Here is a 57,671-nt window from a genome sequence, read left to right on the forward strand (position 1 = left end):
TGCAAAAGAAGCATCAATTCTAATATCATTAGGAGTTCCGTCTTGTTTTACACCAGGTAAAATAACACCTCCTCCATTATCCAGTGTATTTCTGATAGGATTTCCTAAATCATTCAGCCCTGCGCTATATGCATAAATACCTGTAAGACCTCCATAAGATTGGTCAAGAGAGTATACACTACCTCCTTTTCTTACATCTATTAAGAAACCTAATGAGAAGTTTTTATATCTAAAGGTGTTATAGACACCTCCTATCCAATCAGGTTGAATGTTGCCTAAAACTTTATCAGTAGCTACTAGATAATGACCATCTTCATCAACAACTTTATTCCCGTTTGCATCATAAACAAATCCAGTTCCTCTGAATGTTCCATAAGCTTCACCTACAGTAGCATTAAGAGTTGTTTCCTGGAAGCTTGCCAATTGTAAATTATCTCTACCTTGTCTCAGAGCCTTAACTACGTTCTTATTTTTAGCCCAGTTTACATTAATATCCCATTGGAAATCTTTACTCTTTAGTGGAACCAGTCCTAGAGCAACTTCGATACCTTTATTTTCAGTTTCTCCTGCATTAATCAAAGAAAAGCTATAAGTTGATGAAGGTGATTGTGGTACACTGAATAATAGATCCTGAGTATTTGTCTTATATAGTGACACATCTAAAGACACTCTTCTTTTAAACATTGAAGTTTCCAAACCAACTTCCCAGCTTTTTTGTCTTTCTGGTTTTAAGTTTTCGAAATCCACATAGGTATTATTGATATCAACCATAGGCATTCCGTTTACAGTCCCTCTATTAGTCATAGACCCTGGTTTACCAAAAGGCATATCATTACCTACTTCTGCATAGCTTAATCTAACTTTACCAAAATTTAGCCAACTAGCTTTAACCAATTCGGAAAAAACAAAACTCGACCCTAAAGAGTAGTAAGTATAGTTTCTATTTGATTTTGGCAATGCAGTTGATGTATCGTTACGAATAGTACCTTCTAAGAATAAAAACTTATCATAATCAAAAGATCCTTGTGCATAAAGACCTGCTTTTTGCCCCCTGATATTCGTTTCAATAGGTGGATAATACGATCTGGAATTAGCAATCGAATACAATCCAGGAATAATCAATCCTCCAGTAGTTGAATTCTCAATCCCTCTTGAGTGTTGATCCATAAATTGTCCTCCAGCCACAAACAATGCATTCATCTTATCAGATATATTCCAGGTATATCGACCGATTAAGTCATATGTTTGTCTCATAATCGTATCATCAAATACCCAGTATCCGGAAGTTTCATCAGCTTGTGATAACCCGAACTCTTCAGCGTGGCTACCCACAGCTTTTCTAATTTCCTGCTTACTGTTAGTATAATCTATTGTACCTCTAGCTAAAATATTGAACTTACTGGTAACATCGTAAGATAATTCTGCACCAGCAATGATTCTTGTTTTATCATCTGAAGAATAATTTTCATATCTGTCCCAGTATGGGTTATTCCAGAAGGCAGCAGATAAATCTCCATCAAGTGGAGCATTCATATTCCAAGTATAGTTTTGTTTGGTTCTGAAGTATGTATCTCTTAATTGACGAATATCTACGTTAAGAGGCCACCATTGTCTAAAACCAGTAAGGATATTATCTCCATATCCAACAGAGTTTCTACCAATAGTTGTCTGATCATTAAATGTTAAAAAAGTACGAGCAGTGAACTTATCAGAAAATTTTCTGCTGTAGTTACCACTGAACATATTTTTATTTAATCTACTGTTTGGCAGAATACCTGTTTCGTAATTATTAGTAAAAGTTAAGTTATAGGTATTTAATTCATCCCCTCCATTTAAGTTAAAACTGTTAACAAATGAAAGCGATTTTTGGAAGAATTTACTAGGGTCATTTTTAGCAGCTACCCAAGGAGTTGGTTTACCATAATTAGGATCTCCAGGTACAAATGAATCCCATTGATAAACTAATAGATTTGGGTCATACCTTGGACCATATGAAGCATCATCTCCTGTTGGGGCCAAAATATCAATAATTCCATCTCCATTTACATCTTCATGAAAGAAACTATCTTCTCCACTATATCCACCACCATAGAGCTTTTGGTATTTAGGGAAGGTTTTTTTATCCATTTCCCCAACTGAAACAGTTGAGCTTATACTAAGACCTAATGACTTATTCCTTTTCCCTTTTTTTGTTGTAATGATTACAGCCCCATTAGCCGCCATACTTCCATATAAAGCCGTAGCTGCTGCACCTTTAAGTACATTTATTGATTCAATGTTATTTGGGTCAATATCGGCTGTGGCATTACCAAAGTCAAATCCATCACGTCCTCTTGAAGCATCACTAGAGTTTAGATTACCACTGATGATTGGTACACCATCTAATACTATCAATGCCTGGTTATCTCCTGTAATACTCTTTGTACCTCTCAATACAATATTACTGGAACCACCAAAGTTTCCGTTATTCTTGATTTCCATACCTGCAACTTTACCAGACAAGTTATTGATAAAGTTATTGGTAGGAACTGCGTTAACTTTTTCTGCATCTAACGTTTGTGATGAGTAACCTAGCGATTTTTTCTCTCTTTTAATACCGAGTGCAGTAACGACTACACCTTCAATGTCCTGTGTTTTTACGGAATCATTCTTCGTTTGTTGGGCATTGGCCACAACTAAAGACGAAGATAGTACTAACGTAAGCACACCTGCTGTTAGTTTCTTCATATCAAATTAATTTTTGCTTGTACAAATTTGTAAAACTTTCTTAAAAACACAAAACAAAAACCTAAAAAATTATTATTTTTTCCATAATTGTTGAATTATTGTTAATTTTGCATGAGGGAAATTGTTAAAATTTATGGATTTGCTAAAGAAATGGACGGATAATTACATCGAAGCGGGGTGTGATGAGGTAGGAAGAGGCTGTTTAAGTGGCCCTGTTGTTGCTGCAGCTGTTATTTTAGATGATAATTTTAAGCAAAGTTTAGTTAACGATTCTAAAAAGTTAAATTTCCGGACCCGCATGCAACTGGATGATTATATTAAAGATAATGTTAAAAGCTATGCTATCGCAGAACTTCCGGCAGAGTTCATAGATCAACATAACATATTGAATGCCAGCATACATGCAATGCATCGAGCATTAGATCAGTTGACGATAAGACCTGAACTCATTTTGGTGGACGGAAATAAATTTCATCCTTATAATTATATTCCTCATCAGTGTATTATAAAAGGTGATTCCAAAATCTTATCTATAGCAGCCGCATCCATTTTAGCAAAAAACTACAGGGACAGATTGATGATTAAGCTGCATGATGAATTTCCTCAATATGGGTGGAATACCAATTTTGGATATGCCACTAAGCTACATCAGGAAGCGCTTTCCAAGCATGGTCCTACCAAATATCACAGAAGATCTTTCAGGCTTGAATATGACTAGAAAATCTTCAGAACGTAAATTATGATTTCACAGAGTTTACAAATGAAATTTAAAATCTATCTAAATAAAAAAGGGAAGCAATAATTTGCTTCCCTTTCTGTTATGATATGTTATTTCTTTTTATTTCTTTGCTGTTCCGCCATCTTTTGCTGCTCCTGAGCTTTCTCCATCATTTCTCTCATTCTCTTTTGGAACTTTCCTTCCGCTTTCGGTTTTTCCTTATTAGCCTGAATTTGCGCATGAATCTTTTTCTCATCCAAAATCCAGTACTTAATAACAAGGATAATCAAAATATTAATCGCATTCGATACAAAATAATACCAAGACAAACCAGAAGCAGATGTATTCAGGAAGAATAGGAATGTAATCGGGAAGATATACATTAATACTTTCATATTCGGCATCCCTTCTTGTTGAGGCTGCTGAATGTTTCCTGAGGTCATGATCGTATATATAAGGATCACGATTGTACAAGCCAAGGCAAATACACTTAAATGATCTCCTAAGAAAGGAATTTTAAATGGTAATTTAATTAAATCATCATAAGCAGTTAAGTCCTTTGCAAACCAGAAACCTTGTCCTCTCAAATCTATAAAGTTCGGGAAGAAACGGAATAGTGCATAGAAAATCGGGATCTGCACCAATGCCGGTAAACAACCCGCCATCTGATTTACCCCGGCTTTTCTGTAGACTTCCATGGTTGCCTGTTGTTTCTTCATTGGATCCGCATCTTTCAATTTAGCATTCACCTCATCGATTTCAGGACGAATCACCCTCATCATAGCACTCAATTTATGCTGTTTATACATAATGGGTGACAAGATAAGCTTCACAATGATCGTCAATATGAAAATAGCCCAACCTGCTGTTACTCCCCAAGAAGAAATAAAGTTATACATCGGCATGAAGAACCAACGGTTCATAGATCCAATGAATGACCAACCTAAAGGTAAGATTTCATCAAAGTTTTTATCATACGATTTCAATAAAGGTAAATCCAGCGGCATAAAATACCATGTGAAATCCTGGTTTAATTCATTTCCGGCCATCTGCACAAAACCTTCATAGTTGAATTTCTTCAGATATTCTCCTTCTTCTACATTTTCCTGGTTTCCTTTGCTTTGTGTAAAACCGGTCTTAGCTTCAATAATTGAAGAGAAGAACTGCTGCTTCACCCCGATCCAGTTTAAAGTTTCATCCGGCTCATCCATCGTAGTTCTTGCATCATAATCATAATCCTTATAATTATTGAATGCATAAGAGAATTCTGAGTGAGACTGTTCCTGAGCTCTACCTTTTTCTAAGTTTCTTACATTATAGTTCCAGATAAAATCTGCTTTTGTATCGGAAGTCACTTTAGCAAGTCCTTGTGTTCTTACTTTAAAATCTAAGGTATATTTTGGAAGTAAAGTATAAATAAACTGGATAACAGCACCTCCATAATTAGCGGTCATGGTCACAGAGTTCCCATTAACAGTCGGAGAGAATACCAAGTCTTTGGTATTGATTACTTTTCCAGTTTTGTCCTTAAACTGAAAACCATAGTTGGAATTATTTTTATTAATCAGATAAAGAGGCAGATCTGCTTTATCACTTTTCTGATCATAAGCTTTATATTGTGAAAGCTCTACTTTAGAAACCTGTCCTCCTAAGCTGGAAAATTCCAGTTTCAATTCATTGTTGGCCAGATTGGAGACCTGAATTGCATTGGGAGTTACATTTGGATTGATATTACTTGCCTGAGTTTGTTTTACGGCACTTTTTACCTGTTCTGTTTTTTGCTGCTGAGCTTTTAGCTCTTCTTCTTTCTGCTGCTTGTTCTGAAAATAAAACATGAAGCCGAAAAGCACCAAACATAAAACCGCAAAACTAATCATTTGACTTTTATCGAGTCCGTTGTTCTGTTGCATGTTGATTTTATTAAAATTTAATTTTTATCAGTACATATAATGATGTACTTTTTGAGTCGACAAAAATACTGTTTTTTTATCAAAACTCTATCGTTTACCCTATTACAAAATAATAAACTCAAGCTGATAATAATCAACCTGAGTTTATAATAAGACGTTTATCGTATATAATTACTTTATTTCGCTGCACAAGCTTTAATAAAAGCTCTGAATAAAGGATGCGGTGTAGCTACCGTACTCTTGTATTCCGGGTGATACTGTACACCAACGTAGAAAGGATGATCCGGCATTTCTAATGCTTCTACCAAACCTGTTTCCGGGTTTGTACCTGTAGCAAGGAATCCGTTTTTCTCAAACTCTTGTAAGTACTCACTATTAAATTCATAACGGTGACGGTGTCTTTCCAAAATATTTTTGCTTCCGTAAATATCTGATAACTTAGAGCCATTCTTCAAAGCACATTTCCAAGCTCCAAGACGCATAGTTCCTCCTTTGTCCACAATATTTTTCTGTTCCTCCATCAATGAAATCACAGGATCCGGAGTAGCCGTATCAAACTCCATAGAGTTCGCTTTAGAATATCCCAGAACATTTCTTGCAAACTCAATTGTCATGATCTGCATTCCTAAACAGATTCCCAACATAGGAATCTTATTTTCTCTTGCATACTTTGCAGTAAGGACTTTTCCTTCAATTCCTCTGTCTCCGAACCCCGGAGCAATCAGAATTCCGTTTACGCCTTTTAAGGTTTCTTTGATGTTTTCTTCTGTGATGTCTCCACTGTATACCCATCTTACTTTCACTCCTGTTTCAAGGTCTGCTCCCGCATGCTTGAAAGCTTCGGCAATAGATATATAAGAATCCTGAAGAGAAACATATTTACCTACTAATGCAATTTCTATCGTCTTTTTAGGGTTCTGGAACTTTTTAAGGAATGTCTTCCAGTCCTTTAAATCAGCATCTTTATCACTTTTCAGATCCAGTTCTTTTAAAACAACATCATCAAAGTTCTGTTTTTGAAGATACATTGGAACTTCATAGATCGTATCCAAATCTTTACATTCAATCACATTATCCAAAGGAACGTTACAGAATTGAGCTAGTTTTGCTCTCTGGTCTTTTGGAATTTTATGTTCTGTTCTGCAAACTAAAACATCCGCCATAATTCCGCTTTCCATCAACTGACGAACGGAATGCTGTGACGGTTTTGTCTTTAATTCTCCACTTGAAGCCAAATAAGGTAATAAAGTAAGGTGAATCACCATAGAATTCTTCTCGCCCAGTTCCCACTTCAACTGACGAACAGTTTCAATATAAGGAAGGGATTCAATATCTCCTACAGTTCCTCCGATTTCCGTAATAATGATATCGTAGTTCTGCTTGGAAAGAATTTTAATTCTACGCTTGATTTCGTTGGTGATATGAGGAATTACCTGAACTGTTTTTCCTAAGAAATCTCCTTTTCTTTCTTTTTCAATAACAGTCTGGTAGATTTTTCCTGTGGTAACGTTGTTGTTTTGGGAAGTGGGAGCGTCTAAGTATCGCTCATAATGACCTAAATCCAGATCCGTCTCCGCACCATCTTCGGTTACATAGCATTCTCCGTGTTCATAAGGATTCAGTGTTCCTGGGTCGATATTGATATAAGGATCTAGTTTTTGGATCGTTACATTAAAACCGCGTGATTTTAGTAGTAGTCCCAGAGAAGCAGAAACGATTCCTTTTCCCAAAGATGAAGTTACACCTCCTGTCACAAAGATGTATTTTGTATTCTTTTTACTCATTAGATTAGGTTTGTGCAAAGTTAGGGGAAAAAGAGATACAAGTCAAACCGGATTTTAATATTTCATATATTTGTTCAAAACTTATTATAAACAACACATAATTACTCCATGAATTTCTTCAAAAAAATCTTTTCTTCAAGAAAAAATACACAGCAAAATGAGAATCCGGCTAATATTTCCGGAGTTTATTCAACGGAATATTTTGACAAAAGATATACAGAACAAGATGTATATGAAATGGTTTTCGATGACAGTATAAAAATGATTGAAAGCTTTTATATAGATACCAATAACGAGCAGGAACATGAGTTGATTAACCATCCTGTCAATCTGGATCAGGTTGTTCATGAAGCTCCCGGCTATCATGCATATTGTCAGAACTTTGAAATGGAAGACTCCATGATTATTCTTACTCTTTCCGTCTTGTTTTCGGAATATCTTATTAAGAATTTCGGTTTCAAATTATATAAAGATTCAGAACCTGAATTTCCTTTAAGAGGACTTACTTTAAAATATAATAACAATGGGGGTGTACTTTCTCTATATCCTTTTGAATACAGCTTAAAAGTATTGAATAATGAAGCTACCTTCCAGAGCTTGGTCGAAAGAATTGAATCACAAATTCCTATGCTCCCTTCCTCAGAAGATGTGTTGAATAATCTGAAAGAGCTAAGACAAAATTTAAACGAGTCTTAAGAGATCTTTAAATCAATTCAAAAAGAAAGAAATTAAAAAATTTTCAAGAACTTCGCCGTATGGCAAAACTTAAAACAGCATATTTCTGTCAGAACTGCGGCACCCAGTATTCCCAATGGATGGGACAGTGCAAAAACTGCGGGCAATGGAACACTTTAGTAGAGGAAATCATAGAAAAACCTTCTCATAAAAGTCTTCCTTCTTCAAAATCGAAACAACATGTTATCAACATTATCGAAGTTGAAACAAGTGAAGAGCCAAGAATTAAAACCCCTTCCGAAGAGCTCAACCGCGTGTTGGGTGGAGGTATCGTTTTAGGCTCCGTAACTTTAATTGGTGGAGAACCGGGAATTGGAAAATCCACCCTTCTTCTTCAGCTTGCTTTGAAAATGAAGAAAAAGATCTTTTATGTTTCAGGGGAAGAAAGTGCATCTCAGATCAAAATGAGGGCAGACCGATTAACGGAGATTCAAAATCCTAATTGTTTTCTCTTCACGGAGACTTCATTGGAGAAAATCCTTCACGAAGCCAAAAAGCTGGAACCGGATTTCATCATTATAGATTCTATACAGACTTTGCAATCACAGCTTATTGAAAGTTCTCCGGGAACTGTTTCCCAGATCAGAGAATGTTCCAATGAGATCATTAAATATGCTAAAGAAAATAACACCCCTGTTTTTCTTGTAGGTCATATTACTAAAGACGGACAAATTGCCGGGCCAAAAGTTCTGGAACACATGGTAGATGTCGTTCTGAATTTTGACGGAGACAGAAATCATCTTTTCAGATTGTTAAGAGCCAATAAAAACCGCTTCGGTTCTACTGCTGAAATCGGGATTTATGAAATGGTTGCACAAGGACTGAGAGAAATCAAAAATCCTTCTGAAATTCTGATCACTAAAAAATTTGAAGAGCTTTCCGGAAATTCTGTTGCGGTAACTTTGGAAGGAAACCGTCCTATGTTACTAGAGATACAGGCTTTGGTGAGTACTGCCGTTTATGGAACTCCACAAAGAAGTTCTACAGGTTTTGATGCAAAAAGACTGAATATGCTTCTGGCCGTTCTGGAAAAAAGAGCGGGATTCCAACTGGGAGCCAAAGATGTTTTCCTGAATATTACCGGGGGTATAAAAACAGATGATCCCGCTTTGGATTTAGCCGTAGTAGCTTCTATTCTTTCCTCCAATGAAGATATTGCGATTTCGGAACATTTTTGTTTTGCCGGTGAAATCGGTTTAAGCGGTGAAATTCGTCCGATTGCACAGGCTGAACAAAGGATTTCCGAAGCTGAAAAACTAGGATATGAGAAAATTTTCATTTCCAATCTTAATAAAATTTCTAAGAAGAAGTTCGGGATCAAAATTGAAGAAGTAAGTAAAATTGAAGAATTCCATGAAAGGCTTTTTTAATTATTTGATAAAAACATTATCTGTTTTCTGTATCACTGCATTTTCTTTCTGCACCGGGCAGACTCAGGAAAATATGAAGCCTGTGGGTATTTTAGCAGGTGATGAAAAGAAAATGTACGAAATACTCAAGGAGTGCATTGCAGAAAAGGCAATTAATAAAAGTGCCCTTCATTATTTTTCCGAATGCGTCATTCACGATACTTCCGATAAAATGACGATAGGAGCTTATTATTATGATGAAAATTATTATCATGAAAATTACTACAGTCCTTCTTCTGCAACCTATTATGCATCAATTACTTTCAAAAAAACACAACCTGAACCGGATCTTCCAAGGGGAAGAGGTTCTGTAAAAACACCTTCTTACGGAAAACCTCAAGAAGCAACAGCTCCGCCTCAATTTTACCTGGTTGTGAAAGATGCTAATGATAAGAGACTTTACAGCTCCAGCTATGTATTGCAGAAGAAAAGTAATCAGCCTTTTTTTACCGGGAATTATTATTCGGAGTCCAATTTTAGTAAAAATGTCTACAATGGGAATAAAGTTGATAAGGATCTTTATCCACAGAATTTCGACCATGCTGTTTTTGTTAATACATTTTTCATCATTGCCTCCCAAAAGGGAAAGTATGGAATTCAAAGCAGTAAAAAGGAAACGATGATTCCTTTCGAATATGAAAGCTTACAAGTTTTTGACAATAATTTTCTTGCCCAGAAAGATTCAAAATTCTTTTTAATCAATTCAAAAAACGAAAAGATTAGCCAGGAAATGGAAAAATTCCCTTCCTTATTTGAATATTCTACTACAGTAAATAATATCCCTCAGACAAAAAACATTTTCCTTGTAAAAATAAATGGCAAACAAACTTTCTTAGACAGAAACTTCAACGTATTAAAACCTCTGGTTTACGATAAAATTGAATATTTCAATACGAAACAACTGATGCTTCTTGCAACCATAGATAAAAAACAGGTCTTGGTAGATTATTATTCTTTTAAAGAACTGACTCCCCGATATGATAAAATCACCAATCTTGACAATGAAAGACTTCTGATTGAAAGCAATGGTAAAAAAGGATTGGCCGATTTCACCGGAAAAATTATCCTTGAATGCCTTTACGATAATATTGAGATTCCTCTGGGTTCGGATTATTACACCAAGCCTATCAAATTATTGATTGAGAAGGATAAAAAACTAGCACTTTATGCGAATGGCCAATTCCTGACGAAATTCGAATATGATAAGATTTCTTTCCGAACGAATTTCCTGATTGTGAAAAAAGACAATAGATATGGGACATTGGATATGAACGGTAACGTTCTTATTGCCTGCAAATATGATTCTACCCAAAGTAATAACACCGGAACCCGTCTTGAATTCATCAAAAATGGCAAGGCTTTCGAAATCAATGAGAATGGTGAAATTCTAAAAAATTAAGAATCATTTTTCCATTATTAACAACTTATCATACAAACTCTTATATTTGTGCACAACCATTAAAACTAAACAATCATGAAAGCATACTTTACTGTTTTGCTTATTTTTTGCACAAGTTTATTCTTTGCACAACACAAAGTTTTTCAGAATACAGTTAATGAAAACAGCTTATCTACTGATCAAAAAATAAGTAAAGAACTTTCCGCCTCTTATTCCCTGACGAACTATTATGTACAGCCTGCTTTCAATTTGCAGTCTGATCTTCAGATAGCTCTTCCTAGCAATAAGCAAATCATAGCAAAATATAATCGTACTTATACATACAGCAACGGTGCCGAATCGTATGTTTATGATATAGAAAATGCACCGAATGCAGAACTGGTACTATCAAAATACGGCAATATTGTAACCGGAATGTATGCTTCCGGTACTGAAAAAGTGATGTTTCATCAGACCAGCGGAGATGTTTTCGCATTATCTGTGGTAAGTAATGAAAAAATGATTAGTCAGGATTCTAAGAATGATTATATTTTAGATACTTCTATTCTAAATACTTCTGCCGGTAACTCAAATAAAGTAAACGCTGATATTTGCTCAGCATCCACACCTGTCTGCAGCACAACGAGAATTGATGTATTAGTGGTATATACTACTGCCGCAAGAACAGTTTGGGGTGGAGTTTCACAAAGTAACGGTTTTATAGCCACTGCTATTACCAATTTCAATACCTCCCTTGTTAATTCCGGAGTTTCCAATACCACAATTAACCTCGTATATTCCGGGGAAATTTCTTATGTTGAATCAGGAAACATCAGTACTGATCTTACAAGATTCAGAACCAATGGAGACTCTTTCCTTGATGATGTCCATACATTGAGAACTACTTACGGAGCGGATGTTTGTAGTTTAGTGACTTCTACTCCTACGAATACTTGTGGTCTAGGATATGTAAATACCAATCCTACCAATTATACCAATACAGCCGGCTTTTCGGTTTGCATTTACAACTGTGCGGTATCCAATTATTCTTTAGCACATGAAATGGGACATAATATGGGATTAAAACATGACTGGTATGTTGATACCACTTCTACCCCTTGCAGCCACCATCACGGATATACCAATCAAACAGCTATAACATTAGGAACTTCCAGTACTCCTTCTCAAAGATGGAGAACGATTATGGCCTACAATGATGAATGTTCAGATTCCGGATTCAATTGTACCAGAATCAACCGTTGGGCAAATCCGAACGTCAATTACAATACGGAACCTACTGGAAGAGCCATTGGGAACACCAATCCATCGGACGAAGCTTTTGGTTTCTTACGTTTTGCCTGTGTGGTTTCTAATTTTATGCCGGAAGCCAACCTAGCAACAGCGGAAATCAGCACTAAGTCCAAAGAATTTACCTTGTATCCAAATCCTGCAAAAGAAATCATTCACGTTTTAATCGATGATAACAGGAAGTATTCATTTAAGGTGATCAATTCTCTTGGGCAGGTTGTATTGAAGACCTCTGACAAAAGCATCCATTTAAAAGGTCTTGCTTCCGGTGAATATTTCCTTAGCGTTTATGATGAAAAGAATACGCTGATTGGAAATAAGAAATTTATTGTCCAATAATCTTCAAAAAATATTTATTTTAAATCCTCCGAATCGTTAAAATATTCGGAGGATTTAATTTTATGTGCTATATTGGTATATGAATTATCTGGCTCACTCATTCCTGACTTTTTCCGACGGGCAGATCGTCGGACAGTTTTTAGAAGACTTTATTCCGAATAAGGACCGTTTTTCTTTTCCCAAAGATATTCAGGACGGAATTACCCTTCATAGAGCTATTGACACTTTTACAGATTCCCATCCTGCTATCCACGAAGCCAAAAAAGTTTTTAGTCCGCTTGTAAGACTATATTCGGGAGCATTTGTAGATGTTGCTATGGATTATTTCGTTGCTAACGATTTTAGCCTGAATTCACTTAATGGTTGGAAAGAGCATTCCTTAAAAGTATACAGAGTTCTCCATCAGTATGAAATATGGCTTCCGGAAAACCTCAAGAGGATGCTGGTAAAAATGGAACAGGATGACTGGTTATACAATTACCGTGAAAACCAGGGCATACAATTTAGCATGCGGAATGTGCTTCATAAAGCCAAATATCTTGAAACAGACATTCCTGTATTCGAGGCATTTCTTCAAAACAAAAATATTCTCCAGCAATGTTATAATGAATTTTTCCCTGATTTGACAGCCCATGTAAAGGGAATAAATACCTTGTTACAATTAGAAAACTGAATTCAGGATTGAAAATAAAAAAAACACTCACTGTGGTAAGTGTTTTTTACTATTTGTGTTATTAGAATTCTGCGCCTGTTACCAGACAATTTGAGGGTTCAAGGTTATTTTTTAACAGTTGTTTCAGATATCGTTCTAATCCCTACCTAATCATAAACAGTCATAATTTTTAACAGAAAATTAGAAAAATATCATTTATAATAAGTTTAATTTAAAAATTACATTAAAGTAAACAATAAATCATAAACGTTATATTATTTTTTATGATAATTTAACTTATTTAAACAAATTTAAAAAAAATACTTTAAAAACAAGCATATTAACAAATATTAATTTACAATTTTGTCGATCCCCTCAAAACACCAAATTAAAAAACTGATAATCAACCTTTTAAAATTGATATTTTTGATGAAATAATTCACATAATGGTGCAACACAATATTCGCTATTATGCAACCTTAAATGGAAAATTACGATAAAAAAGTTTAGAATTGTTTGTATAAATAACGATCAGGATACGTTAGTTTTTCACTTTTTCTTTCACCATTTACAATGATATGAACAATATTGATCTGGTCATCAAAGAGGTTATATAAAAAGCTTACTGCCGTTTCCACTTTTTTAGGATGATCAACGGCTTCAGATTCCAAGAATATATTGACAGATTCATTATCTTCTTCATATCCCAGATAATCCACTTTTAAAAACTTATTATTGGTTTTCACTTTGAGATATTCCGTGCAATAGCTTTTTAGGGCTTCGTTGAGAAGACTTTTATATTTAGCATCATTGAAATGAAAAGATTTTCCATATTTTTTGCTCAACGCATTCTCCAGATCATCCAGAAAAAAACGTCCGGTAATTTCAAATGTTTTTGATTTGGAATTATAGCTGATTTCTACAGAACCCACATGATAAGGATGAACATCTTTCGCAAAAACCTGCAAAGAAAAAAACAGAATTCCTATGATCAGATATATTTTTTTACCCATTACCTATTGAAATTTGTTCCGAAATTAATCATTATTTTCGTAAGCCTTAATATTATTATTCTATGATGCAGGATTTTTTATTCTATCTGGATCTCGGCTGGGAACATATTATTTCGCTGGATGCGCTGGATCATCAGCTTTTTGTATTGGCGTTGATTGCGGTATATTCTTATCAGGATTGGAAAAAAATTTTAATTCTTGTCACTGCTTTTACCATTGGCCATTCCATCACTTTAGCATTAAGCATTTTAGATATCTTCAGAGTTCCATCAGATTGGGTTGAGTTTTTAATTCCTTTAACGATTGTTTTGACTTCACTGGACAATATCATCATGAAAAATAAGAAACAAACTTTGATGAGAGCCAATTATTATCTCGCTCTGATCTTCGGGCTCATCCACGGAATGGGATTTGCGAATACGGCAAGAGTGATGATCGCAAAAAGTCAAAGCATTGCCGTTCCGCTTCTGGGGTTCAATATTGGGTTGGAATTAGGGCAAATTGTAATTGTTTTAGCCATTCTTGTCCTTCTCTTCATTTTGTTGAATCTATTTAAAGTAAATAAAAAAGACTGGATCCTGTTTGTTTCTTCAGGTGTGTTTGCTTTATCACTGAAAATGACTTTAGAAAGAATTCCTTTCTAGCATTGAAACATTTTCAATTTTTCAACTACTTATTATTATATTTGAAAATTCTTAACAAATTTTGGTCATGAAATTAAAAGTAACCTTACTTTCAACATTTGCTTATATAGGTTTAACGGCCCAAAATATTCAAAACAATCCGGGAAGCAATCACGGAAATAAATTTGAACAGCTGGGAACCATTCTTCCCACTCCCAATATTTACAGGGCAGCTTCAGGAGCTCCGGGACACGGATATTGGCAAAACAGAGCAGATTATGAAATTTCAGCATATCTTGATGAAGACAAAAGAAATCTGAAAGGTTCTGAAACCGTTACTTATTACAATAATTCTCCGGATGATTTAGATTACATCTGGTTACAGCTGGATGAAAATCAGCAATCTAATGTTAAAAATGCAGATTTCGATAATTCCTCCACCCTTCCTAAAGCGGCCAATGATCAACAATTAAGAACTACAGATCTCCCTGCTAAAGATAACGGCTATGGTGTGAATCTGGAGAAGGTAACCGATGCAGCAGGAAATCCTTTACGATATGTAGTCAATAAAACCATGATGCGTATCGATCTTCCGAAAATTTTAAAGAAGGGAGAAAAATTTGTTTTTAAAGTAGACTGGAATTACAATATACCTAACAGAATAGCAAAAGGTGGACGTGGCGGTTACGAAAACTTCGCTGAAGACGGAAATGACCTTTACACTATGACCCAATGGTATCCGAGAATGTGCGTGTACAGCGATTTCCACGGATGGCAAAACCATCAGTTTACCGGCAGGGGTGAATTCGCTTTGGTATTCGGAAATTTTAAAGTTTCTATGAATGTTCCTGCGGATCATGTGGTAGGCGGAACCGGTGAATGCAAAAATTATGAGCAGGTTTTATCTTCAGATCAGTTAACAAGATATAGAAAAGCTCAAAGTGCAAGTGAGCCTGTAGAAATTGTAACACTGGACGAAGCTAAGAAAGCTGAAAAGAATCATTCAAAACAAAGAAAAACATGGACGTTCGAAGCAAACAATGTAAGGGATTTTGCATGGACGTCTTCAAGAAAATTTGTTTGGGACGGGATGAATGTTACCATTCCTGAAAACAACAACAAAGTAATGGCGATGAGCTTCTATCCGAAAGAATCTTATGGATTGTATAGAAAGTACTCTACAAAAGCCGTTGCTCACACCATTAAAACCTATTCTGAATTCACGATTCCATATCCATATCCTGTTGCTCAATCTGTAGAAGCAGCCAACGGGATGGAATATCCAATGATCTGTTTCAATTACGGAAGAACGGAAAAAGACGGAACCTATTCCGAAGCCATCAAAAATGGAATGCTGGGAGTGATTATCCATGAAGTAGGACACAATTTCTTCCCGATGATCATCAACTCGGATGAAAGACAATGGAGCTGGATGGATGAAGGATTAAACACTTTCGTGGAATATCTTACCGAAGAAAAATGGGACAACAAATTTCCTTCAAAACGTGGTCCGGCTTGGACGATTGTAGACTATATGAAGCTTCCGAAGGATCAGCTGGAGCCTATTATGACCAATTCCGAGAATATTACTCATTTCGGCCCTAATGCCTATTCAAAACCGGCAACCGGATTGAATATCCTTCGTGAAACCATTATGGGAAGAGAACTTTTCGATAAAGCTTTTAAAACCTATTCTAAAAGATGGGCTTTCAAACATCCTGAACCTGCAGATTTCTTCAGAACGATGGAAGATGCAAGCGGTGAAGACCTTGACTGGTTCTGGAGAGGATGGTTCTACGGAACAGACCCTGTAGATATTGCGATTGAAAAAGTGACAGTAGCTACTCCTGATCTGGATGCCGTTCCAAAAGCCAATGAGGTTAAGTATAAAGTAGACAAGCCTATTCAAAATGATTTCGAAGATATTTCAAAAATCAGAAACAGAGAAGATAAAAACATCACTTTCTATGTAGAAAAAGATAAGAATGCTCAGGATTTCTACTACCGCTACGACAGAGGACAGGAAAAAGTAGATACCAATAAAGAATACTCTTTCAAAGTGGATAATATGACCAGTCTTGATACAAAAGATAAAGACAAATTCAAAAACATCACAGCTTATCAAATCGATTTTGCAAACAAAGGCGGATTGGTAATGCCGATTATTCTTGAATTTACTTTTGAAGACGGTACAAAATTGTACGATAAATCTTCCGCTCAGATCTGGAGACATGATGAGGAGAAAGTTTCAAAAACTTATTATTTCAATAAGAAGCTAAAATCCATTCAACTTGATCCGATGAGAGAAACTGCAGACATTGATACTTCCAACAATTTCTGGAGCAATGACGGAACCAATTCCGAAGCTTCGAAATTCCAGGTTTTCAAACAAAAGCAGCAGGAAGGCGTAAGAGGCGGAGCCAACGGAAAAGTAAATCCGATGCAGGCTGCAGGAAAGAAAAATTAAGATTCAAAAAAAATCATATTAATAAGGTTTACCAGATTGGTAGACCTTTTTTTATCAAAATGCTGTTCAACAGTTCTAAACTGCTTTTCGTCATCATTATCCTCTTTTTTTATCTCAAATGATATAAACAACAATAAAAAACTTTACATTTGAAAGATACACCAAAAGTCAAAAATCCTGATTGACGTTAAAGGTTCAGGAATATAAAAACAAAATATTACTTATGAAAAATGCCAAATTATTAAGCAGAGAAGCCCAAAAATCTATTAACGGAGGAGCTTCAAGAATTATCTGTTGTGAATACAACGATAACGGAAAATGCATTCTATGGATTGGTCCGGGACAGAATTGCCCTTAAGGATCCATAACAATTACAAGAAAACAAAGGCCGGAAAATTTCCGGCTTTTATATTTTTAACTTGGATAATTATACACTGTTTTATTATATCTTTTAAATAATATTTTTTTCAATGTAAGTTGAACAATATTTGCGATAGGATCATATCGTCAAACACATTTCAATATAACCTCTTACTAAATTTACGATTTGCAGTAAATAAAAAGTTAGCTTAACTTAAATGTTCTTTTACAAAACTTTTATAAGTTCTTCCCAACGGAAGTTTATCTCCTCCTTTTAGATAAACATTATTAGAGTCGTAAGAATTGATATGTGAAGACAATACAATATATGATTTATGAATCCTGATAAAACCGAAGTTTTGAAATTTCTCTTCAAAATTGGACATTCTATCAAGGATCATATACTTTTTAAAAGGAGTTATCAATACAATGTATTCTCCGAATCCCTGTATCCAAAGAATATCTTTCAGGAAAACCTTATTCATGATATAATTGGATTTGAATACGATAAAATCTTCCTGCTCATTCTTATTATGCATAGAATTCTTAAACTGTAAGAGATCTTTTGCTTTGTGAATAGCTTTTTTGAAAGTATCAAAGTCTACCGGTTTAACGAGATAATGAACAACATCCAGCTCAAATGCTCTTACCGCATATTGGGTTTCCAATGTCAAAAAGATACAAAGCGGATTATAGGGAAGCTGCTGAAGAAGCTCTACTCCATTCATTCCTGGCATATTAATATCTAAAATTACCAGATCTACCCTATTTTTTGCCAGGTAATCTAAAGCTGTTCCGGGATCTTGAAATGACTCTAACAGATCAATACCCTCGATCTGATCACAATATTGTCTGACAAGCTGCAATGCAGGATATTCATCATCCACATTGACTATGGTCAAATTAGCCATTCCAATTAATTTTTAAAACAGTTTTATAACGATTGCTGTCCACAGGTTCTGAAATAAATTCGTAGCGACCAAGATAGTACTTTTCCAATATATGAATGATAGCTTCATTCCCTAAACCTTGATATCCAACTTCAACGGGAATTTGATGGTTTTCTTTAATAGAATTGATGGTTTCAAATATCAGTTTCTGGCCTTCGATTGTACAGGATAACTGTATAAAGCTTCCTTGTTCTAATCCTATTGCAGAATGCTTCAAAGCATTTTCAAACAAAGTGAGAAAAACAGAGGGCGGGATTTCCATTTCCTCTAATACAGGCTCATCCTGAATAACAAAAGAAATATCAAGCTGATTATTATATTTCAATTGATACAAACCTGCAAGAGATTTAATGGATAACAGTTCCTGTGCAACACTGATTTTTTCTTTTCCACTGTCATAAATGATGTATTGTAAAAGCTTACTGAGCTGTAAAATAGAATCAGAAGTTTTCACAGAAGGAATAAAGCTGTTCGCATAAATATTATTGAGTGTATTCAGCAGAAAATGAGGATTTAATTTGGATTTCAACAGGTCAAGATAAAGCTGTTCTTTTTGCTCTCCAAGATCAATGACATCCTGCTCTATCAGGAATTTATCTTTTGTAATACCCAGAAACGACGCCACTAGAATAACGATTCCCTGAGCAATATAAATATTATATAAAAATCCTACGTGATAGCCTTCTTTACTGAAATCCATTGTAAAAACTGCCGGTTCCCAAAGAATCCTGAAAAGGCTGGAAACCAAAAAACAAATTAATGCACACAGAATGAACTGCGGATATTTATTAGATAAATAGAAATGAGGAACAAGATAATAGTAAACCAGATAATAAATTCCAATATTGAAAACAACATTCAAAATTACACTCCATATAAGCTCCGGAGTATCCAGAAAGTAATTTTCGGTGAAAAATGTTATCAAAGTGAAAACAAAAAAGAAAAAAACATGCTGAAATCTCAATAAAAGCATCCAACGTGACTCCATGAGGGTTTTCAGAATTTTACCACTAAATAAAATCCTGATAATCAGCAGTATAATAACAAAATTTACAATTAAAAACATTCTGGAAATGCCGTTTCAGAAGCCATCAAATATAATATCTTTTTAACTGAAAAATACAGTTCGTTGATAAAAAATGTCATTGATTGAAAAAATCCGAAGCCGCTTCTTCTAATAAATATATTTGAGGCATAACAATGTTAATCAGATATTATATGAATTTTAAAATAAAATTAACGCTCTTTTTTTCCCTTATTCTGATTGGTTTCTCAAAAGGGCAAAGCAAGGATAATTATAATATGTGGTTTCAGTATCTGATCTCCGCTAAAGTATCCGATAAAAATACATTCACTGCTCTTGCTCAATACCGTTCATTTGATCTTGCTTATGATACGAGACTTTTCCTTGTGAATGCTTATTTAGACCATGAAGTTGCTTCGGGTATCAAACCTGCGGCAGGAGCTATGTTTCTTATCCTCGAGTCTTATAATACCGATGACTCAAAAAGAATACGCTACGAGATAAGACCTTTTCAACAGGTAACACAGGAAAATAATATCGGGAGAACTTCCATATCCAACCGTCTTCGCGTAGAAGAACGTTTTATCAACAATCCAAATGAATTTGTGGTCAGAGTCCGCTATCTCATTTCCGTTCGGATTCCTTTCAATAAAAAAGGAGAACCGGAAAAACTGTATGGAATCCTAAAGAATGAAATCAGAATGAATCTGGTAAAGGATGAACCTTTTGACAGCAACCGTATCACCGCCGGAATCGGTATCAAAACCGGAAAAAACTCTGCATTGGAAATAGCCTTCATCAACCAACTGGAAACAGGAAGAACGAGTAACTACGGATATATTGGTTTCCGAAACAGTTTTGACTGGAGAAAAAAAGAAAAACACCAACATCATTAATACAGATATAACTATGCTTACAATTCTTGGTTTTTTAATGATCGTCATTTTCATGGTCCTCATCATGAATAAAAAAATGACTCCGCTTACCGCCTTAATTCTTGTTCCGGTTCTTATTGCCGTAATCGCAGGTTTCGGTCCTGATCTGGGCGGAATGATGAAAGACGGAGTAAAGGAAATTGCTTTGACCGGAGTAATGCTGATCTTCGCCATTTTATACTTCAGTTTAATGATCGATACCGGTCTTTTTGAGCCGCTCGTGAATGTCATCCTGAAAGCTGTGGGAGATAATCCCGTAAAAACAACGATCGGAACTGCTATTTTAACAACTTTGGTTTCTCTAGACGGAGACGGATCTTCAACCTATATTATTGTTGTTGCAGCCATGTTACCTCTTTACAAAAAACAGGGAATGAATCCATTGGTTCTTACATGCATTGTTATGTTAGCCGGTGGAATCATGAATATTTTACCTTGGGGAGGGCCTACTGCACGAGTAATGAGTTCCTTGAAATTAGGACACACAGAAATTTTTGTTCCTATGATCCCCGTGATGTTGATAGGACTCGTATGGGTATTTTTTGTAGCCTATATTTTAGGGGTAAAAGAAAAGAAAAAAATTGCAAAACATGGTAAATACACTAATTACAGTAAACTTGATATTGTGGGGGATAAAGATGCTGCTCTTCTTCGTCCTAAATTTTTATTGATCAACCTTATCCTCACCATTATCCTGCTTACCGTGATGATTCTTGACATTATTCCTTTAGGAATTGCTTTTATGATTGCTTTCTGTATTGCTTCGATTATTAATTATCCAAAACTAAAAGACCAGCAAAAGATCATTTCAAAACATGCAGGAAATGCATTATCTGTTGCAGGAATGATTTTCGGAGCGGGAATTTTCACCGGTATTCTTAATGGAACCGGTATTATGCATGCCATGGGAAACAGTATTATAGAAATTATCCCGAAAAGCTGGGGTGGTTCTTTAAATATTATTACAGCTATTTTCAGTGTCCCATTAACCTTTTTCCTTACCAATGACGCTTATTATTTTGGAATACTACCTATCATTACAGCTACAGGAGATCAATTGGGAATTTCACCTGACATTTTGGGAAGAGCCAGTCTCGTTGGACAAGCTTCTCATTTATTGAGTCCTTTAGTTCCTTCCACTTATTTATTAGTATCACTTGCCGGAGTTGAATTTTCAGATCATCTGAAGTTCACATTAAAATGGGCAATTGGTTCCTCTATAGTAATGCTTTTGGGAGCCTTAGCGCTTAGCATCATATAATTTTGTGTTTCACTATTAAAATATAAGTTTACTTTTGCCTTATAATGAGTCTTTTTTCTAAGCAAAAAACATTTACAGACACTTATTTAAGAAATCTGACCTTATATGTATTTACAGCAATTCTGTGTGGTACATTGGTAGGATATTATTTCCCGGAAATAAGCATACACCTGAAAATAGTAAGCCATTACTTTTTCATGTTGTTGGAAGCACTCATTGTACCTGTGATTTTTATTGCTGTTATTTATGGGATCAGTTATTTATTCAGTATAGAAAATGCATTCAGAATTATAGGACAAACTGCTTTATACTTTATCCTGATCACTTCAATAAGTATATTCTTAGGTATTGGATTCGGTTTTCTTTTAAAGCCGGGAACCAACACAGGAATCACATCAGTGAGTAAAAATCTTCCTCAGAATCTTACAGTACATTCCAATAATCCTTTACATTTTAATAATTATGTAATTATCCTTCTGCTATCTATTGTAATTGGAGTCATCATTAATTTGTTTAAAGGAAAAAAGAAGCTCTTTCGTATTTTGGATAAAGGAAGAGACTTGTTTTATATATTGATTAAATATCTGTACATCATTCTTCCGGTCGTCATTTTCTGTAATATTGCCTACGGAATTTCAGTGTATGGAATCAATACACTTTTACCACTTAGTAAAGTAGTAGCCACTGTTTATCTGGCAAGTCTTGTTTTCATTTTTGGTATCCTGGGACTGGCTACTTACCTGTTCAAAATAAACCTTTGGGATTTTTTGCTTAGCATAAAAGAAGAAATCATACTGGTTGTTGCCACCTCAACCTCCAAAACAGCTTTTCCAATGATCTTTGAAAAATTGGAATCACAAGGATACAATAGAAAAATTGTTCGTTTCATTATACCTTTAGGATATAATTTCAATCTTGCAGGAGCGTGTATTTACCTTTCCATTTCATGTGTGTTTCTTATTCAGTTTTATAATATTTCTCTGGAATCCAAAGATTACTTTTTACTTTTTTTAATTATTTCAATAGCCTCAAAAACAGCATCAGGTGTTCCCGGTTCCGGTTTTCTGGCTCTTATTTTCACCTTGAGCAGATTTGGAAAAATCCCAATGACTGATCTTGCTTTATTGTATAGCGTAGATCGTTTTATGAATGAAGCCAGAGCGGTCACCAATTTTATTGGCATTGCTGTTTCCGCCGCTATCATTTCCAAACTCAATCAACGAAAAATTACAGTATAATATGTGTTTGTCAGAACCTGATAGATGAATATTTTTTTTCTGCCAAAATTTCACACCTAAAAATAAAATTCTGCCAAAAAATTCCATTCGGTCTCTTGGCATACATTTAGAGAATTACAAGGCAGAAATAACTTAAAACAGATATAATTATGTCAGTAAACTTTAAACCATTAGCAGACAGAGTTCTAGTAGAACCAATTGCTGCGGAAACTAAAACAGCTTCAGGTATTATTATTCCAGACACGGCAAAAGAAAAGCCACAAGAAGGTACAGTAGTAGCAGTAGGTCCTGGTAAAAAAGATGAGCCTACAACTGTTAAAGTAGGTGACAAAGTTCTTTACGGAAAATATTCAGGATCAGAATTGAAATTGGAAGGAAAAGATTATTTAATCGTAAGAGAGTCTGATTTATTAGGAATTATTGGCTAAAAGCAGTAAGCATTAAGCCATAGGCAATGAGAGATTATAAAAAGTATGACACCTGGAAAATTGCTCATGAACTTGTAAAAGAAATTTACATCATTTCTGAAAACTTTCCAAAGTCTGAACTTTTTGGTCTGACATCTCAAATAAGAAGAGCTTCAGTCTCCATTCCTACAAACATTGCCGAAGGTTGCGGAAGATCAACGGATAAAGAATTTGCAAGATTTATAGAAATAAGTATAGGTTCGGCAAATGAAACTGAATATTTACTTTTACTTTCTTGCGATTTAGGATTCACTTCTGAAAACCAAATATTACCCCTTAATGCAAAACTGAATTTAACCAGGCAAAAACTTATACAACTTAGAAAAAAATTATTAAATAATAATCAATCGCTTTAGGAAAAAAGCTTATCGCTTATAGCCTAAAGCTTAAAGCTAAACATTATGGCAAAAGATATTAAATTCGATATTGAATCAAGAGACGCTTTAAAAAGAGGTGTTGATGCATTGGCAAATGCAGTGAAGGTAACTTTAGGACCTAAAGGAAGAAATGTAGTGATTGAAAAATCTTTCGGTGCTCCTCACGTTACTAAAGATGGTGTTTCCGTTGCAAAGGAAATCGAACTTGAAGATAAAGTAGAAAACATGGGAGCTCAGATGGTAAAAGAAGTAGCTTCCAAAACCAATGATATTGCAGGAGACGGTACTACTACCGCTACTGTTTTAGCACAGGCTATCGTAAGAGAAGGTCTTAAGAACGTAGCAGCAGGTGCTAATCCAATGGATCTGAAAAGAGGGATCGATAAGGCTGTAACAGTAGTTGTTGATAATCTTAAAACTCAATCTCAGGAAGTGGGAGATTCTTCAGAAAAAATCAAGCAGGTTGCTTCTATTTCTGCCAACAATGATGACACGATCGGTTCTTTGATCGCTGAAGCATTCGGAAAAGTAGGAAAAGAAGGGGTAATCACTGTAGAAGAAGCTAAAGGAACAGATACAACAGTAGATGTTGTAGAAGGGATGCAGTTCGACAGAGGGTACCAGTCGCCTTATTTTGTGACCAACCCTGAGAAAATGTTAGCTGAGCTTGAAAACCCATACATCCTTTTAGTAGAGAAGAAAATTTCTTCCATGAAAGAATTGCTTCCGGTTCTTGAGCCAATTGCACAGGGAGGTAAATCTTTATTGATCATCTCTGAAGAAGTGGAAGGAGAAGCTTTGGCAACTTTAGTAGTAAACAAATTAAGAGGTTCTCTTAAAATTGCTGCTGTAAAAGCTCCTGGATTCGGAGACAGAAGAAAAGCAATGCTGGAAGATATCGCGATCTTAACAGGTGGACAGGTAATTTCTGAAGAGCAAGGTTTCACGATGGAAAACATCTCTTTAGATATGTTGGGAACTGCTGAGAAAGTATCTATCGATAAAGATAACACAACGATCGTAAACGGTGGTGGTGACGAAAGCAAGATCAAAGGAAGAGTTTCTCAGATCAAAGCTCAAATGGAAACTACAACATCTGATTATGACAGAGAGAAACTTCAGGAAAGATTAGCTAAGTTAGCTGGTGGTGTTGCCGTACTTTACGTAGGTGCAGCTTCTGAAGTGGAAATGAAAGAGAAAAAAGACAGAGTAGACGACGCTCTTCACGCAACAAGAGCAGCTGTAGAAGAAGGTATCGTTGCAGGTGGTGGTGTAGCTTTAGTAAGAGCAATCACTTCTTTAGACAACCTTTCAGGAGCTAATGCTGATGAAACTACAGGAATCAAGATCGTTAAGAGAGCTATCGAGGAGCCATTGAGACAAATCGTTGCTAATGCAGGTGGTGAAGGTTCTGTAATCGTTGCTAAAGTAGCGGAAGGAAGCGGAGATTTCGGATACAATGCTAAAACTGACGAGTACGTGAACATGCTTGAAGCAGGAATCATCGACCCAACAAAAGTAACAAGAGTTGCCCTTGAAAATGCAGCTTCTGTGGCAGGTATGCTTTTAACTACTGAGTGCGTAATCACTGAAGTGAAAAAAGACGAACCAGCCATGCCAATGGGTGGCGGAATGCCGGGAATGATGTAGTAGCGTGTCGCTAAGACAATTTAATATATAAACCGTTCTGCTTTTGTAGGGCGGTTTTTTATTTTGTAGATAACTCCTTTGTTTATCATTTATTATATACTATTGCGTTTATCCAAAAACAACTAAAAATAAACCGCTGTTTAACAAGCAATTGTACAATACATATATGAAATAAGCGCAATAATATATATGTGATATTTGCGCAATGCGTATATTTGGACGTTATCTGTAATTGCAAAACCAATATCTCGCAAAAAATAAATGACTTTATTAAATGTAATTTGGCCCGCTATTTATGTTAGTGAAGAAGTTCAAAAATTTTGGTATTTAATTTTCCTTACAATAATTATTGAAACCATAACTATTTATGTATTTCTTAAAATTGGTTGGAAAAAATCTGTGCTAATATCAATAATCGGAAATTTAATTTCTGGATTTCTTGGAACTCTTGTGATGATGTTTGCAATGTTAATTGGGCATTTTGCAATTGATAGATTTCTTCCAAATGCAACTTTTGACAAATTTAACTGGATTGCAACTTATTTTTTGATGTGCTTGGGAAGTGTGTGTATTGAAACTTTCGCTATATCAAAAATTTTCAAATTCAGTTTTAAAAAATTATTTATTCCTCTTTTAATTGGAAATGCTTTAAGCTATTCATTTATAGTATTTGCAGCAACAAAAGAAAACGATGTAAAACAAGCTAAACAAAAGCGTATTGAAAATGTTTTTTATAAACCATTAAAAAATAATTATACCTTATTAAACAAAAAAGATGTAATGTTTTACACTGCAAAAATTGAAATAGAATACGATGAAAATAATAAAATTTCAAATATCAGTTATCCATTGGAAATAATTTTTAAATATGATTATAGGGACTACTTTATAGATTTTCCGTTTGAACTTCGATTATCGACAGATGAAAATTCCAGCGAAATTGGAAACGGAAGAAAAATAATTTATCTTGACAAACTTTCTGATACTGTAAAAGTAGTCCTTGAACAAAAAAATCCTGATGAAAACATTGGTTGGACAAAACCAATAATTACTGACACACTTAAATTCGTTCGATCAAAAACCGAATAATGCAACTACAGATAACATTATATTGGCAAAATATGGGTTAAGGTTGCCCTTGAAAATGCAGCTTCTGTTTCAGGAATGCTTTTAACTACTGAGTGTGTAATCACTGAAGTGAAAAAAGACGAACCAGCTATGCCAATGGGAGGTGGAATGCCAGGAATGATGTAACGGTCAGCGACCGAGGCAAATTAATATACTACCACTCTATTTTTATAGGGCGGTTTTTTTGTTTGAAATGTGGTTTCCCGTAAAAGAATATGAGTTCATAATCTTAATTTAGTAAGAAGAGATATAAAAATATTTTATACAAATGACATCTTATTTTGATCGTAGTAGATCAATCAAATTGGATTTACGGATGCTTTAAATCAAATTCAAATGGAGCATGCAGGCGAGGATAAAATTTCATTATTTTTTTTAATAAAACTTAAATTTTCTATTTTTAAAGAAATTATTACTATGATAAAAGAACTTGAAAATTTATTATATACTAAAACCCAAGGTAAACAAAGCGAAATTCTATTTGCACAATGGAATTATGATAAAAAAGTTATTCCTACAGCATTAAATGCAGTTTCTAATTTATTTCCTCATTACAGCTTACATGACGTAACACACTCAGAAACAATAATCAATAATATAACAAGGGTAATTGGTTTTCAAAATATAGAAAAATTATCAGCTATAGATATTTGGTTGATTTTAGAAGCTAGCTATACACATGATATTGGAATGGTTGTTTCAAGTGAAAAATTAATTGAAGCCTTACATTCTAATGAATTTATTGATTTTTTTAAAGGCTTGCAAGATGATCCTAAAAATGGATTGTATGAATTTGCCATAAAATTTGATATTGATGGTAAGACTATTAAATATAACCATAATGAGTTAAGTTTAGATTTTCATGATGGAATAAAATTCATTTTAGCAGAATTCTTTAGAAGAAAACATTCTGAAAGATCAAAAGAAATAATTTTGAATCCAACTTCAGAGCTTTCTTTAACAACACCAAGAGGTGTAATTCCTAATAGAATCTTTAAAATTTTAGCAGAAATTTGTTCGGCACACACAAAAGATTTTGATGACGTAATAAAATTACCATTTTGTGAAGTTGGTATCGATGTTGAGGATGCACATCCTCGATTTATTGCTTGTTTATTGAGAATAGGAGACTTATTAGATTTAGATAATAACAGATTTTCGGAAGTTATGTTAAGAACTTTAAGTAAAATTCCAATAGATACAATAAATCATAAATCTAAACATCTTTCAATAGAGTCTTTTAGAGTGGACAACGAAAGAATTGATGTTGTCGCAAAATGTGATGATTATGATACAGCCAATATTACTCAACATTGGTTCAATTACCTAGATAGTGAAATAAGTAAACAGATGATTAATTGGAATAATATTGTTCCCTTTAAAGGATTTGGTTACCTTCCAACAATTGGAGATTTAAAAGTTGAATTAATAAATTACGATTATTTAGATGGTAAACAAAAACCTAAATTTGCAGTCGATACAGACAAAGCATTATCTTTACTTCAAGGAGCTGGTTTGTATGAACATTCATATCAATCATTTAGAGAAATTCTCCAAAATGCAGTAGACTCAACTCTTTTAAGAATTTGGTTAGAGTATAAAGAAACATTTAATTTCAATGCACCCCAAGATAAGAAATTTATAGAAATTGTTGAGAACTTTCCTATTGATATTTTCATTAACGAAAAAGAAAAGTCTGGAATTACTAAAGAATGGGAAATAATTGTAAAAGATAATGGTGTTGGTATCTCTTCCGATGATTTGAAATTTTTGATGAAAACAGGAAGTTCTTCTAAAAATAGAAAGAAAATAAATATTGTTGAGGAAATGCCAGAATGGCTACGCCCTTCTGGAATTTTTGGTATTGGTTTTCAAAGTATTTTTCTACTAACCGATGAAGTTAAAATTGAAACAAAAAGTTTTTTCAATGAAGAATTTCAAAATATTGAATTAAATAGTACTAATAGTATAAAAGATGGTGCAATTTTAATTCAAAAAAAGAAGACAAATCATAGTATTAAACCAGGAGTAAAGCTATCAATTAAATATAAAACCGAAGCAATTCCCTCAGGATGGTCAATCAAGCAAAATCAAAGAAATGCAATCCGGATTGCACACAATTTTGATCCTTTTTCCCATGAATCTTTAGACATAAGTTTAGGAATGATAATTGATGAGATTTTAGATTTTGAAAATGCTTCAAGTATACCACTAAAATTATTTATTAATGAAGAAAATTTTGAATTTAACTCAAAGAAAGATTGCTATTTTAGTTATTTTGAATGTAAAAACTCTCTTGAATTAAATATATATCAAAATATTAATAATAACCATATTAATAGCTTTTATAAAAATCAATTTGTAAAAAATAGTTTTTATTCGTTAGCATTTTTAAAGGTTGAAGTAAATATTCATAAAGAAAAGGCATCTGAAATATTAGCACTTAACAGAAATAATATAAAGCCCGAATGTGAACATAAATTATATACACAGATTTTGGAGAGTCTATTTATTATAATCACTAAAAATTTCTCTTCTTTATTTGATACTGAAATTGATAAACAAATAGGAAGTTTGTTTTTGGAATATTATAAAAATGAGTTTGAATCGCTACAATTATATGATCTATCAAATTATTCTCATTGGAAAAAATATGAATTATCTTTAGAAAATAATAATGAAAAAGTAGAAATAGATTATTTAATTAATACTATAAAATCCATAAAAATTAATTATTATACAAATAATAACTTAACAAGAGGTGATTCCTTTTCTTACGAAAATGGTGATTTTACAATAAATGCTAATAGCCATACTGTAAACTCTCCTATTTCACAATTTATTTTTTCTAAAATAGAAAATAGAATCACAAAGCTTATTGACTTTGAATACGAGAATAATGGAAGCTTAAAATTTATTGAATTTAGTTTCGAACCTAATGAAGATGATTTCATTTCAGAAGAAAAATATATTGAAATTTTAAAAAAATCTATGCGTTGGAATCGTTCTTCTAGAAAAATTATACCATGTCTAAAAAAATATTCAAAATTACGATTAATAGATGAAGCGTTTGTTGGGTATGTTTATCATTTTAAGTTAGATCATTTTATAGAATTTAAATATCCTAAAATGGTTTCTCCATTTGTTGTTGCTGAAACGAACAATAATAACGGAAGGAAATATGAATCATCAATTATTTTAAATAATAAGTTATATGATTGGGTTTTTGAAAATCGATATGATTCTACTACTACAAAAAAAGAGATAATTGAAAATTATGAAGATTTTATATCAGAATTTAAACAATTTCAGAATGATTAATAATATCCCTACGCGTAAAGCCTCCCAATTTTGTGCAAATAAAATAAAAACAAATTCCAGTTCTCACTAGGATTTTTTCTTTATTTCTATTTCTTTTACAAATTCGTATTTCTCTTCCAAAATTGGCTGTTCAGGCCAGAAATCTTTTGGAGAGCATCCCAAAGCTTTTGATATCAAGTTTAAGCTTTTAATATTGTATTTTGCCGTCTTAGAATGTGCTTCAATATCTGAAATATAACTGGTACTTTTACCAATAGCCAAAGAAAGAGAAGTTTGACTAATACCTCTCTGTTCTCTTATTTCTTTCACTTTTGAAATTATATATCGCTCTATTTCGTCTAAAGAATCATGCATAATGACAAAGTGAGTCAAAAACAAAATAAAAAACTAAGGACTATAATCCCGTATATTAAAAATATTATTATATTTGGAAAAGATTACTCATTAGAGTAATTTTGCGATACTTCAACGAAATATAGAAGCTATTGCTTAGAATCTTGCTTTTGAAAACTGGTAATTTTTAATAGGAACAAGACGATAAGCAGGAAGCTCACGACCTAGGCGTGGGCTCTCCTTATCTGTTCCAATGGTATACCAGTACCTCAAAAGCGGATATTGTAGAGTTCCATGCCGTTTTTATTTTCATGCTGTTCTGTTTTCTACAATCATCTTTTCTAGGCCTGCTTTACCCCATAAAGTATCATGATACGGTACAATGGAGTGTACAATCCATTGCGGCTTTAGGGCTTAAAAAAACACAAATTCTATTATATCATGGCTTGTATGGCAGGAAGTTCAGGCGGACTTCCTCCTTTTACGGCCAGTAAAATCGTACAGCAAAAAATACAAATTCATGAAAAAAAACAAAACAGACTTTCAGTTTCGGTTTGGGAAATATCGCAGGAAGCATTGCGGCTTACAGCTCATGGAAATCTTTTTTCAACTGAATGAACTGTCAACATCTAAAGAACAGCTAAACAGCATTATGAACTATGCTGTCAAAAGAAATAGCCGGATAAAAGAAGATCCGTCCGTCATTTTTCATTTCCACCGGGCCATACAGTCATTCATCCGTGCAGGATATCTCCTCACATTGCAGGAAAGGAAAAAGACCATCAATACTCAGCTGGAAGAAGTTTCTCCGCTGGTTCTTGGCTTGCTTTCGGAGAAAGAATACCAACATCCGCTGTTAGTGTTTAAAAAAGCATTCAAAGAATACAGCATCAAGGAATTTGAGTATTTTATTTCCGGGATGGTCTATTTCTCACTGGGAATTCATAACAACCTACCGGAAAGGAATATGATAAGTCCATATATTCATCTGACCAAAATGCTGGATGCAGGATATCTCATTATTGAAAGAAAGGAGAAAAAATAAAAATAAACTGCTCTACTCTACCCATCTTAAATTAGCTTTTCATCACAACAAGTTTATTATTGACATTTCATTGCAAACACTATTGCGGGAAACAAAATACGTTCGTATTTTATTTCCCGCAATTTGCATAAGACTAAAAAAATAAAAACCCATTAACTCATGATTAAATTATATACTCTAATAGCAACATTACTTCTATTCTTCCTCAGCTGTACGAAAAATGATATAAAATACAGTGTAGGTCAGGAATGGAAATACAAAACCCGCTCAACGGAAAAAGGTTCTACCCTTAAAATTTTAAAGATTGAAGAATATCCCAATACAGGAAAGGTTATACATATCTCAGTAAGCGGATTAAAGATTAAAAGCCCTGAAAGTCCTGACGGCTTTGCCAACCAGCTAAGTCACATTCCCATTTCCGAAGAAGCATTAAACAAAAGCGTAACCAAGCTACAAAATGAAACCCGCAAAATGCCCGATTCCCTTGAAATGGACGGATATTCTTATTGGAAAAAAGAGTTTGACAATGGAAACGCCGGAATATTTTCCATTCCTGTTTCTGAGATTGTAAGCCTGATGGAAGAATCTATTGTTACAGGAAACTATACTAAGTAAAACTAATCTATCTTTGCTAAAAATCCATCCATGAAAAAAACCTTTGAATTCCTTAAACAATTACAACAAAACAACAACCGTGAGTGGTTTGCCCAGCATAAAGCAGAATATGATGCGGTGGTAAAAGAAAACAAAACATTTTTCAATCAGGTGTATACCGAGCTTCAGGAACATGACAACCTAAAAGGAATTCATATTTTCAGAATTTACAGGGATGTCCGCTTTTCTAAGGACCAGACTCCCTACAAAACGAATTTCGGAGTGGGATATTCCCGTTCAAAACCGATGCTGAGAGGAGGATATTATATTCAGATCGAACCCGGCAACAGCTTTGTAGGAGGCGGATTCTGGGGACCGGATGCCAAAGACCTGCTCCGTATCCGTAAAGAATTTGAAAACAGTACGGCGGAAATTGAAAAGATTACTTCAGATAAAACATTCGTACAATATTTTAAAGAGATTAAAGGAGATAGCGTAAAAACCGCCCCAAGAGGTTTTGATAAAGATCATCCCGCCATAGACCTGATCAGAAAGAAACAATATGTAGTCATGAGAAAATTCACTGATAAGGAGGTTCTATCCGATGATTTTCAGAAAGAAGCCATTCTCACCTTATTAGCCATGCGTCCTTTTTTTGATTATATGAGCGAAGTGCTTACTACAGATTTGAATGGGGAATCTTTATTTTAAAATGTAAAGAAGACTGTTTGAAAATTTTCTTCCGCATATAAATCCGGCTACTATTTTATTTAATTTTATACACCGAATCATTAAAAACAAAATATTAAGTTCATGAATCTAAAAAAACTAATCACCCACACCGTTCAATACAACAACTGGGTGGTCAATAAGTATCTTGACTGGCTTTCGACAAAGTCTGACGAACAGCTTAACCAGGAAGTCATTTCAAGTTTCCCGACTATTTTGGCCACATTACATCACATCTGGCAAACTCAGGAATACTGGTGGAGCCATATTGCAGAAAATAATGATTTTAATTTTGCCGAAATTTCAGAGAAAACAACCAAAGATGAAATTTTCTCAGGAATAAAAAACAACTCGGAAAAGCTTGTAAAATATGTGGAAAGCCTTTCTGAAGAAGACCTGGCAAAAAACGTAAAAATAGAATCGCAATGGTTTCAATGTGATTTTTCCAAGTATGAGTACATTCAGCATATCGTGATGCACGGAACATATCACCGGGGACAGATTGTAACCATGGGACGAAATGTAGGGATAACCGATGCTCCAATGACGGATTATAATTTCTGGAACATCTATAAAGACGCAGATGTAGCAGTCAGCTAAAATAAATATGAATAAATATTACAACCGTTCTATTGCTAGAGCGGTTTTTATTTTATACCCATCAGTGAGTTTTAATGATAAGAAAATACTACAAAAGGGTAATTGATCAATAACCTTAGGTAAGCTAACTTTGATATGTTTCAAAGCTCTAAAAATTCATTAACCATAAATAAAACTCAATATGTTATCCAATACCGGAACCGTTTCATTTTACCTGTACTTATTCTTTGTAGTAATAGGTTTACTCTCCATTTTCGTAGCGTATAGTCTCCTAAAAAAAGGAAATATGGAGCCTGATAAACTGGATAAGTTTTTTGATTACTTTAAATGGGTCATCATCACTCTCGCCGTCAGTACAGTTACTTTAATTGTGAGCGACCTCTTTAAAGAAAGGGATCAGGATATTAAAGAACTTGAATATTTTGATAAGTACGTAAATGACGTTAAAAACGAAGATCGCCCATTGGTGAGGCTCCAGCTCGCAAAATACTTGTCCATAGTTGCCCCAAGCGGCGAAATGAAAAAATCCTGGACGAATTATTATCAAACCATCAAACAGGAATATGATGAGTATATAAAGGCACAGAGCAGCTTAAAGCAAGACACTGCAATCGTGAATCCCACTCCGTCGCAAATGAAGAAAATTGAAGAAAATCAGAGAAAGGTGGATCTGTTTGAAACTCCCCTATCAAGCACTACTAATGAGAATAATTCAGAATGGTTTATTATAGCAGGAGGTAATGAAAATATAGACGATGCCAACAGTAAACTTGAAAAAGCAACCAAGATCAATCATAACTCCAGTATCATTAAGAAGGGTAATTCTTACAGAACCGTACTTATGGGATATAATTCCAAGCTTGAAGCTGAATCCCAGTTACAGCTCGTTAAGAAGCAAATTAATCCAACCTCATATATTGTCAGAAAATTTCTCTGGTGCAATGCGATTGAAAAAAATGATGAATGTTTAGTCTGTAAATAAAATGTAAGCTTCTATTATACCGAAAACCGCTCTGGAAACAGAACGGTTTTTTTTATATTCGTATAAAATTTCATGAATGAAAAATCTTCTTCTTGTTTTAATTCTCATTCACTCTGTTCTTTATTCACAAAATAAAGAGATTACAGGGATTTACAAAGAGGGTTTGATAGGAAATCTAAACTCTTACAGAAATTATATTGAGCTTAAATCTGATTCTACATTTATCTATAATAATTTAGGGAGAGAATATTATGGGAAATGGGAGCTTTCCCAAAACAAAATTCTATTAAACCCAAAAATTAAAAAAGAGTTTGCTAAAGTAAGAATGAAGGAATCTTTTAAAACTGATTCTGATTCTATAACCATTACAATTAATCATATTCCTAAGTACAGCTCCGGGTCAAAAAGTACAACCTTTCAAATGGCTACTGTTTATTTTGATAAGAAAAATGATTATATCCATATTTCCAAAACTCCCCTATCCACTTGTGCATGGGGTCCACCTGTAAGAAAACAAAAAATCCTCAACAGCAATCATTCTGTAACCATTTCAAAAAAAGATTTTTCACAAATTGGTTTTATGACCCATAATTTAAACGATTATATTGTTTTTACCAAAAGTAATCCGAATTCGAATGTTTTTGAATTTGAAATAGAAGATATTCCGTACGATGAAGATATCATCAAAGATGAGTTTTTTATTCTGGACGGAAAATCCTTATACTATCCAAGCAAAAAGGGTAAAAAAGATGTAATGAGAACTCCTTTGGTTAAAGTGAAAAAAACCAATTAAAATGAAAAAAATAATCCTGGACCTCGCCGTAACCTTAGATGGATTTATAGAAGGCCCCAATGGGGAAATCGACTGGTGCATCATGGATGATGATATGGACTTTGAGGGTTTCTTATCTTCTATTGATACCATTTTCTATGGAAGAGTAAGTTATGATATGTGGGGAAACTATCAACCGGAGGAAAATGCAAGTCCCGAAGAGCAAAATCTTTGGAAGGCCGTTCATGCAAAAAATAAATATGTGTTTTCCAGCCGGAAAAGAGAAGACAAAAATGCAGTTTTTGTTGATTCCGATATTGCAAGTGCTGTTGCAGAGATTAAAAAACAGGACGGAAAAGACATCTGGCTGTATGGCGGAGCAAGCCTAATCAAAACATTCATTGATCTGAATCTCATTGATGTCTACAGGATTTCCGTTCATCCGATTGCCTTAGGAAAAGGAAAACCTTTGTTTGAGGACCTGAAAGACCGATTGAACTTACAATTAATAAAAACAAACATCTTTAAATCGGGAGTAGTTCAATTGATTTATGAACCGGTAAAATAGAAGCCATGCAAAATAAAAATTACGAGCGAGTTTATAAAATGTCATTTGCCGGAGTTTATCCGCATTATATTGAAAAAGCCGAGAAGAAAGGACGCACCAAGGAAGAAGTACATGAAATTATATTTTGGCTCACAGGTTATGATGAGAAAAGCTTTCGGGAAATTCTGGAGAATAAAACCGATTTCCGCACCTTTTTTGAGCAGGCACCTCAGATCAATCCTAATGCTGCATTAATCAAAGGGGTAATTTGCGGATACCGTGTAGAAGATATCGAAGATGAACTCATGAGAAATATCCGTTACCTCGATAAGCTAATTGATGAATTGGCAAAAGGAAAGGCAATGGATAAGATATTAAGAAAATAACCATTGAAAATTATTTAAAGCATATGAAACAATTCATCATAATTTTATCTCTTTTTGCATCACTAAATATTTACAGTCAAATGTCTGATGCCATCAAATTATCTGATTTTAAACTTTGTGAATTAACAATAGATGATTTAAAGAAAAGAGATCCGGAATTAAAGCAGGTGAAAATTGAAGAGATGAATTTATGTTCTGACGGTTTTGTTCAGGATAGCAGATTTGACAATAGAATTGGATATGAAAGCAAATTATATCCTGGTGTAATTTTTCAAAAATATCAATCGGATTTAAATATTATTGCAAAAATTCATCTGACAAAAGATTTTGAAGGTTACTTACCCGACGGAAATTATGTAGACATGAAAACCCTAAAGACAAGTGACATCCTGAAAAAGTATAATAACTTAAACAAATGGACCTCAAAAGGGTGTTCCGACTATTGGGGAATTAACAAGGATAAGCAGTTGTACTTTTATGTCAAAATCAATAAAAGCAAAAAACCGCAATACCCCATTGATGAAAAATATTACTTAGAGCAGTTAGTTGATGGAATTGACATCATTAGTGATTGCTACTCTTATTATGAAAATAATACTGGAGAAATTAAACCTCTTTATATTTTAGATGGAAAAGAAATATCAGAAGAAATACTTAAAGCCCTGAAACCAGAAAACATAAAATCTGTAAATATTTTAAAAGACAAAAATGCAGTGAATAAATATGGTGAAAAAGGGAAAAATGGAGTGGTTGAAATCTTCCTCAAATAAAAAATAAAAACGCTCTAAAACCAGAGCGTTTTTTTATTTTCCAACTATGAATCTCTTCCCTATCTCAAAAAACTTTCCGAAATTAGCAGTCTGTGCGTTAAATCATATCCAATGAAATAAAAAATTTAATTACAACAAACAGCAAAACTTAGAATAAGTTTTCTTCGGGGCAGGGTGAAATTCCCTACCGGCGGTTACAGTCCGCGACTCCTTTCATTTGAAGGGACTGATTTGGTGAAATTCCAAAACCGACAGTTACAGTCTGGATGGGAGAAGAAAATGAAACAATCGGTAAGGCTATTTCGATAGGCTTGCTGTATTGTATTTCATTTCCATGTACCGAAGAGCTATTTAACTTTAAAAAGTAAATACAGCATGGAAACATTATTAGAAAAATTCGGAGTTACTTCCACAGAACGTGTAGAAAATGCACTTCTGAAACTACAACAAGGCAAAGGTATTATTCTAGTGGATGATGAAAACCGTGAAAACGAGGGCGACATCATCTTTCCCGCCTCCACCATCACAGAACAGGACATGGCACTTCTGATCCGCGAATGCAGCGGAATTGTCTGCCTATGCATTTCTGAAGAAAAAAGCAGGCATCTTAATCTTCGTCCGATGGTAGAAAACAATACCAGCAAAAACCAAACGGCATTCACTATTTCCATTGAAGCTAAAGAAGGGGTTTCTTCAGGAGTTTCAGCGAAAGACCGTGTAACAACCATCAAAGCGGCAACGGCCCAATCTGCACGGGCGGAAGATATTGCGAGTCCGGGACATATCTTCCCTTTAATTGCCAGAAAAGACGGTGTTTTTGAGCGAAGAGGACATACAGAAGGAAGCGTAGATCTGGTAAAGCTGGCCCGTCTTGGAGAAGATGCGGTACTTTGTGAACTGACCAATGAAGACGGTTCTATGGCACGACTTCCCGAAATCATAACTTTTGCGGAAAAAAAACAGATGAGTGTTGTCACCATTGAAGATATTTACTCTTATCGTAAAATGATGATCAGCCAAAACTAAACAATAACATTTAGCGCACAGATTATTGCCGTTCAACAGAAATGAACGGCATTTTTTATCAGATCTGTAATGAAAATCATCTATAATTAAAAATATTTCCCTACTTGAGCACAATATTGTTATCTTTAGAAAAAATATATTCCATGGAAAAAACTATACTTTTTTTATTAGCCACCTGTGGTGTTTTATCTGCACAAACGACTGTAACTAAAGCATTTAATGATCCCATTATAGGTGATATGATCAACGGTTATACGGTGAACGGAACCGTAGATAATTCTGCTACAGGTAATGGAGTAACATTTAATAATACAAGTTTGACGCAGGGAATGGCAAACAATACAACTTATCAAGCTCCAACAGCTACAGAAATATCTACGTTTCCCGGGTCAAACATTAAAATGGTAGCTACTGGAAATACTATCCTTTACAAATCATCCGCAAGCAAACTTGAAATAACCGGAGTAGTAACTTCTGACGCCACATTGAATTTTTCGGCAGACAATGGTACTTTTATTACTTATCCGGCAGCTTATGGTCATTCGGAGTCTGATAATGCGCGGGGAACATTCTCTTCTACGACAGCTTCCGGGCTTTTCAAAGGAACCATCACTACAACTTCTGATGCTTATGGCACTTTGCTTGTCGGATCAAAAACATATACCAATGTAATCAGAATCAAATCTGTACAAAATTTTAACCTGTATCAATCTACAGATATCACTTATCTTTTCCCAATAGGAAATATTACCAATACTGCTTACTCCTATTATGATGCAACTCATAAATTCCCGATACTGAGCTCTACTAACGGAAATTTAAGCGTTCCTTTATTGAGCATCAATCAAACAACAAGCGGAGCCCAGGTTTTAAGTGAAGTGTACCTGGCTGCAATGGAAACTGTAAAAAAGGATAACTTCAAAATCTATCCTAATCCTGCTCAGGATTTTATTGAATTCAAGGGGAATACCGGGAAATACTCTACCGCCCACATTTACACATCAGATGGAAGACTCATAAAAACCGTTGATATTACTTCAGGAAGAATTCAGGTATCTGAATTACCAGAAGCGAACTACTTTATCGAAGTTTCCGGAAAAGAAGGAAAATCTGAAGCGGTGAAGTTCATCAAGAAATAATTGATCTTAACTCGAAATATTGAATCCGGTCGCGATGACCGGATTTTTTATTATAAAAATTACACTTTATTATTGAATAATTATATCTAATTTCAAATTATGTTTACATATAATTTATTTTTTTGCCCGTTTTTTGCTTTCACTTCAACACACCCTTATCACTTAATGTTTAATGAAAATTTATAGTCATGAAAAAAAACCTTCTTATAATTCTTTCATTATTCTCCTTAGAAGCGTTTGCACAGGAATCCGGCTCAGCTTCAGCAGAAAAAATGAATATTGTAAAAACCAATGTCACGGGATATGTATTCAGGAATATCAATGTATCTTACGAAAGAGCCATTAATCAATGGTTTTCCGTAAACGTTGGTTTCGGGACCATGACAGAGGGAAAAGTTCCTTTCATCAACGCATTTCTAAGCGATGAAGATGAGGATAGATTCAAGAATCTTCGGGTAAAAGCTACCAATTTCACGATTGAGCCCCGTTTTTATATTGGGCAGGGTTATGGCAAAGGTTTTTATTTTGCGCCTTATTACCGGTATTCAAAAGTAACCTCAAATACTTTTGACTTCTATTACGATTATAATGCTATTAACGGGGTCACTTATCAGATTCCTCTTAAAGGAAACGGTGATACAAGCGGAAATAGTGGCGGACTTATGGTAGGTGTACAGTTTTTCTTAACCAAAAGCCAGAATCTCGTATTGGATTTCTGGATTGCCGGAGCCCATTACGGCAGTGGAAAAGGAGATTTCAACTTAACCAGCGATGTTGTTCTTACCCCGGATATGCAGGCTCAATTGAAAGAAGAAATAGAAAATCTTGACATTCCTTTTGTAGATTATACGGTAGAAACCAATGCCAACGGAGCAAAAATAAAAGTAGACGGTCCTTGGGCGGGTTTCAGAAGTGGATTATCTATTGGGTACAGATTTTAGAATATCTAAATAAAATTACCTAAACCGTTCTTCTCAGAGCGGTTTTTAATTTTTACAGTATTGATAAAAAATGTAATTTCGAAATCCTGTTTCACTCCCCAGGCTTATCAAGTTTGATAGTCATGAGTTTTTAAAATAGGATTTACTGTTACTCTATGAATTCATCACAAATCACCACCGCGCAAAGAATCAAAGCAATTATCGGTGGCTCCATCGGAAACCTCGTTGAATGGTATGACTGGTATGCGTATGCTGCATTTGCCATTTATTTTTCCAATTCTTTTTTCCCGGACTCGGATCTTACCGCGCAATTATTAAATACCGCCGGGATTTTTGCCGTCGGTTTTCTGATGCGCCCAGTTGGCGGTTGGCTTTTCGGAAGTATTGCTGATAAAATCGGGAGAAAAAAAGCAATGACCCTTTCCGTATTACTGATGTCTTTCGGCTCCTTACTGATTGCTTTTACCCCCACCTATAAGACCATTGGAGTTTTGGCTCCTGCATTATTGTTATTAGCAAGGTTATTACAAGGTTTGAGCGTTGGCGGAGAATATGGTGTTTCCGCAACGTATCTGAGTGAAATGGCTACTGAAGACCGAAGAGGATTTTATTCCAGTTTTCAATATGTAACATTAATCGGAGGACAGCTTATTGCATTAGGCATTCAGCTCATCCTGCAAAAGCTGCTGCTAACCGAGACCCAACTGGAAGAATGGGGATGGAGAATTCCCTTCATCATTGGGGCCATACTTTCGGTAATCGCGCTATACCTGAGAGCCAATCTTCATGAAACAGAAGCCTTTGAAAACAAAAAAGAGGTAAGTGAAAAGAAAAAAGGCAGCATCAAAGAACTTTTAAAGCATCCAAAAGCCTTGCTCACTGTGATAGGGTTAACATTAGGAGGAACACTCGCCTTTTATACCTACACTACTTACATGCAGAAATTCCTGGTGAATACCGTCCATCTTACAAAAGAACAGTCTACCTTAATTTCATTTATCTCCCTTTTTATATTTGCCTGCCTGCAGCCTGTATTCGGAGCATTATCCGATAAAATCGGGCGCAGACCCCTGCTTCTAAGTTTCGGAATTTTGGGAACGATATTCACCTACCCTCTCCTGAATGCATTAAGCACCACGACCTCCATGTGGGGTGCTTTTTCCCTGATCATGGCAGCTTTAATTATTGTAAGTGGCTATACTTCCATTAATGCTGTAGTAAAGGCAGAGCTATTCCCATCTGAAGTAAGGGCACTCGGTGTGGGACTTCCCTATGCGCTAACGGTAGCTATTTTCGGGGGAACTGCGGAATACATTGCTTTATGGTTCAAACAGGAAGATATGGAACATTACTTTTACTGGTACATCACTGCTTGTATTTTCTTTTCGCTGGTAGTATATTCCAGGATGAAGGACACTAAGGATAATTCTACGCTGGATAAAGATTAAAAAGCTTATAATAGGCTGCGGCTCAGATTTCATCTGAGCCGCAGCCTATTTTTTACCTGTAAACTTGTTTGAATTTTTCAATCAGATGATCCATAGTATGACGCTGTACATAAACACTTTTTACCTCATCATATCTTGGAGATCTGTAAAAAACCTCATGGAAGTCCATACTTCCGTTTCCTACTTTTACGATTTTCTGTACATCAATGTTCAGTTTCTTCAATTCGTCTTTCAGCATTTGAAATTCATCCTGGATATTATTCATCTATAGTTATGGGGTTAAGTTAAAAATATTGATTAAATAAAACAAATATCCTACCATTTTTGGCAGGCCTATGCTTAATTTTATATAAAATTAAATAATTATCTCGAAATAATCAAGGGTTATCAATATTTTTTAAAACTTTTTGACAATTCCATAGCTGTTTTATAATTTTAATTAAGCAATCCGTACATTTGCCCCATGATTAAAAGTTAACAAAAAAACATGACAACAACCATGAATACGAGGTTATTTGCTTTTATTGCATTCATAATGCTTATTCCGTTATCCGCACAGGAAAGCAATCCGAAAGCACCTGATTATCAACTCATCAAAAAGAATATTGAAAATAAGAATTCAGAGTTTTATTATCCGAAATTATTGAAAAAGCTGAAAGAAAATGATACTCTTATTACCAAAGAACAATATCAGCATCTTTATTTCGGGTATACTTTTCAAAAGGAGTATAATCCTTATAAAAAAAGCAAGAACGATGAGAAGCTGAACCAATATTACCGTGGGGAAAATATAACCGAAAAGGATGTCCCAAAAGTAATCAGGGCTTTGAAGGAAGCATTGGAAGAAAACCCTTTAGACCTCCGTGCCATGAACTATCTTGCATATATGCATCACATGAGCAATGATGAAAGCATGGCTAAAAAGATATCCAGAAATTTCCATGGACTGTTTGAAGCTATCACTTCTTCAGGTGATGGCATGAAGTGTGAATCTGCCATGCACGTTATTTCTGTAAGCCATGAATATGTATTTTTAAATATGTTTCAGCTTGAAATCATCTCTCAAAGCTATAACGGAACATGTGATTATCTGCAATTTGAAAAAGACAAATATAAAGTTCCGGGAATATACTTCAATGTAAGCCAACTCAGAGAAAAGAGTATGGAGCTTCTGAAATCTAAATTTGATAAATAAAAGTAAACAATGCTGTTAGCGGAATGTTTATTTTTGAAATTATAAATAATAATGAGCAATACTATACAAAAAAACCACTGGGAAAAAGTATATCAAACCAAAACTCCTGATGAAGTAAGCTGGACTCAGGAAAAACCGCAAACATCTCTTGACCTCATCAACTCTTGTGCTTTGGGAAAGGAAGCAAAAATTATTGACATTGGAGGCGGTGATAGCACTCTTGTCGATTTTCTGCTTAACGAAGGCTATCAAAATATTACGGTACTTGACATCTCCGCTAAAGCTTTGGAAAGAGCACAAAAACGTTTAGGTTCTCAAGCGGAAAAAGTAACCTGGATTGAAGCAGATGTAACAGAATTCGAGCCTAAAGAAACCTATGATATTTGGCATGACAGAGCCGCTTTTCATTTTTTAACCCAACAGGAACATATCCGGAAATACCTGCAAATTACCAAAGAAAGTGTAGCAGGTTATATGATCCTTGGAACTTTCTCCATAAACGGGCCTAAAAAGTGTAGCGGGCTGGATATTCAACAATACGATGAACCGTCTATAACAAGCCTGTTCAAGGAGAATTTTGAAAAATTAAGCTGTTTTACGGAAGATCACACGACTCCCTTCAACACTATTCAGAATTTTATTTTCTGCCGTTTCAGAAAACTTTAATTTGTTCATTTTAAATATTTCACTTAATTTAGAATTGTAAACCTTAATTACTTAAATATAAAACCTTTATGAAAAAACTACTATTTCCTCTCATCTTAGGATTAGCTGTCTCGCATGCCTATTCACAAAAAATCGAAGTATTGGAATGCGGAACAGATGAACTGATGAGAAAACATTATGAAAGATTCCCGGAGCAAAAAGCTCAGGACGATGCTTTTAATCTGGAACTATCAAAAATGATCAAAAGCGGGAAAATTGCATCTCAGCTTAACAAAAATCAAATCTATGAAATTCCGGTTGTGGTACATGTTGTGGGTGACGGAAGCCCTGTCGGTTCAGTCAACAACAAATCCGATGCTGATATTATTGCCTGGATCAATTATACCAACGGAGTATTCGCCGGAAACTCATCCAGTGGAATGTCTGCAACAAGTGCCGTACTTCCGGTAAAATTTGTTTTCGCTAAAATAAGCCCGAGCTGTACAGCTACTAACGGAATCAACAGGATTGATGCTTCCCATCTTCCCAAATATGTAAGTGGCGGCGTAAACAGTGATAATACAACCAATGCCGTTGCAGCCTCTGAAATTACAGCACTAGGAATGTGGGATACCAGTAAATATTATAATATTTATGTCGTAAAAAAACTAGCTTCCAATTCAGGCACCCTGAATGGTTTTGCCTATTATCCTGGCGGAAGCCTTGATTATTCTTTCATGTCAACCAGCGCTTCAGCAGTGAATGCCCAGACTTTAGCACATGAATTCGGGCATGCATTGGGACTTAGACATACTCACGAAGGATTTAATAACAGCACCGGAGCCTGTCCAACCAACACCGATTGTACGTTAGAAGGAGATCTTGTTTGTGATACAGAACCCATGAAGAGTCTTTATCACTCTTCCGTTCCCTATACCTGCCAAACAGGACAGATCAATCCTTGTACGAGCCAGGTATATGCAGGAGGAGAAAGAAATGTGATGTCTTATACATTTTGTTTCAGAGATCTTTTCACACAGGGACAGACAACCAGAGCTGTCGCTCAGCTTTTACAATACAGACAATCTCTGATTAATTCTCCAACAGCCAGTACTACAGCTCCCAATAACACGGTTACATTAGCAACAGCTTGTACACCGACATCCATTACCAATCCGGGAAATTTCAACATTGGAGTAACTTCTGTCAAGTTCGGAAGCATTAATAATTATTCAACCAATTATAAAGTGGCATCCAATAATTTCTATGAGAACTTCACAGCCAATTATTGCTTAGGTACATCAAAAACGAACATCCCAAGCAATTCCGCTACAACTCTTACAGTAGCTCCGGGAACCAGCAATTCTCATATCATCAAAGCTTATATTGATTATAATAATGACGGACAGTTTAATGAAACTACCGAATTGGTTCTTAACCAAAGCAATGTAAGCAATACTTCTGTTGCTACGGCATCTGTAACTCCTCCAGCCAATGCCGTTATCAACACTCCTCTAAGAATGAGAGTGATTGGTGATTATAACGGTACTGCCGTTACTTCATGCTATACTCCAAAATATGGGCAAGTGGAAGACTATTCAGTAATGATTACTGCAGGAGATGCATTAGCCACGAGAGAAGTAAAGAAAACGGAAACCAATATCATTAAAGTAGAAAATACTGTATTCGTAAAAAGTGATGAGAAAATTTCTTCAGTAAAAGTATATGATGCTTCTGGAAGAATTCTTTTTGAACAATCCAATATCAAGGCTACAGAATTCTCGGCTCCTCTGAATGTAAAAAATATAGTAGTGATTGCAAGCGCAACATTAGAAAATGGAAAAGTAATGACCAAGAAACTGAAATTCTAATCTATCTATATTTATAAAAATAAAAAAGAGAGCCAAAAGCTCTCTTTTTTATTTATTGTATCGTAAAACTAAGCATTACGGTTTTCTTCTTCCACTTCTACTTCATGTCTTAATTGAGCTTTGTACAGCGTTGCATAATATCCATTTTTATCCAAAAGCTCCAAATGTTTCCCTTCCTCTACGATTTTCCCGTGATCCATCACAATGATCTTATCTGCTTTTTCAATCGTGGAAAGTCTATGGGCAATAATGATGGATGTTCTATTTTTCGTAATTTTTTCTGTAGCTCTTTGGATCAGCTTTTCGCTTTCGTGGTCTATGGAAGACGTAGCTTCATCAAGAATTAATATTTTCGGATCGGATAAATACGCTCTCAAGAACGACAGCAATTGTCTTTGTCCTAAAGAAATGGACGACCCTCTCTCACTTACCACATAATCATACCCCCCCGGAAGCTGCTCAATAAATTCATCTACCTCAATTTCTCTGGCTCCTGCTTTTATTTTATCCAGAGTAATGGTTTCATCCCCGAAAGCAAGATTTTCATAAATGCTTCCATGGAACAGGAATACATCCTGTAATACAACTCCAATATGACTTCTTAAATTATACAGTTCGTAATCTTTCAGATCAACATCATCAATGAGGATTTTTCCTGAATTAATATCATACAATCTTGTGATCAAACTGATGATCGTCGACTTTCCGGCTCCGGTTGCTCCTACAATGGCTACGGTTTCTCCCGGATTCACTTTAAAATCAATTCCTTTTAAAACCTCCTGCTTGTCATCATAGGCAAAACGCACATCTCTGAACTCTATTTTTCCATCAAAGTGGTCTTTCTTCACCTTCCCGGTATTTGGCATTGCATTTTCCTCGTCCATTAAACCTAATACTCTTTCTGCCCCCACAATACCTCTCTGAATATTGTTGAACCGGTCTGCAATCTGTCTCAAAGGACGTATGAGCATGGAAATATATTGAATAAAAGCAATCACAACTCCTGCTTTGATCGTGGTATACCCTCCATAAAGCAATATAAAGCCTATAAAAAGTGAAGAAATAAGCTCTACAACCGGAAAGAATAATGAGAAAATGAAAACTGTCCTCAATAAAGCCCCTTTCAGGGTAATATTAATTTCATCAAACTTCTCGAATTCCGCTTTCTGCCTGTTGAACACCTGAATAATCGGCATTCCGGCCAGTCTTTCCTGCACAAAAGAGTTTTGGGTAGCCGTCCAGTTTCTTTCGTCTCCGAAAGCTTTTTTCAATCTCTTCTGAAAGAATCTTGTAATGACAACCATTAAAGGCAAAATAGCCAGTGTAATATAGCTCAGATGTACATTCGTCATGAACATCATGACCAATACAAATATAATCCTCAGGATATCTCCGAAAACCATCAGGAACCCGTCCGTATAAACCGTTGCAATGGTTTCCACGTCTCCTACTGCCCTTGTTACAAGCTGCCCGATCGGAGTAGTGTCAAAAAATGAAGTTTTGAAATAGATCAGTTTCGCATATAACCTCTCTCTTATATCTCTGATCACATTCTGAGAGATAAAGTTGGAAAAATATACCAGAAAGAAGTTCAGAACAGTTTCTGCAAATACCAATCCCACTAGAATGTAGACATGCTTCATCATTAAAGCTTTATCCTTTAATGCTGTAATGTCATTATCCACCACTTGCATCGTAAGATAAGGTCTGTATGTAGAAACTACTGATAATATGATGGAAATGATCAGGGTAAAAATGAACCAGGAGCGAAACTTCATCCCGATAAAGAACAACCTTCTGATAATTGCCCAGGTATCTTGTTTTTTCATTGTACGAATTGATGAATAGAAGTAAAAATTCTTATGCAAAAATAAGATTTTAAAATTTCATTAAGTTGCTCTCCATCAAAATAGTCATAGAAAATTTCAGATACCTGTTATTTATAATATGAATCTTATGACAGCTTTTTCAGCCAATTGAGAACATATCCCGCTACTTCTTCCCAACCTTTTTCCCCACAGATAAAGTGGCTTCTGCCCTCAAATTCTTTAAAATCTACAATACTGTTGGCGTCTTTATAGGCATTAGCAATTTTTCTTGAAAATGCAGCAGGAAAAATATGATCATTGGAACCCGCAATGAATAATAAAGGTTGATGAGGCTTTTTCATATCCAGTTTCGCAGAAGACTTGAATAACGGATCTCTTGCCAGCTTTCTGCTCTCCGGAGCGGCCACCGTTTCATAGAGCTTATCACTTTCTTCTCTTGAATAATTGTTGAAAAATGCCTTGTGATACCATTCTTTTGTTCCTAAATAAGGATTGTTTCCTTTGAAAAAGTTCACTACCGGCCAAACAATTTTCACGGTAGAGAAAGGAGCCATCACATTTTTTGGCGGCGCACCATCAATACTTACTCCGGCAACCGCTTTATCCATATCAACAAGTTTCTGAACCATCAATCCTCCGAATGAATGTCCTATTACAATGGGTTTTTCAGGGAGCGTATCAATAAATTTCACCAAATGATCAATCACATCATCAAAACCTACTTTTTTTAATACAGAGGGAACATTTCTTTTCAATTGTACAGGATCTCCATCATGTCCCGGATTAGAGGGTGTATGAACGGTATACCCCTGAGCTTCAAAATAAGTTTTCCATTCTTTCCAGCTTGTATTATTCACAAATAATCCATGAATCAATACGATAGTTTTTGTTTTCATAATTTCTAGAGTTTTAAATTATGAGACAAAGTTGCGGAGATAAAATGACGTTATTTTTAACCTTGGTTAAAATCGTATTATTTCCCTGAAATTCTTTTTCTTATTCTGCTCAACGAAGGTCCCTGAATTCCTAAATAAGAAGAAATATGATATAACGGGACATTATTGAAAATATCCGGATGTTGTTTGATCAGATCCAGATAACGTTCTTCAGGAGATTTGAGCAGAAAACCTTCAATTCTTGTCATCGTCACATTAAAAGCTTCCTGAGCTAACAATCTTCCGAACTTCTCCCATTGATGCGATTGTTGATATAGTGAAAGCAAATCTGTATAACGAATATAAATAATAGTGGAATCCGTTAAAGCCTGAGTGTGATAATCACATGGAATCTGATTAATGAAGCTTTTGAAAGACACCACAAAACCATTCGCAGAATATAAGAACACATTCTTCTCCTCCCCGGTTTTTTCATCGATCGTGTAAGAGCGGAAAACCCCATCCACAATAAACCCGAAATAGGTACAAACCGTTCCCCGGAGATTATAGAATTCTCCTTTTTTATATTCTTTCGGCAGCCAGAAATTTTCAGACAGTTTAAACTCCTCTTCCGAAAGACCGGCAAATTGTTGCAAAGCAAAATTCAGTTTCTCGATTTCGGTCATAGCCATCTATTTAAAGTTCTGGTGCTTTTCCTATCTCTTCTATTTCCAAAGCTGGCTTTTTAAGATTTTCCTTCGTAAACTTATTCTCCAGCAATTTATAAATTCCATATACTGCTCCGATAGCAAACAGCCAGCTGATCATATTGATCAAAGAAAACCCTGTATAATTATTATTGTTCAAATGGTCCGGCTCTGTAATCCCTTTGTATATTCCATAGCAAAAAAGAAACGCCACCTGAAACCCTAAGTAAATTACAATAGCCAGAATCCCAAACTGCCATTTGGTTTTTCCAAATCTTTCGGCTAACCCTGCATAATATTTGTAGGCGCCGATCATAATAAAAATTGACATCATAAGTATTAGTTTTTTTAGTTTTTATTCAAATTCATATCCCACATCTACCAGAAACAAGCCATGTCCGGGTGCAGAAGTTCCGGCAGAATTACGGTTCTTATTTTCAATTACTTTTCGAAGATCTTCAGGCTTCATTTTTCCAGCCCCGATTTCCACCATGGTACCAACAATTGCTCTCACCATATTCCGCAGGAAACGATTGGCCGAAACAGTGAACTTCAGCTCACTTCCATTTTGCTCCCACTCTGCTTTATATATTTTACAGATATTGGTTTTATTATCCGTTTTTAATTTTGCAAAGCTTGTAAAATCCTCATATTCAAATAAAATTTTGCAGGCTTCATTCATAGGATTAATATCTAAAGGTCTTTTCCAGTGCTGCCAGGCTGAATCCTGTGTAAAAGGATTTTTCTCCAGGGAAATATAATATTCATATGTTCTGTACGTCGCATCAAAACGGGCATGAAAATCATCCCTCACCTGAAATATTCTTTTAATGGAAATATCAGGCGGAAGAAAGCTGTTCAGTCTGTGTGCAAGCTGATCATGCAACACCTGCTCCGTATCAAAATGAGCAAAAATCTTTTTGGCATGGACTCCCGTATCTGTTCTTCCTGCTCCCGTTGTTTTAATCTCTTCCCTCAATATCGTGGAAAGTGCTTTTTCCAATTCTTCCTGTACAGAAATGGCATCCGGCTGGATCTGATAGCCGAAATAATTTTTGCCGTTGTAAGAAAACTCTATAAAGTACCTCAATGTATTGCTATAACTCTACAAAAATACTTTAATTTAATGAAATATTTGTGGAAAAGTCATCGAGAATATTGAAGTAAATCCTTCGGGAATTCTTATTTTTGCAAGCGTATGAAAAGATGGTACCTTTATCCTTTTTCCCTCGGTTATCATTTGGTAACGGGTATCCGAAACACAATGTATGATCTTGGGATTTTTAAATCTACAAAATTCAAAACACCGATAATCAATATCGGGAATTTATCTGTGGGCGGAAGCGGAAAATCTCCAATGGTTATGTATCTCGCCCAATATTTATCTAAACATTACAGAACCGGCGTGCTTTCGCGAGGATATGGAAGGCTTACGAAAGGCTATGTGATCACCAATTATGACAGTAATTATAAAATGGTAGGTGATGAAGCCATGCAACTATTTGAGCGTTTCAAAAACCGTTTCGTCATTGCAGTATCCGAAGACAGGGTTCCCGGTGCCACCAAGGTCATTGAAGACATGGATCTTGATGTGCTGATTTTAGATGATGCCATGCAGCACAGAGCTATAAAAGCAGGATTCAACATTTTAATGACTGATTTTAATGATCCCTATTTTAAAGATCATTTGCTTCCTGCCGGAGATTTGAGAGAATCCAGAGCAGGAGCCAAAAGAGCAGATATCATTATGGTCAGCAAATGTCCTGATGAACTGACTGAGGAAACCAAGAGATATTATATTTCAAGAATAAGACCTGACCGTCACCAGAAAGTTTTCTTCTCCTCCATCGGGTATGATGAAAATGTTTACGGAAGAGAAAAAATGCTTCCTGATAACAATCTGAATTATTACGATATTTTACTGATCACAGGAATTGCCAATCCGAAACCCTTATTGGAACATTTGGCGAAATTTTCACAAAGAGTGAAACACTTAAAATTCAGAGATCATCATAATTTTTCTGATGATGATATTAAAAAGATCGTTGCAGAATACAAAAAATTAGGAGAATACAAACTGATCCTTACCACTGAAAAAGACTATGTGCGTTTAAAAACTTTTGATTATCTGAGAGATATTGTATACTACTGGCCTATCAATGTCATTATTGATAAGAAAGAAGAATTCAACCAGATCATTCTGGATTATGTGAGAAGAAATTAAGGAACTTTACCTTATCGGAATAAGAAATCCGGCATCAAATTGGTGCCGGATTTTATTTTATCATAGAATTTCTCAATTCTTAAATTTTTACTAATTCATACGAAATCAATTTATAATTACGTTGCATTGTTTAGATTTGTAAAAAAGAATTGAAATGAAAAAGCTATTGCTACTCCTGATGATGGGGATTTTTGGACTCGGCTGTTCACAGGAAGCTCCGAAAGTTCTTAAAACCACTTTTTCTAAAGAGGCCTTACAGCAGAAACTGGAAGATGAAGAAGGAAAAAACATTACCATACAGCAAATCCTTGATCAGCATAAAGGAAAAGTCTTAGTTATCGATTTCTGGGCCGGATGGTGCAGAGACTGTTTGAAAGCGCTTCCGAAGGCTGAAGAACTGGAAAAAAATAATCCTAATATAGATTTCGTCTTTCTTTCACTCGAAAGATCCAAAGAAGGTTTTGATAAAAGCCTTGAAAGATTTGATATGAAAGAAAAAAACAATTATTGGTTTGCTTCCGGCTGGAAAAATGATTTCAACAATTATGTAGATCTTAATTGGATTCCAAGATATATGGTGATCGATCAGAAATCAGCCATCGCAAAATATTATGCCATCTCCCCGGAAGATCCGGAGATACAATCCACAATCGATCAATTACTAAAAAAACAATAATGATTGTAAGGGAAGCTACAAAAGAAGATCTTAAAATTCTGCTTGAATTTGAGCAGGGAATGGTGGCTGCTGAAAGACCTTTTGACAGCACTCTGATTGAAGGTGAAATTCACTATTATGATTTGGATTATTTAATTGATTCTCCTAATGCTACAGTAATGGTAGCTGAAGAAGATCATCAAGTCGTTGCATCCGGATATGCTTTGATAAAAAAAGCCGCAAAACAATATTATAATTTTGAAGAATATGCTTACCTCGGTTTTATGTTTGTAAGACCGGAATATAGAGGCAGAGGTATTAATCAATTAATTCTCGATCAGCTTCTGGAGTGGACAAAAAGCAAAGGAATTTCCGAAGTGCGGCTGGATGTCTATGACCAGAATGAATCAGCCGTAAAAGCTTATGAAAAAGCAGGGTTTGAACCTTTATTCCTTACTATGCGGCTGAAAGTATGATATTTGAATGATCAGAAATACAAGAATCCATATCTTTGTGATATGGATTTTCCTTTTCCCATCCGTAAGATTATTCATGTAGACATGGATGCATTTTATGCTTCCGTAGAGCAGCATGACAACCCTGCATTAAGGGGAAAAGCAATTGCCGTGGGAGGTGGACACAGAGGAGTTGTATCCGCAGCAAGCTATGAGGCCAGGAAATTTGGAGTCCGCTCTGCAATGCCCAGTAAAACCGCCAAAGAAAAATGTCCGCATCTTATTTTTGTTCCGCCCCGTTTTGCCCGCTACAAAGAAATCTCGAGAAAAATACGTGAAATTTTCTATGAGTATACCGATCTGGTGGAGCCTCTTTCTCTGGATGAAGCTTATCTGGATGTCACTGAAAATAAAAAAGATATAGAATCCGCCAACCAGATTGCAAGAGAAATTCGTCAGAAAATATTTGAACAAACCGGATTAACCGCTTCTGCCGGAATTTCTGTAAATAAATTCCTGGCAAAAGTAGCCTCTGATATCAACAAACCCAACGGACAAAAAACCATTCATCCCGATAAAATTGAGGGATTTCTGGAAGAGCTTCCCGTTGAAAAATTTTATGGCGTAGGAAAAGTTACAGCCAATAAAATGTTTACATTGGGAATTTTCAAAGGAAAAGATTTGAAAAAAAAATCTTTGGAAGAGCTCGTGAAATTATTCGGAAAATCAGGAACCTATTATTACAATGTGGTGAGAGGAATTCATACTTCGGAAGTGAAACCTCATCGCATTCAAAAAAGTGTTGCTGTTGAACGCACATTTTTCGAAGATCTTTTTGATGAACAGCAGATTGATGAAAAACTAAGCAGTTTAAGCGCCGAACTTCACCAACGGCTTCAAAAAAATAATATTCTCGGAAGATCTTTAACCTTAAAAATAAAATATAAAGATTTCTCTCTTTTCACCAGAAGCATTACCAAAGAAGAATATTTCAGTTCTGAAGAAGAATATTTCAAAACAGCAAAAAAATTATGGGAACTCCGCCCTTTTGATAAGCCTGTACGCTTGTTGGGATTATCTCTTTCCCATCTTAATACGGAGGAAAAAAAACAAATATCCGTTCAACTAAAAATCCCGTTTAAAGAGTTTGAAAATTACTAATTGAGATTTTTTCACTACATTGTAGTGACCAAATCTTGCATTATGATGAACCAGACCATGATTCAATTTTTCCACTGGTATTCTGAAGGTGGTGGAAAACTATGGAAAGAAGCTGAAAAGGAAGCAAAACATTTAGCCGATCTTGGAATTACATCAGTATGGTTTCCTCCTGCCTACAAAGGAGCCAACGGAGGCTATTCTATAGGTTATGATTCTTATGACCTGTACGACTTGGGAGAATTTGATCAAAAAGGGACCATTCCCACAAAATATGGCACCAAAGAAGATTACCTGAAAGCGATTAAAGCCCTTAAGAAAAATAATATCCAGGTAATCGTAGATATTGTTCTTGGGCATAAAGGCGGCGGTGATGAACTGGAAACCTTCAAAGCGGCGAAAGTGGATGAAAATAACCGGAATAAAATCATTTCAGAATTTTTCGATATTCAATCTTATACTAAGTTTACCTTTCCGGGAAGAGGTAAAAAATATTCGGACTTTGAATGGAATTTTACGTGCTTCAGCGGGGTGGATTATGCAGAAGGCCAGGATTCCCACATATTTAAAATACAGTCGGAATATGGCAATGACTGGGAAGAAATGATAGATGATGAAAAAGGAAATTATGATTACCTGATGTACAACGATATTGAGCACCGCAATCCCCACGTACGGGAAGAGCTCAATAAATGGGCAAAATGGTATTTTGACCAGACAGATTTTGATGGAGTAAGACTGGATGCTTTAAAGCATATTTCCTTTGATTTTTATAAAGAATGGTTAACGCTGCTGCGCTCCAACTCTGGAAAAGATATTTTTGCCGTGGGCGAATACTGGGCTCCGGGCTATTTAAATCTTCTTCACAAATATATTGAAGTAACGGAAGGATGCATGAGTCTTTTCGACAGCTCGTTACAAAATAATTTTCATAATGCTTCCAAAGAGGGAGACTCTTATGATCTAAGAAGGATTTTTGATGAAACACTTACCCAAGCTGATCCTATGCACTCCGTAAGTTTGGTTGACAATCATGATACTCAACCTTTACAGGACCTTGAGGCGCCGGTTGAAAGCTGGTTTAAGCCACTTGCTTATGCCTTGATCTTGCTAAGAGAAAACGGATACCCTTGTGTTTTTTATCCTGACCTGTACGGAGCACATTATATAGATAAAGACAAATCCGGACATGATCAGGAAATTTTCTTACCTAAAGTAGATGGGATTGAAGAGCTTTTAAAAGCCAGAAAAGATCATGCCTACGGAATACAAAGAGATTATTTTGAAGATGCCAATTGCTTAGGATGGATTCGTGAAGGTAATGATGAACATACTGGATGTGCAGTCGTTTTAAGTAATAAAGACGCATATCATAAACCTATGGAAATAGGGAAACAGTATGCAGGAAAAAAATTTTATGACCTGCTTAAAAGATCTGAGGGAAAAGTAACTATTGATAAAAACGGATGGGGTGATTTTCCGGTTCCTGCGGGAAATGTGAGCGTTTGGATTCCGGAATAATTGATTGTCATTCATTTGAAGCAAAATGTAATGAAACATGGAATTCCTAAATTTTTCGGAGTTCCAGAATTTCTGGTCTTTCAGAATCGTCGGAAATATTTCCTTTTCTGGCAAACTCAGCCCAAAGAGCTCTCAGTTTCTTTCCGTTTTCATGAATATACTCCCATGGAACCCCCTTTAGTAACTGAGCGGATTTCCAAGCCTCTTCATTACCGAAAATCAGGGGAAGATCAACACAGTGTGATGCTCCGATATGATTGTGCCTTATCTTTGAATGAATTGTAAACAGATAGATATTTCCGCCTCCCTGCGCGTAATTTTCAGCAAAAATATGGGCTGGCTTTTCGTAAATAAACCGTGTGGTTGCACGAACTATTTTATCAAGAATACTGCTATGCAAATAAGTGTACATTCCTTCTTCAGCGGTTTTCACATAGAAAGCAGTTTCATCGTTATTCAAGCCTATTAAAACATCATATTTTTTTGCATTGTGCTTCCATTTGCTGAGACTTTCTTCTTCTTTGCATAAAGGCGGATAACCATATTGCAAGCAAAAAGGCATGGATGCTTTTAAACCATATTTCATGACTGAAGGCAAATGCTGCCCATATTCCTCCATCATTTTCAAAACATCGGTCTCGTCTTTCAGGTATTCGGTTTTTCTGAAAAGCTCGGCAGACATTTTTTGTCTTTTATGGCGGAATCCTAAAGGTGCACTGTGAATGATCACTCTCTGAAATAAATGCTCTACATCTTCAGAAATCATAAGATGTGCAATAGCATCTCCTCCGGAAGATTGACCGAAAAGCGTAATATTTTCGGAATTACCACCAAAACTTCCGATATTGGCCTTGATCCACCGTAAAGCTTCTATAATATCAAAAAGTCCAAGATTGGCAGGTCTTTTTTCATCACCACCCAAAAACCCGAAAAGCCCAAGACGATAGGAAACAGAAACGACAATGAGGCGTTGTTCTTTCACCCAAATTTCAGGATCAGAGGTAGGAAGATCTCCACAACCGACTTCATAAGACCCGCCATGAATCCAAACTACTACAGGTAATTTTTCATCTGTGAAATTTTCGGGGCGAGTAATGCTAAGGAACAATGGTGACTCATCCACTTCAAACTTTTCCAGGTCTGTTTTTTCAATCAGCCTTTCTAAAAGCGGACTAATCACTTGGGGGCAAACCGGAGTTTTCTCTCTGAAAACAATTTCCGAATCCGAAGGCTGTATGGGAACTGGCATTTTGTATCTTTCAGAATGGGCATAGCGAATGCTTTTGGCTTTGATAACACCATTTTGCTTTAATGCTACAATTTTTCCGAAAGGAGTATGAAAGGTATGCGTTCCCATGTTTTGGTGTGATGTCATCCCAAAAACAATTTTATTTCCTATTAAATGTAGTAATTTTTGTTTTTTGTCAATATAAATTTCAGAAAAAATATATTGAATTAGCGGTATATTCTCCTGTTCATCTTATCTAACTAATTCAACGTTTTATATTCATTGAAACACAGGACATCAATGAAGCTTTTTTATGTAGATGTATATTTTCCACTCATATCCTGAAAAGCCCAATCCGCCATTGCTCCGATCACCGGAACCAAACCTTTGCCTGCTTCACTTAATTGATACGTAACATGAGGTGGAACAACTGGTTTCGCTATTCTGACAACCAATCCGTCTGCTTCTAGCTGTTTTAAATGTTGGATCAGCATTTTCTCCGTCACGGCAGGGATTGCACGTTTCAGTTCACTATATCTTTTATCACCCTGAGATAAGTGATACAAAATAATAGGTTTCCAAAAACCGCCGATCTTTTCCATAACATAGGTTACGGGACAAGAATCAAGCGCATATTTTTTATTCTGCTGAATAGTGGAGCTTTCTTTAATTTCTGCCATAATACATACTTTAGGGTAAGTACTTGTGTAAAAGTAAGTACAAATATAACTTTGTTCCCGGAAATAAAAAATATTTATTATGAAAATCATCATCACAGGATCATTGGGAAATGTAGGAAGACCTCTCGCACAACAATTAATTACAGAAGGGCACGATATTACCATAATCAGCAGTAATGAATCTAAAAAAGGTGAAATTGAATCCTTGGGAGCAAAAGCAGCCATCGGCTCCATTACAGACACCAATTTTTTAGAAGCTACGTTTAAAGGAGCTGATGCAGTTTTCGCGATGACTCCACCTAATATGGGTGGAGAAAACATTGTTGAAAACACCGTTAATGTTGGAAAAAAATATGCAGACGCTTTCAGAAAAACAGGGGTAAAAAGAATTGTAATGCTAAGCAGCATCGGTGCTGAATCTCCAATAGAAAACGGGCCGATCAAAGGACTTCATTTTATTGAAAAGCTGTATAATGATTTAGAAAATGTATCCGTAACATTTTTAAGAGCCGGATATTTTTACATTAATTTTTTCAATGATATTCCATTGATTAAAAATGCAGGAATTATAGGTGCAAATTACCCTCAACATATCAATATTCCGCTGGTTCATCCAAAAGATATTGCGAAAGCTGCTGCTGAAGAACTTTTAAAAACATCTGAAGGCAACCAAGTAAGATACATTGTTAGTGATTTGCGTCAACCTATTGAAATTTCCAGGATATTGGGTTCAGCCATCGGAAAGCCTGATTTACCCTGGGTAGAATTTACGGATGAAGAATCTTTAAACGGGATGCTTCAGGCCGGTCTTCCTAAAGAAATGGCAGCATTGTATTCTGAAATGGGAAGGGGATTGAGAACAGGAATTGTTCAGGCGGATTTTATTCAGCATGGTTCTCCTGTTCATGGAGATATTAAACTGGAGGAGTTTGCGAAGGAATTTGCTTTGAGGTTTTAATTCTGATTGTAAGGTTATAATTGGTTTCGGCGCACCTGCGGTGCGCCGAAACCAATTATTTTTTCAATATTTTCTGTACAACTTTCAACTTTCCGTCTATCGGCTGATCAATTTTCAACCCTAGAATTTTGGCTACCAAAGGATAAACATTCACATTGGAAAATTCATCTATAACCAAACCATCCTTAAACTCCGGACCCCAAGCAAAGAAGGAGGCTTTCATTTCAGGAACTATTCTTGGATTGTATCCGTGTTTTCCGGCAGAAGTGGTTTTCCCTTTGGGTAAGAATACTTTGGGAGCTTTCGGAACCAATAGAATTTGTCCTATCCGGTTATATTTATCATCTCTTGCAGCAAAATGAAGATATTTAGGTAATTTCTTATCCAGGTAAACTTGATAATCTTCTGTTTTATGAGATTTTAATTCTTTATAAACAGTCTTAACTTCTGAAGGATTTTTAACATACACCCTTAATAAGGTTTGAGAGTTATAAAAATCAAATCTGCTTTTGTCCATCAGCATTTCAGGAATTTCTAAAGGATTTGCACCATCCACTTTAATCATTCCGTGGTCTGAAACGAAG

At 35.3% G+C, this 57,671-nt stretch carries 55 protein-coding genes and 1 riboswitch (2 of these 56 only partly in view); of the genes, 39 read left to right on the forward strand and 16 right to left on the reverse strand.

Features of this window, described 5'->3' with window-relative positions; genetic code table 11:
• On the reverse strand, positions 1-2,727 hold the 5' portion of the coding sequence (locus tag EGI05_RS07810; protein ID WP_123262457.1) for a SusC/RagA family TonB-linked outer membrane protein. The gene continues 297 nt to the left of window position 1, outside the view; the window shows 2,727 of its 3,024 coding nt (coding positions 1-2,727); its start codon is at positions 2,725-2,727; the stop codon falls past the left edge of the window.
• Between the two features lie 133 nt (positions 2,728-2,860).
• On the opposite strand from EGI05_RS07810, the gene EGI05_RS07815 reads away from it, so the two are divergent.
• Positions 2,861-3,445 carry a ribonuclease HII gene (locus EGI05_RS07815; protein WP_123262458.1) on the forward strand — a complete coding sequence of 195 codons (585 nt, stop codon included), beginning with the start codon at positions 2,861-2,863 and terminating at the stop codon, positions 3,443-3,445.
• A gap of 110 nt (positions 3,446-3,555) precedes the next feature.
• Here EGI05_RS07815 and yidC read toward each other — a convergent pair whose 3' ends face one another.
• On the reverse strand, positions 3,556-5,355 hold the full coding sequence (gene yidC, locus EGI05_RS07820) for a membrane protein insertase YidC (RefSeq protein WP_123262459.1): 1,800 nt from the start codon (positions 5,353-5,355) through the stop codon (positions 3,556-3,558).
• Between the two features lie 176 nt (positions 5,356-5,531).
• The gene (locus EGI05_RS07825) at positions 5,532-7,139 is read right to left on the reverse strand and encodes a CTP synthase (RefSeq protein WP_123262460.1); all 1,608 of its coding nucleotides are present in this window, start codon (positions 7,137-7,139) and stop codon (positions 5,532-5,534) included.
• 108 nt (positions 7,140-7,247) lie between these two features.
• On the opposite strand from EGI05_RS07825, the gene EGI05_RS07830 reads away from it, so the two are divergent.
• The 5 genes from EGI05_RS07830 (at position 7,248) to EGI05_RS07850 (ending at position 12,981) form a co-directional block, all read left to right on the forward strand.
• Positions 7,248-7,835 (forward strand): hypothetical protein, encoded by a 588-nt coding sequence (locus EGI05_RS07830; protein ID WP_123262461.1) that lies wholly within the window; start codon positions 7,248-7,250, stop codon positions 7,833-7,835.
• A 59-nt stretch (positions 7,836-7,894) separates the two neighbouring features.
• Entirely contained in the window at positions 7,895-9,244 is a 1,350-nt protein-coding gene (gene radA / locus EGI05_RS07835) for a DNA repair protein RadA (RefSeq protein WP_123262462.1), read from the forward strand.
• Positions 9,228-10,682, forward strand: coding sequence for a WG repeat-containing protein (locus EGI05_RS07840; RefSeq protein WP_123262463.1), 1,455 nt, complete (start codon positions 9,228-9,230; stop codon positions 10,680-10,682). The genes radA and EGI05_RS07840 overlap by 17 nt, the downstream gene beginning before the upstream one ends.
• A gap of 75 nt (positions 10,683-10,757) precedes the next feature.
• Positions 10,758-12,308, forward strand: coding sequence for a M12 family metallo-peptidase (locus tag EGI05_RS07845; RefSeq protein ID WP_123262464.1), 1,551 nt, complete (start codon positions 10,758-10,760; stop codon positions 12,306-12,308).
• A gap of 79 nt (positions 12,309-12,387) precedes the next feature.
• Positions 12,388-12,981, forward strand: coding sequence for an acyl carrier protein phosphodiesterase (locus tag EGI05_RS07850; protein ID WP_123262465.1), 594 nt, complete (start codon positions 12,388-12,390; stop codon positions 12,979-12,981).
• A 485-nt stretch (positions 12,982-13,466) separates the two neighbouring features.
• Here the strand turns inward: EGI05_RS07850 and EGI05_RS07855 are convergent, their stop codons facing one another.
• On the reverse strand, positions 13,467-13,973 hold the full coding sequence (locus EGI05_RS07855; RefSeq protein WP_123262466.1) for a DUF6702 family protein: 507 nt from the start codon (positions 13,971-13,973) through the stop codon (positions 13,467-13,469).
• 65 nt (positions 13,974-14,038) lie between these two features.
• On the opposite strand from EGI05_RS07855, the gene EGI05_RS07860 reads away from it, so the two are divergent.
• From EGI05_RS07860 to EGI05_RS18155, 3 genes are all read left to right on the forward strand, one after another.
• Positions 14,039-14,617, forward strand: a complete 579-nt coding sequence (locus EGI05_RS07860) for a HupE/UreJ family protein (protein WP_123262610.1) — start codon at positions 14,039-14,041, stop codon at positions 14,615-14,617.
• Between the two features lie 67 nt (positions 14,618-14,684).
• Positions 14,685-17,063, forward strand: coding sequence for a M1 family aminopeptidase (locus EGI05_RS07865; RefSeq protein ID WP_123262467.1), 2,379 nt, complete (start codon positions 14,685-14,687; stop codon positions 17,061-17,063).
• A gap of 223 nt (positions 17,064-17,286) precedes the next feature.
• Entirely contained in the window at positions 17,287-17,421 is a 135-nt protein-coding gene (locus tag EGI05_RS18155) for a hypothetical protein (protein WP_262694123.1), read from the forward strand.
• A gap of 211 nt (positions 17,422-17,632) precedes the next feature.
• On the opposite strand, the gene EGI05_RS07870 is transcribed toward EGI05_RS18155, so the two are convergent.
• Complete coding sequence (locus EGI05_RS07870) at positions 17,633-18,334, reverse strand: LytR/AlgR family response regulator transcription factor (protein ID WP_123262468.1); 702 nt, start codon at positions 18,332-18,334, stop codon at positions 17,633-17,635.
• Positions 18,327-19,361 carry a sensor histidine kinase gene (locus EGI05_RS07875; protein ID WP_123262611.1) on the reverse strand — a complete coding sequence of 345 codons (1,035 nt, stop codon included), beginning with the start codon at positions 19,359-19,361 and terminating at the stop codon, positions 18,327-18,329. Before EGI05_RS07875 ends, EGI05_RS07870 begins: the two co-directional genes overlap by 8 nt.
• 230 nt (positions 19,362-19,591) lie before the next feature.
• On the opposite strand from EGI05_RS07875, the gene EGI05_RS07880 reads away from it, so the two are divergent.
• The 8 genes from EGI05_RS07880 to EGI05_RS07915 all read left to right on the forward strand — a co-directional run bounded on the left by EGI05_RS07880 (position 19,592) and on the right by EGI05_RS07915 (position 29,774).
• Complete coding sequence (locus EGI05_RS07880) at positions 19,592-20,293, forward strand: DUF2490 domain-containing protein (RefSeq protein WP_123262612.1); 702 nt, start codon at positions 19,592-19,594, stop codon at positions 20,291-20,293.
• A gap of 13 nt (positions 20,294-20,306) precedes the next feature.
• Complete coding sequence (locus tag EGI05_RS07885) at positions 20,307-21,593, forward strand: CitMHS family transporter (protein WP_123262613.1); 1,287 nt, start codon at positions 20,307-20,309, stop codon at positions 21,591-21,593.
• A 44-nt stretch (positions 21,594-21,637) separates the two neighbouring features.
• Positions 21,638-22,831: a dicarboxylate/amino acid:cation symporter gene (locus EGI05_RS07890; RefSeq protein ID WP_123262469.1), complete on the forward strand. Its 1,194-nt coding sequence runs from the start codon at positions 21,638-21,640 to the stop codon at positions 22,829-22,831.
• A gap of 149 nt (positions 22,832-22,980) precedes the next feature.
• Positions 22,981-23,259: a co-chaperone GroES gene (locus EGI05_RS07895; protein WP_123262470.1), complete on the forward strand. Its 279-nt coding sequence runs from the start codon at positions 22,981-22,983 to the stop codon at positions 23,257-23,259.
• 26 nt (positions 23,260-23,285) lie between these two features.
• Complete coding sequence (locus tag EGI05_RS07900) at positions 23,286-23,654, forward strand: four helix bundle protein (RefSeq protein WP_123262471.1); 369 nt, start codon at positions 23,286-23,288, stop codon at positions 23,652-23,654.
• A gap of 45 nt (positions 23,655-23,699) precedes the next feature.
• Positions 23,700-25,325 carry a chaperonin GroEL gene (gene groL / locus EGI05_RS07905; protein WP_123262472.1) on the forward strand — a complete coding sequence of 542 codons (1,626 nt, stop codon included), beginning with the start codon at positions 23,700-23,702 and terminating at the stop codon, positions 25,323-25,325.
• 261 nt (positions 25,326-25,586) lie between these two features.
• Positions 25,587-26,414, forward strand: a complete 828-nt coding sequence (locus tag EGI05_RS07910) for a hypothetical protein (protein WP_123262473.1) — start codon at positions 25,587-25,589, stop codon at positions 26,412-26,414.
• A 375-nt stretch (positions 26,415-26,789) separates the two neighbouring features.
• The gene (locus EGI05_RS07915; protein ID WP_123262474.1) at positions 26,790-29,774 is read left to right on the forward strand and encodes an HD domain-containing protein; all 2,985 of its coding nucleotides are present in this window, start codon (positions 26,790-26,792) and stop codon (positions 29,772-29,774) included.
• 66 nt (positions 29,775-29,840) lie between these two features.
• Here the strand turns inward: EGI05_RS07915 and EGI05_RS07920 are convergent, their stop codons facing one another.
• Positions 29,841-30,128, reverse strand: coding sequence for a helix-turn-helix domain-containing protein (locus EGI05_RS07920; protein ID WP_065395189.1), 288 nt, complete (start codon positions 30,126-30,128; stop codon positions 29,841-29,843).
• Between the two features lie 499 nt (positions 30,129-30,627).
• Between EGI05_RS07920 and EGI05_RS07925 the strand changes: the two genes are divergently transcribed.
• The 13 genes from EGI05_RS07925 (at position 30,628) to EGI05_RS07985 (ending at position 41,086) form a co-directional block, all read left to right on the forward strand.
• On the forward strand, positions 30,628-31,152 hold the full coding sequence (locus EGI05_RS07925; RefSeq protein ID WP_134197494.1) for a hypothetical protein: 525 nt from the start codon (positions 30,628-30,630) through the stop codon (positions 31,150-31,152).
• 159 nt (positions 31,153-31,311) lie between these two features.
• Positions 31,312-31,767: a hypothetical protein gene (locus tag EGI05_RS07930; RefSeq protein ID WP_123262476.1), complete on the forward strand. Its 456-nt coding sequence runs from the start codon at positions 31,312-31,314 to the stop codon at positions 31,765-31,767.
• 30 nt (positions 31,768-31,797) lie between these two features.
• Positions 31,798-32,457 (forward strand): DUF2461 domain-containing protein, encoded by a 660-nt coding sequence (locus EGI05_RS07935; RefSeq protein WP_123262477.1) that lies wholly within the window; start codon positions 31,798-31,800, stop codon positions 32,455-32,457.
• A 102-nt stretch (positions 32,458-32,559) separates the two neighbouring features.
• The gene (locus tag EGI05_RS07940) at positions 32,560-33,075 is read left to right on the forward strand and encodes a DinB family protein (protein WP_123262478.1); all 516 of its coding nucleotides are present in this window, start codon (positions 32,560-32,562) and stop codon (positions 33,073-33,075) included.
• Between the two features lie 181 nt (positions 33,076-33,256).
• Positions 33,257-34,057 (forward strand): SPOR domain-containing protein, encoded by an 801-nt coding sequence (locus tag EGI05_RS07945; protein WP_134197496.1) that lies wholly within the window; start codon positions 33,257-33,259, stop codon positions 34,055-34,057.
• A gap of 76 nt (positions 34,058-34,133) precedes the next feature.
• Entirely contained in the window at positions 34,134-34,850 is a 717-nt protein-coding gene (locus EGI05_RS07950; RefSeq protein ID WP_123262480.1) for a hypothetical protein, read from the forward strand.
• 1 nt (position 34,851) lies between these two features.
• Positions 34,852-35,397, forward strand: a complete 546-nt coding sequence (locus EGI05_RS07955) for a dihydrofolate reductase family protein (RefSeq protein ID WP_123262481.1) — start codon at positions 34,852-34,854, stop codon at positions 35,395-35,397.
• Positions 35,398-35,402: 5 nt separating this feature from the next.
• A complete protein-coding gene (locus tag EGI05_RS07960; protein WP_123262482.1) occupies positions 35,403-35,762 on the forward strand; it encodes a DUF2200 domain-containing protein in 360 nt (119 codons plus the stop codon).
• A 23-nt stretch (positions 35,763-35,785) separates the two neighbouring features.
• Positions 35,786-36,532: a hypothetical protein gene (locus tag EGI05_RS07965; protein ID WP_134197498.1), complete on the forward strand. Its 747-nt coding sequence runs from the start codon at positions 35,786-35,788 to the stop codon at positions 36,530-36,532.
• 156 nt (positions 36,533-36,688) lie between these two features.
• A riboswitch (FMN riboswitch) is annotated at positions 36,689-36,814 on the forward strand.
• A gap of 93 nt (positions 36,815-36,907) precedes the next feature.
• The gene (gene ribB / locus EGI05_RS07970; RefSeq protein WP_123262484.1) at positions 36,908-37,558 is read left to right on the forward strand and encodes a 3,4-dihydroxy-2-butanone-4-phosphate synthase; all 651 of its coding nucleotides are present in this window, start codon (positions 36,908-36,910) and stop codon (positions 37,556-37,558) included.
• 143 nt (positions 37,559-37,701) lie between these two features.
• Complete coding sequence (locus EGI05_RS07975; protein WP_123262485.1) at positions 37,702-38,697, forward strand: T9SS type A sorting domain-containing protein; 996 nt, start codon at positions 37,702-37,704, stop codon at positions 38,695-38,697.
• Between the two features lie 188 nt (positions 38,698-38,885).
• Positions 38,886-39,638 carry a DUF3575 domain-containing protein gene (locus EGI05_RS07980; RefSeq protein WP_123262486.1) on the forward strand — a complete coding sequence of 251 codons (753 nt, stop codon included), beginning with the start codon at positions 38,886-38,888 and terminating at the stop codon, positions 39,636-39,638.
• Positions 39,639-39,793: 155 nt separating this feature from the next.
• Positions 39,794-41,086 carry an MFS transporter gene (locus EGI05_RS07985; protein WP_123262487.1) on the forward strand — a complete coding sequence of 431 codons (1,293 nt, stop codon included), beginning with the start codon at positions 39,794-39,796 and terminating at the stop codon, positions 41,084-41,086.
• Between the two features lie 52 nt (positions 41,087-41,138).
• Here the strand turns inward: EGI05_RS07985 and EGI05_RS07990 are convergent, their stop codons facing one another.
• Positions 41,139-41,351 (reverse strand): hypothetical protein, encoded by a 213-nt coding sequence (locus EGI05_RS07990; protein ID WP_123262488.1) that lies wholly within the window; start codon positions 41,349-41,351, stop codon positions 41,139-41,141.
• 234 nt (positions 41,352-41,585) lie between these two features.
• Between EGI05_RS07990 and EGI05_RS07995 the strand changes: the two genes are divergently transcribed.
• The 3 genes from EGI05_RS07995 to EGI05_RS08005 all read left to right on the forward strand — a co-directional run bounded on the left by EGI05_RS07995 (position 41,586) and on the right by EGI05_RS08005 (position 44,797).
• Entirely contained in the window at positions 41,586-42,281 is a 696-nt protein-coding gene (locus tag EGI05_RS07995; RefSeq protein WP_123262614.1) for a DUF4919 domain-containing protein, read from the forward strand.
• 51 nt (positions 42,282-42,332) lie between these two features.
• The gene (locus tag EGI05_RS08000) at positions 42,333-42,947 is read left to right on the forward strand and encodes a class I SAM-dependent methyltransferase (RefSeq protein ID WP_123262489.1); all 615 of its coding nucleotides are present in this window, start codon (positions 42,333-42,335) and stop codon (positions 42,945-42,947) included.
• A 68-nt stretch (positions 42,948-43,015) separates the two neighbouring features.
• Positions 43,016-44,797 carry a M43 family zinc metalloprotease gene (locus EGI05_RS08005; protein ID WP_123262490.1) on the forward strand — a complete coding sequence of 594 codons (1,782 nt, stop codon included), beginning with the start codon at positions 43,016-43,018 and terminating at the stop codon, positions 44,795-44,797.
• A 68-nt stretch (positions 44,798-44,865) separates the two neighbouring features.
• Here the strand turns inward: EGI05_RS08005 and EGI05_RS08010 are convergent, their stop codons facing one another.
• The 5 genes from EGI05_RS08010 to truA form a co-directional block, all read right to left on the reverse strand.
• Positions 44,866-46,626 carry an ABC transporter ATP-binding protein gene (locus EGI05_RS08010; protein WP_123262491.1) on the reverse strand — a complete coding sequence of 587 codons (1,761 nt, stop codon included), beginning with the start codon at positions 46,624-46,626 and terminating at the stop codon, positions 44,866-44,868.
• A gap of 125 nt (positions 46,627-46,751) precedes the next feature.
• Positions 46,752-47,522: an alpha/beta hydrolase gene (locus tag EGI05_RS08015; RefSeq protein WP_123262492.1), complete on the reverse strand. Its 771-nt coding sequence runs from the start codon at positions 47,520-47,522 to the stop codon at positions 46,752-46,754.
• Between the two features lie 77 nt (positions 47,523-47,599).
• Positions 47,600-48,187, reverse strand: a complete 588-nt coding sequence (locus tag EGI05_RS08020) for a Crp/Fnr family transcriptional regulator (RefSeq protein ID WP_123262615.1) — start codon at positions 48,185-48,187, stop codon at positions 47,600-47,602.
• A gap of 10 nt (positions 48,188-48,197) precedes the next feature.
• Positions 48,198-48,542 carry a hypothetical protein gene (locus EGI05_RS08025; protein WP_123262493.1) on the reverse strand — a complete coding sequence of 115 codons (345 nt, stop codon included), beginning with the start codon at positions 48,540-48,542 and terminating at the stop codon, positions 48,198-48,200.
• Between the two features lie 21 nt (positions 48,543-48,563).
• Positions 48,564-49,298: a tRNA pseudouridine(38-40) synthase TruA gene (gene truA, locus EGI05_RS08030; protein WP_123262494.1), complete on the reverse strand. Its 735-nt coding sequence runs from the start codon at positions 49,296-49,298 to the stop codon at positions 48,564-48,566.
• Between the two features lie 108 nt (positions 49,299-49,406).
• Here truA and lpxK point away from each other — a divergent pair, with 108 nt between their 5' ends.
• The 5 genes from lpxK (at position 49,407) to EGI05_RS08055 (ending at position 54,221) form a co-directional block, all read left to right on the forward strand.
• Positions 49,407-50,432, forward strand: a complete 1,026-nt coding sequence (lpxK, locus tag EGI05_RS08035) for a tetraacyldisaccharide 4'-kinase (protein ID WP_123262495.1) — start codon at positions 49,407-49,409, stop codon at positions 50,430-50,432.
• Positions 50,433-50,586: 154 nt separating this feature from the next.
• Positions 50,587-51,108 carry a TlpA family protein disulfide reductase gene (locus EGI05_RS08040; RefSeq protein WP_123262496.1) on the forward strand — a complete coding sequence of 174 codons (522 nt, stop codon included), beginning with the start codon at positions 50,587-50,589 and terminating at the stop codon, positions 51,106-51,108.
• Positions 51,108-51,563, forward strand: coding sequence for a GNAT family N-acetyltransferase (locus EGI05_RS08045; protein WP_185144958.1), 456 nt, complete (start codon positions 51,108-51,110; stop codon positions 51,561-51,563). Before EGI05_RS08040 ends, EGI05_RS08045 begins: the two co-directional genes overlap by 1 nt.
• A gap of 42 nt (positions 51,564-51,605) precedes the next feature.
• Positions 51,606-52,703 carry a DNA polymerase IV gene (dinB, locus tag EGI05_RS08050; protein WP_123262497.1) on the forward strand — a complete coding sequence of 366 codons (1,098 nt, stop codon included), beginning with the start codon at positions 51,606-51,608 and terminating at the stop codon, positions 52,701-52,703.
• Positions 52,704-52,745: 42 nt separating this feature from the next.
• The gene (locus tag EGI05_RS08055) at positions 52,746-54,221 is read left to right on the forward strand and encodes an alpha-amylase (RefSeq protein ID WP_228428567.1); all 1,476 of its coding nucleotides are present in this window, start codon (positions 52,746-52,748) and stop codon (positions 54,219-54,221) included.
• A gap of 46 nt (positions 54,222-54,267) precedes the next feature.
• Here the strand turns inward: EGI05_RS08055 and EGI05_RS08060 are convergent, their stop codons facing one another.
• Together EGI05_RS08060 and EGI05_RS08065 are read right to left on the reverse strand one after the other, a co-directional pair.
• Entirely contained in the window at positions 54,268-55,596 is a 1,329-nt protein-coding gene (locus EGI05_RS08060; protein WP_123262498.1) for a carboxylesterase family protein, read from the reverse strand.
• 164 nt (positions 55,597-55,760) lie between these two features.
• Complete coding sequence (locus EGI05_RS08065; RefSeq protein ID WP_123262499.1) at positions 55,761-56,129, reverse strand: winged helix-turn-helix transcriptional regulator; 369 nt, start codon at positions 56,127-56,129, stop codon at positions 55,761-55,763.
• 79 nt (positions 56,130-56,208) lie between these two features.
• On the opposite strand from EGI05_RS08065, the gene EGI05_RS08070 reads away from it, so the two are divergent.
• On the forward strand, positions 56,209-57,087 hold the full coding sequence (locus tag EGI05_RS08070) for an NAD(P)H-binding protein (RefSeq protein ID WP_123262500.1): 879 nt from the start codon (positions 56,209-56,211) through the stop codon (positions 57,085-57,087).
• 55 nt (positions 57,088-57,142) lie between these two features.
• Here EGI05_RS08070 and EGI05_RS08075 read toward each other — a convergent pair whose 3' ends face one another.
• Positions 57,143-57,671, reverse strand: partial view of an alkaline phosphatase family protein gene (locus tag EGI05_RS08075; RefSeq protein ID WP_123262501.1) — the 3' end only. Its footprint extends 749 nt past the window's final position; 529 of the gene's 1,278 nt are visible here — the last part of the coding sequence; the start codon falls outside the window, past its right edge; its stop codon occupies positions 57,143-57,145.

Origin of the sequence: Chryseobacterium daecheongense, assembly GCF_003729955.1 — a bacterium.
Lineage (GTDB): Bacteria > Bacteroidota > Bacteroidia > Flavobacteriales > Weeksellaceae > Chryseobacterium > Chryseobacterium daecheongense.

Bases quoted from the DNA above. Each gene is read 5' to 3' on its own strand.
- EGI05_RS07815 (WP_123262458.1), top strand. From the start codon at position 2,861: ATGGATTTGCTAAAGAAATGGACGGATAATTACATCGAAGCGGGGTGT.
- yidC (WP_123262459.1), bottom strand. From the start codon at position 5,355: ATGCAACAGAACAACGGACTCGATAAAAGTCAAATGATTAGTTTTGCG.
- EGI05_RS07825 (WP_123262460.1), bottom strand. From the start codon at position 7,139: ATGAGTAAAAAGAATACAAAATACATCTTTGTGACAGGAGGTGTAACT.
- EGI05_RS07830 (WP_123262461.1), top strand. From the start codon at position 7,248: ATGAATTTCTTCAAAAAAATCTTTTCTTCAAGAAAAAATACACAGCAA.
- radA (WP_123262462.1), top strand. From the start codon at position 7,895: ATGGCAAAACTTAAAACAGCATATTTCTGTCAGAACTGCGGCACCCAG.
- EGI05_RS07840 (WP_123262463.1), top strand. From the start codon at position 9,228: ATGAAAGGCTTTTTTAATTATTTGATAAAAACATTATCTGTTTTCTGT.
- EGI05_RS07845 (WP_123262464.1), top strand. From the start codon at position 10,758: ATGAAAGCATACTTTACTGTTTTGCTTATTTTTTGCACAAGTTTATTC.
- EGI05_RS07850 (WP_123262465.1), top strand. From the start codon at position 12,388: ATGAATTATCTGGCTCACTCATTCCTGACTTTTTCCGACGGGCAGATC.
- EGI05_RS07855 (WP_123262466.1), bottom strand. From the start codon at position 13,973: ATGGGTAAAAAAATATATCTGATCATAGGAATTCTGTTTTTTTCTTTG.
- EGI05_RS07860 (WP_123262610.1), top strand. From the start codon at position 14,039: ATGCAGGATTTTTTATTCTATCTGGATCTCGGCTGGGAACATATTATT.
- EGI05_RS07865 (WP_123262467.1), top strand. From the start codon at position 14,685: ATGAAATTAAAAGTAACCTTACTTTCAACATTTGCTTATATAGGTTTA.
- EGI05_RS18155 (WP_262694123.1), top strand. From the start codon at position 17,287: ATGAAAAATGCCAAATTATTAAGCAGAGAAGCCCAAAAATCTATTAAC.
- EGI05_RS07870 (WP_123262468.1), bottom strand. From the start codon at position 18,334: ATGGCTAATTTGACCATAGTCAATGTGGATGATGAATATCCTGCATTG.
- EGI05_RS07875 (WP_123262611.1), bottom strand. From the start codon at position 19,361: ATGGAGTCACGTTGGATGCTTTTATTGAGATTTCAGCATGTTTTTTTC.
- EGI05_RS07880 (WP_123262612.1), top strand. From the start codon at position 19,592: ATGAATTTTAAAATAAAATTAACGCTCTTTTTTTCCCTTATTCTGATT.
- EGI05_RS07885 (WP_123262613.1), top strand. From the start codon at position 20,307: ATGCTTACAATTCTTGGTTTTTTAATGATCGTCATTTTCATGGTCCTC.
- EGI05_RS07890 (WP_123262469.1), top strand. From the start codon at position 21,638: ATGAGTCTTTTTTCTAAGCAAAAAACATTTACAGACACTTATTTAAGA.
- EGI05_RS07895 (WP_123262470.1), top strand. From the start codon at position 22,981: ATGTCAGTAAACTTTAAACCATTAGCAGACAGAGTTCTAGTAGAACCA.
- EGI05_RS07900 (WP_123262471.1), top strand. From the start codon at position 23,286: ATGAGAGATTATAAAAAGTATGACACCTGGAAAATTGCTCATGAACTT.
- groL (WP_123262472.1), top strand. From the start codon at position 23,700: ATGGCAAAAGATATTAAATTCGATATTGAATCAAGAGACGCTTTAAAA.
- EGI05_RS07910 (WP_123262473.1), top strand. From the start codon at position 25,587: ATGACTTTATTAAATGTAATTTGGCCCGCTATTTATGTTAGTGAAGAA.
- EGI05_RS07915 (WP_123262474.1), top strand. From the start codon at position 26,790: ATGGAGCATGCAGGCGAGGATAAAATTTCATTATTTTTTTTAATAAAA.
- EGI05_RS07920 (WP_065395189.1), bottom strand. From the start codon at position 30,128: ATGCATGATTCTTTAGACGAAATAGAGCGATATATAATTTCAAAAGTG.
- EGI05_RS07925 (WP_134197494.1), top strand. From the start codon at position 30,628: ATGAAAAAAAACAAAACAGACTTTCAGTTTCGGTTTGGGAAATATCGC.
- EGI05_RS07930 (WP_123262476.1), top strand. From the start codon at position 31,312: ATGATTAAATTATATACTCTAATAGCAACATTACTTCTATTCTTCCTC.
- EGI05_RS07935 (WP_123262477.1), top strand. From the start codon at position 31,798: ATGAAAAAAACCTTTGAATTCCTTAAACAATTACAACAAAACAACAAC.
- EGI05_RS07940 (WP_123262478.1), top strand. From the start codon at position 32,560: ATGAATCTAAAAAAACTAATCACCCACACCGTTCAATACAACAACTGG.
- EGI05_RS07945 (WP_134197496.1), top strand. From the start codon at position 33,257: ATGTTATCCAATACCGGAACCGTTTCATTTTACCTGTACTTATTCTTT.
- EGI05_RS07950 (WP_123262480.1), top strand. From the start codon at position 34,134: ATGAAAAATCTTCTTCTTGTTTTAATTCTCATTCACTCTGTTCTTTAT.
- EGI05_RS07955 (WP_123262481.1), top strand. From the start codon at position 34,852: ATGAAAAAAATAATCCTGGACCTCGCCGTAACCTTAGATGGATTTATA.
- EGI05_RS07960 (WP_123262482.1), top strand. From the start codon at position 35,403: ATGCAAAATAAAAATTACGAGCGAGTTTATAAAATGTCATTTGCCGGA.
- EGI05_RS07965 (WP_134197498.1), top strand. From the start codon at position 35,786: ATGAAACAATTCATCATAATTTTATCTCTTTTTGCATCACTAAATATT.
- ribB (WP_123262484.1), top strand. From the start codon at position 36,908: ATGGAAACATTATTAGAAAAATTCGGAGTTACTTCCACAGAACGTGTA.
- EGI05_RS07975 (WP_123262485.1), top strand. From the start codon at position 37,702: ATGGAAAAAACTATACTTTTTTTATTAGCCACCTGTGGTGTTTTATCT.
- EGI05_RS07980 (WP_123262486.1), top strand. From the start codon at position 38,886: ATGAAAAAAAACCTTCTTATAATTCTTTCATTATTCTCCTTAGAAGCG.
- EGI05_RS07985 (WP_123262487.1), top strand. From the start codon at position 39,794: ATGAATTCATCACAAATCACCACCGCGCAAAGAATCAAAGCAATTATC.
- EGI05_RS07990 (WP_123262488.1), bottom strand. From the start codon at position 41,351: ATGAATAATATCCAGGATGAATTTCAAATGCTGAAAGACGAATTGAAG.
- EGI05_RS07995 (WP_123262614.1), top strand. From the start codon at position 41,586: ATGAATACGAGGTTATTTGCTTTTATTGCATTCATAATGCTTATTCCG.
- EGI05_RS08000 (WP_123262489.1), top strand. From the start codon at position 42,333: ATGAGCAATACTATACAAAAAAACCACTGGGAAAAAGTATATCAAACC.
- EGI05_RS08005 (WP_123262490.1), top strand. From the start codon at position 43,016: ATGAAAAAACTACTATTTCCTCTCATCTTAGGATTAGCTGTCTCGCAT.
- EGI05_RS08010 (WP_123262491.1), bottom strand. From the start codon at position 46,626: ATGAAAAAACAAGATACCTGGGCAATTATCAGAAGGTTGTTCTTTATC.
- EGI05_RS08015 (WP_123262492.1), bottom strand. From the start codon at position 47,522: ATGAAAACAAAAACTATCGTATTGATTCATGGATTATTTGTGAATAAT.
- EGI05_RS08020 (WP_123262615.1), bottom strand. From the start codon at position 48,187: ATGACCGAAATCGAGAAACTGAATTTTGCTTTGCAACAATTTGCCGGT.
- EGI05_RS08025 (WP_123262493.1), bottom strand. From the start codon at position 48,542: ATGATGTCAATTTTTATTATGATCGGCGCCTACAAATATTATGCAGGG.
- lpxK (WP_123262495.1), top strand. From the start codon at position 49,407: ATGAAAAGATGGTACCTTTATCCTTTTTCCCTCGGTTATCATTTGGTA.
- EGI05_RS08040 (WP_123262496.1), top strand. From the start codon at position 50,587: ATGAAAAAGCTATTGCTACTCCTGATGATGGGGATTTTTGGACTCGGC.
- EGI05_RS08045 (WP_185144958.1), top strand. From the start codon at position 51,108: ATGATTGTAAGGGAAGCTACAAAAGAAGATCTTAAAATTCTGCTTGAA.
- dinB (WP_123262497.1), top strand. From the start codon at position 51,606: ATGGATTTTCCTTTTCCCATCCGTAAGATTATTCATGTAGACATGGAT.
- EGI05_RS08055 (WP_228428567.1), top strand. From the start codon at position 52,746: ATGATGAACCAGACCATGATTCAATTTTTCCACTGGTATTCTGAAGGT.
- EGI05_RS08060 (WP_123262498.1), bottom strand. From the start codon at position 55,596: ATGACATCACACCAAAACATGGGAACGCATACCTTTCATACTCCTTTC.
- EGI05_RS08065 (WP_123262499.1), bottom strand. From the start codon at position 56,129: ATGGCAGAAATTAAAGAAAGCTCCACTATTCAGCAGAATAAAAAATAT.
- EGI05_RS08070 (WP_123262500.1), top strand. From the start codon at position 56,209: ATGAAAATCATCATCACAGGATCATTGGGAAATGTAGGAAGACCTCTC.